This window comes from Salinisphaera dokdonensis CL-ES53 (assembly GCF_040361215.1).
Classification (GTDB): Bacteria; Pseudomonadota; Gammaproteobacteria; order Nevskiales; family Salinisphaeraceae; genus Salinisphaera; species Salinisphaera dokdonensis.
Genome location: NZ_APND01000003.1, coordinates 402,476 through 460,146 on the forward strand (window position 1 = coordinate 402,476; position 57,671 = coordinate 460,146).

General features: G+C 63.9%; 47 protein-coding genes and 1 tRNA gene (1 of these 48 cut by a window edge). 19 read left to right on the plus strand and 29 right to left on the minus strand.

Translation table 11 applies throughout. The features are described from left to right. Positions 1–60 precede the first annotated feature (60 nt). The 7 genes from rpoD (at position 61) to SADO_RS11460 (ending at position 8,181) form a co-directional block, all read left to right on the plus strand. Positions 61–1,863: an RNA polymerase sigma factor RpoD gene (gene rpoD, locus SADO_RS11430; RefSeq protein WP_353111441.1), complete on the plus strand. Its 1,803-nt coding sequence runs from the start codon at positions 61–63 to the stop codon at positions 1,861–1,863. Between the two features lie 202 nt (positions 1,864–2,065). Continuing rightward, complete coding sequence (locus SADO_RS11435) at positions 2,066–2,755, plus strand: cupredoxin domain-containing protein (RefSeq protein WP_353111443.1); 690 nt, start codon at positions 2,066–2,068, stop codon at positions 2,753–2,755. Continuing rightward, on the plus strand, positions 2,752–5,082 hold the full coding sequence (locus SADO_RS11440; RefSeq protein WP_353111445.1) for a putative bifunctional diguanylate cyclase/phosphodiesterase: 2,331 nt from the start codon (positions 2,752–2,754) through the stop codon (positions 5,080–5,082). The genes SADO_RS11435 and SADO_RS11440 overlap by 4 nt, the downstream gene beginning before the upstream one ends. Continuing rightward, positions 5,079–5,939 (plus strand): DUF3034 family protein, encoded by an 861-nt coding sequence (locus SADO_RS11445; RefSeq protein WP_353111447.1) that lies wholly within the window; start codon positions 5,079–5,081, stop codon positions 5,937–5,939. Before SADO_RS11440 ends, SADO_RS11445 begins: the two co-directional genes overlap by 4 nt. Before the next feature lie 59 nt (positions 5,940–5,998). Continuing rightward, positions 5,999–6,505 (plus strand): group I truncated hemoglobin, encoded by a 507-nt coding sequence (locus SADO_RS11450; protein ID WP_353111449.1) that lies wholly within the window; start codon positions 5,999–6,001, stop codon positions 6,503–6,505. Continuing rightward, positions 6,496–6,572, plus strand: a tRNA-Ile gene (locus tag SADO_RS11455). Before SADO_RS11450 ends, SADO_RS11455 begins: the two co-directional genes overlap by 10 nt. A 139-nt stretch (positions 6,573–6,711) precedes the next feature. Then, entirely contained in the window at positions 6,712–8,181 is a 1,470-nt protein-coding gene (locus SADO_RS11460; protein ID WP_353111451.1) for a diguanylate cyclase, read from the plus strand. 32 nt (positions 8,182–8,213) lie between these two features. Here the strand turns inward: SADO_RS11460 and SADO_RS11465 are convergent, their stop codons facing one another. From SADO_RS11465 to SADO_RS11490, 6 genes are all read right to left on the minus strand, one after another. Beyond that, positions 8,214–8,606 (minus strand): hypothetical protein, encoded by a 393-nt coding sequence (locus SADO_RS11465; protein ID WP_353111453.1) that lies wholly within the window; start codon positions 8,604–8,606, stop codon positions 8,214–8,216. Continuing rightward, complete coding sequence (locus tag SADO_RS11470) at positions 8,606–9,538, minus strand: histone deacetylase family protein (RefSeq protein WP_353111455.1); 933 nt, start codon at positions 9,536–9,538, stop codon at positions 8,606–8,608. The genes SADO_RS11465 and SADO_RS11470 overlap by 1 nt, the downstream gene beginning before the upstream one ends. A 232-nt stretch (positions 9,539–9,770) precedes the next feature. After that, the gene (locus SADO_RS11475; RefSeq protein ID WP_353111457.1) at positions 9,771–10,163 is read right to left on the minus strand and encodes a DUF3015 family protein; all 393 of its coding nucleotides are present in this window, start codon (positions 10,161–10,163) and stop codon (positions 9,771–9,773) included. A gap of 86 nt (positions 10,164–10,249) precedes the next feature. Beyond that, positions 10,250–12,121, minus strand: a complete 1,872-nt coding sequence (gene thiC / locus SADO_RS11480; RefSeq protein WP_353111459.1) for a phosphomethylpyrimidine synthase ThiC — start codon at positions 12,119–12,121, stop codon at positions 10,250–10,252. A 93-nt stretch (positions 12,122–12,214) separates the two neighbouring features. Next, positions 12,215–12,847 carry a bifunctional nicotinamidase/pyrazinamidase gene (pncA, locus tag SADO_RS11485; RefSeq protein WP_353111461.1) on the minus strand — a complete coding sequence of 211 codons (633 nt, stop codon included), beginning with the start codon at positions 12,845–12,847 and terminating at the stop codon, positions 12,215–12,217. 2 nt (positions 12,848–12,849) lie between these two features. Then, positions 12,850–14,328: a nicotinate phosphoribosyltransferase gene (locus SADO_RS11490; RefSeq protein WP_353111463.1), complete on the minus strand. Its 1,479-nt coding sequence runs from the start codon at positions 14,326–14,328 to the stop codon at positions 12,850–12,852. A gap of 133 nt (positions 14,329–14,461) precedes the next feature. On the opposite strand from SADO_RS11490, the gene SADO_RS11495 reads away from it, so the two are divergent. After that, positions 14,462–15,199 (plus strand): lysophospholipid acyltransferase family protein, encoded by a 738-nt coding sequence (locus tag SADO_RS11495; protein WP_353111465.1) that lies wholly within the window; start codon positions 14,462–14,464, stop codon positions 15,197–15,199. Between the two features lie 9 nt (positions 15,200–15,208). Continuing rightward, entirely contained in the window at positions 15,209–15,943 is a 735-nt protein-coding gene (locus SADO_RS11500) for a lysophospholipid acyltransferase family protein (RefSeq protein ID WP_353111467.1), read from the plus strand. Here the strand turns inward: SADO_RS11500 and SADO_RS11505 are convergent. Genes SADO_RS11505 through SADO_RS11515 form a run of 3 tightly spaced genes read right to left on the minus strand, consistent with a single transcriptional unit; the run spans position 15,940 to position 19,246 of the window. Beyond that, the gene (locus SADO_RS11505; RefSeq protein WP_353111469.1) at positions 15,940–17,892 is read right to left on the minus strand and encodes a non-ribosomal peptide synthetase; all 1,953 of its coding nucleotides are present in this window, start codon (positions 17,890–17,892) and stop codon (positions 15,940–15,942) included. The two genes, SADO_RS11500 and SADO_RS11505, sit on opposite strands and share 4 nt — an antisense overlap. Positions 17,893–17,915: 23 nt before the next feature. Continuing rightward, positions 17,916–18,647, minus strand: coding sequence for a cytochrome P450 (locus SADO_RS11510; RefSeq protein ID WP_353111471.1), 732 nt, complete (start codon positions 18,645–18,647; stop codon positions 17,916–17,918). Further along, positions 18,533–19,246: a cytochrome P450 gene (locus tag SADO_RS11515; RefSeq protein ID WP_353111473.1), complete on the minus strand. Its 714-nt coding sequence runs from the start codon at positions 19,244–19,246 to the stop codon at positions 18,533–18,535. The genes SADO_RS11510 and SADO_RS11515 overlap by 115 nt, the downstream gene beginning before the upstream one ends. Before the next feature lie 85 nt (positions 19,247–19,331). Here SADO_RS11515 and SADO_RS11520 point away from each other — a divergent pair, with 85 nt between their 5' ends. After that, complete coding sequence (locus tag SADO_RS11520) at positions 19,332–19,982, plus strand: 4'-phosphopantetheinyl transferase family protein (RefSeq protein WP_353111475.1); 651 nt, start codon at positions 19,332–19,334, stop codon at positions 19,980–19,982. Here SADO_RS11520 and SADO_RS11525 read toward each other — a convergent pair. Both SADO_RS11525 and SADO_RS11530 read right to left on the minus strand, forming a co-directional pair. Next, positions 19,939–20,472: an NUDIX hydrolase gene (locus SADO_RS11525; protein ID WP_353111477.1), complete on the minus strand. Its 534-nt coding sequence runs from the start codon at positions 20,470–20,472 to the stop codon at positions 19,939–19,941. The two genes, SADO_RS11520 and SADO_RS11525, sit on opposite strands and share 44 nt — an antisense overlap. A gap of 59 nt (positions 20,473–20,531) precedes the next feature. After that, positions 20,532–21,344: a UDP-2,3-diacylglucosamine diphosphatase gene (locus SADO_RS11530; protein WP_353111479.1), complete on the minus strand. Its 813-nt coding sequence runs from the start codon at positions 21,342–21,344 to the stop codon at positions 20,532–20,534. A gap of 191 nt (positions 21,345–21,535) precedes the next feature. On the opposite strand from SADO_RS11530, the gene purD reads away from it, so the two are divergent. From purD to SADO_RS11550, 4 genes are read left to right on the plus strand one after another with little or no spacing between them, the layout of a single operon-like run. Continuing rightward, positions 21,536–22,846: a phosphoribosylamine--glycine ligase gene (purD, locus tag SADO_RS11535; protein WP_353111481.1), complete on the plus strand. Its 1,311-nt coding sequence runs from the start codon at positions 21,536–21,538 to the stop codon at positions 22,844–22,846. Between the two features lie 52 nt (positions 22,847–22,898). Beyond that, positions 22,899–23,462, plus strand: coding sequence for a retropepsin-like aspartic peptidase RloA3 (rloA3, locus tag SADO_RS11540; RefSeq protein ID WP_353111483.1), 564 nt, complete (start codon positions 22,899–22,901; stop codon positions 23,460–23,462). An 18-nt stretch (positions 23,463–23,480) separates the two neighbouring features. Beyond that, positions 23,481–25,022, plus strand: a complete 1,542-nt coding sequence (locus tag SADO_RS11545) for an inactive transglutaminase family protein (protein ID WP_353111485.1) — start codon at positions 23,481–23,483, stop codon at positions 25,020–25,022. Then, positions 25,019–26,017, plus strand: a complete 999-nt coding sequence (locus SADO_RS11550) for an alpha-L-glutamate ligase-like protein (RefSeq protein ID WP_353111487.1) — start codon at positions 25,019–25,021, stop codon at positions 26,015–26,017. The genes SADO_RS11545 and SADO_RS11550 overlap by 4 nt, the downstream gene beginning before the upstream one ends. A gap of 21 nt (positions 26,018–26,038) precedes the next feature. Here the strand turns inward: SADO_RS11550 and SADO_RS11555 are convergent, their stop codons facing one another. The 13 genes from SADO_RS11555 to SADO_RS11615 all read right to left on the minus strand — a co-directional run bounded on the left by SADO_RS11555 (position 26,039) and on the right by SADO_RS11615 (position 43,391). Beyond that, positions 26,039–26,881 carry a M23 family metallopeptidase gene (locus SADO_RS11555; RefSeq protein WP_353111489.1) on the minus strand — a complete coding sequence of 281 codons (843 nt, stop codon included), beginning with the start codon at positions 26,879–26,881 and terminating at the stop codon, positions 26,039–26,041. Between the two features lie 151 nt (positions 26,882–27,032). Continuing rightward, entirely contained in the window at positions 27,033–29,894 is a 2,862-nt protein-coding gene (locus SADO_RS11560) for an EAL domain-containing protein (protein ID WP_353111491.1), read from the minus strand. A gap of 173 nt (positions 29,895–30,067) precedes the next feature. Continuing rightward, positions 30,068–30,811, minus strand: a complete 744-nt coding sequence (locus SADO_RS11565) for an Abi-alpha family protein (RefSeq protein WP_353111493.1) — start codon at positions 30,809–30,811, stop codon at positions 30,068–30,070. A gap of 34 nt (positions 30,812–30,845) precedes the next feature. Next, entirely contained in the window at positions 30,846–32,102 is a 1,257-nt protein-coding gene (locus SADO_RS11570; protein ID WP_353111495.1) for a DUF445 family protein, read from the minus strand. A gap of 222 nt (positions 32,103–32,324) precedes the next feature. Then, entirely contained in the window at positions 32,325–34,097 is a 1,773-nt protein-coding gene (locus SADO_RS11575) for a sodium:solute symporter family protein (RefSeq protein WP_353111497.1), read from the minus strand. Positions 34,098–34,106: 9 nt separating this feature from the next. Further along, a complete protein-coding gene (locus SADO_RS11580) occupies positions 34,107–34,376 on the minus strand; it encodes a DUF4212 domain-containing protein (RefSeq protein ID WP_353111499.1) in 270 nt (89 codons plus the stop codon). A 289-nt stretch (positions 34,377–34,665) separates the two neighbouring features. Then, entirely contained in the window at positions 34,666–36,834 is a 2,169-nt protein-coding gene (locus SADO_RS11585; RefSeq protein WP_353111501.1) for a malate synthase G, read from the minus strand. A gap of 112 nt (positions 36,835–36,946) precedes the next feature. Beyond that, complete coding sequence (locus SADO_RS11590) at positions 36,947–38,434, minus strand: RimK family ATP-grasp domain-containing protein (RefSeq protein WP_353111503.1); 1,488 nt, start codon at positions 38,432–38,434, stop codon at positions 36,947–36,949. A 9-nt stretch (positions 38,435–38,443) separates the two neighbouring features. Further along, positions 38,444–38,911 (minus strand): GNAT family N-acetyltransferase, encoded by a 468-nt coding sequence (locus tag SADO_RS11595; RefSeq protein WP_353111505.1) that lies wholly within the window; start codon positions 38,909–38,911, stop codon positions 38,444–38,446. A 94-nt stretch (positions 38,912–39,005) separates the two neighbouring features. After that, positions 39,006–39,689 carry a type 1 glutamine amidotransferase domain-containing protein gene (locus tag SADO_RS11600; protein WP_353111507.1) on the minus strand — a complete coding sequence of 228 codons (684 nt, stop codon included), beginning with the start codon at positions 39,687–39,689 and terminating at the stop codon, positions 39,006–39,008. 276 nt (positions 39,690–39,965) lie between these two features. Continuing rightward, positions 39,966–40,958 carry a zinc-dependent alcohol dehydrogenase family protein gene (locus SADO_RS11605; protein WP_353111509.1) on the minus strand — a complete coding sequence of 331 codons (993 nt, stop codon included), beginning with the start codon at positions 40,956–40,958 and terminating at the stop codon, positions 39,966–39,968. 361 nt (positions 40,959–41,319) lie between these two features. Continuing rightward, entirely contained in the window at positions 41,320–42,669 is a 1,350-nt protein-coding gene (locus SADO_RS11610) for an ATP-binding protein (protein WP_353111511.1), read from the minus strand. Beyond that, entirely contained in the window at positions 42,669–43,391 is a 723-nt protein-coding gene (locus SADO_RS11615; RefSeq protein ID WP_353111513.1) for a response regulator, read from the minus strand. Before SADO_RS11615 ends, SADO_RS11610 begins: the two co-directional genes overlap by 1 nt. A 215-nt stretch (positions 43,392–43,606) precedes the next feature. Between SADO_RS11615 and SADO_RS11620 the strand changes: the two genes are divergently transcribed. The 4 genes from SADO_RS11620 to SADO_RS11635 are packed head-to-tail and all read left to right on the plus strand — an operon-like array spanning position 43,607 to position 50,131. Then, complete coding sequence (locus tag SADO_RS11620) at positions 43,607–44,149, plus strand: EF-hand domain-containing protein (protein WP_353111515.1); 543 nt, start codon at positions 43,607–43,609, stop codon at positions 44,147–44,149. Between the two features lie 2 nt (positions 44,150–44,151). Further along, the gene (locus SADO_RS11625; protein WP_353111517.1) at positions 44,152–45,669 is read left to right on the plus strand and encodes an efflux transporter outer membrane subunit; all 1,518 of its coding nucleotides are present in this window, start codon (positions 44,152–44,154) and stop codon (positions 45,667–45,669) included. Further along, the gene (locus SADO_RS11630; RefSeq protein ID WP_353111519.1) at positions 45,666–47,054 is read left to right on the plus strand and encodes an efflux RND transporter periplasmic adaptor subunit; all 1,389 of its coding nucleotides are present in this window, start codon (positions 45,666–45,668) and stop codon (positions 47,052–47,054) included. The genes SADO_RS11625 and SADO_RS11630 overlap by 4 nt, the downstream gene beginning before the upstream one ends. Then, positions 47,051–50,131 carry an efflux RND transporter permease subunit gene (locus SADO_RS11635; protein WP_353111521.1) on the plus strand — a complete coding sequence of 1,027 codons (3,081 nt, stop codon included), beginning with the start codon at positions 47,051–47,053 and terminating at the stop codon, positions 50,129–50,131. The genes SADO_RS11630 and SADO_RS11635 overlap by 4 nt, the downstream gene beginning before the upstream one ends. Before the next feature lie 7 nt (positions 50,132–50,138). On the opposite strand, the gene SADO_RS11640 is transcribed toward SADO_RS11635, so the two are convergent. Beyond that, positions 50,139–51,140, minus strand: a complete 1,002-nt coding sequence (locus tag SADO_RS11640) for a response regulator (protein WP_353111523.1) — start codon at positions 51,138–51,140, stop codon at positions 50,139–50,141. After that, positions 51,137–54,424, minus strand: coding sequence for a hybrid sensor histidine kinase/response regulator (locus SADO_RS11645; RefSeq protein WP_353111525.1), 3,288 nt, complete (start codon positions 54,422–54,424; stop codon positions 51,137–51,139). Before SADO_RS11645 ends, SADO_RS11640 begins: the two co-directional genes overlap by 4 nt. Before the next feature lie 368 nt (positions 54,425–54,792). Between SADO_RS11645 and SADO_RS11650 the strand changes: the two genes are divergently transcribed. After that, a complete protein-coding gene (locus SADO_RS11650) occupies positions 54,793–55,254 on the plus strand; it encodes a hypothetical protein (protein ID WP_353111527.1) in 462 nt (153 codons plus the stop codon). Positions 55,255–55,261: 7 nt separating this feature from the next. On the opposite strand, the gene SADO_RS11655 is transcribed toward SADO_RS11650, so the two are convergent. The 3 genes in view from SADO_RS11655 to SADO_RS11665 are tightly spaced (at most 9 nt apart) and all read right to left on the minus strand, a layout consistent with a single transcriptional unit that may run on beyond the window. Next, positions 55,262–56,119 (minus strand): Rossmann-fold NAD(P)-binding domain-containing protein, encoded by an 858-nt coding sequence (locus tag SADO_RS11655; RefSeq protein ID WP_353111529.1) that lies wholly within the window; start codon positions 56,117–56,119, stop codon positions 55,262–55,264. A gap of 9 nt (positions 56,120–56,128) precedes the next feature. Next, positions 56,129–57,316, minus strand: a complete 1,188-nt coding sequence (locus SADO_RS11660; protein ID WP_353111531.1) for a heme biosynthesis HemY N-terminal domain-containing protein — start codon at positions 57,314–57,316, stop codon at positions 56,129–56,131. Continuing rightward, positions 57,316–57,671 carry the 3' end of a uroporphyrinogen-III C-methyltransferase gene (locus tag SADO_RS11665; RefSeq protein WP_353111533.1) on the minus strand. Its footprint extends 1,282 nt past the window's final position, so only the last 356 of its 1,638 coding nucleotides appear in the window; the start codon falls outside the window, past its right edge; its stop codon occupies positions 57,316–57,318. Before SADO_RS11665 ends, SADO_RS11660 begins: the two co-directional genes overlap by 1 nt.

The window sequence follows — 57,671 nt, forward strand, 5'->3', positions numbered from 1 at the left end:
CCATGGCCGGTTATCGCAGCGTTCGCCACGCCCCACGAGCCCAAACACGCAGCAGAGCACATGAGCAAAGACAAGAAATCTCAGCTTCGGCTATTGATTGCCCACGGCAAGCAGAAGGGTTACCTGACCTACGCCGAGGTCAACGACACGCTGCCTGACGATATCGTCGATCCGGAACAGATCGAAGATATTGTCAACATGATCAGCGACATGGGCATCACTGTCCATGAGTCCGCGCCTGACGACGACAGCCTGCTGCTGTCCGAGAACACCGTCAACGAAGACGATGACGACGACGCGGAAGAAGCCGCGGCCACGCTGGCAGCGCTCGATCCGCAGTTCGGTCGCACCACCGATCCGGTGCGCATGTACATGCGCGAAATGGGCACGGTCGAACTGCTCGATCGTCAGGGCGAAATCCGGATCGCCAAGCGTATCGAAGAAGGCCTGGCCGAGATGATGTTCTCGCTGGCCTACTTCCCGGCCACCACCGGACGGCTGCTCGAGCTCTGGGGCCTGGTCGACTCCGGCGAGAAGCGCCTGACCGACGTGCTCGTCGGCTTTGTCGATCCCGATACCGGCGACCCTATCGTCAACGAGGACGAGAGCGCCGAAGAAGAGGACGAAGAAGGTTCCGCACCGGGCAACGATGGCCCTGACCCGGAAGAAGCCAAGACCCAGTTCAAGAAGCTCAAGACCCTGCACAACAGCGCGGTCAAGGCGCTCGACAACCACGGTCGCGAGCACGAAGAAACCGAAGGCGCGCTCAGCAAGCTGGCTACGCACTTCATGCGCTTCAAGCTGGTGCCCAAGGCCGCGGACGACCTGACCCTGCAGCTGCGCACCACGATGCTGGATATCCGCAGCATCGAGCGCGAGATGCTCCAGATCTGCGTAACCGAGGCGGGCATGCCGCGGCGCGACTTCGTGCGCCAGCTGCCGGAAAACCTCACCAGCGAAATCTGGCTAGACAAGCTGATCCGCGCCAAGCGTCGCTACTCGTCCACGATTGCCGGTCGCCGCGAAGAGCTCGTACGCGCCCAGGCCCGAATCCGCGAAATCGAGGCGGAGAACGGGATGAACGTCAATCACATCAAGGAAATCAACCGCAAGATGTCGATTGGCGAGGCCAAGGCCCGCCGCGCCAAGAAGGAAATGGTCGAGGCGAACCTGCGCCTGGTCATCTCGATCGCCAAGAAGTACACCAACCGCGGCCTGCAGTTCCTGGACCTGATCCAGGAAGGCAACATCGGCCTGATGAAAGCGGTCGACAAGTTCGAATACCGTCGCGGCTACAAGTTCTCGACCTACGCGACGTGGTGGATTCGCCAGGCCATCACCCGCTCGATCGCCGATCAGGCGCGCACCATTCGTATTCCGGTGCACATGATCGAGACGATCAACAAGCTCAACCGCATCTCGCGCCAGATGCTCCAGGAGATGGGGCGCGAACCGACGCCGGACGAGCTGGCCGAGCGCATGGAGATGCCGGAAGAAAAGGTCCGCAAGGTTCTCAAGATCGCCAAAGAGCCGATCTCGATGGAAACCCCGATCGGCGACGACGAGGATTCGCATCTGGGCGATTTTATCGAGGACATCAACGCGGTCGCGCCGGACGATTCGGCGAGCGGCGAATCGCTGCGCGAAGCCACGCACAACACGCTGGCGAGCCTCACTCCGCGCGAGGCCAAAGTGCTGCGCATGCGTTTCGGTATCGACATGAATACGGACCACACGCTCGAGGAAGTCGGCAAGCAGTTCGATGTGACCCGCGAGCGTATCCGTCAGATAGAGGCGAAGGCCCTGCGCAAGCTGCGGCATCCGTCTCGCGCTACGTTCCTGAAAAGCTTTCTCGACGAGTAGCTCGGAGCGGGTCTTCGCTAGACGCTAGGGCGGCTGCCCAATAACCCGACTCGGGGCAGCCGCCTGATCCGCGCAGGCACTTGACCTGCAGCTCATACCCGGCTCTTATTGGAACCGACAGGCCAGAATTCCCGGGCAGGCCGCTGTCTGCGCCCGACCAATGCGCAACGCACCTGACATCGGGCAGCAACGGGATGAAACCGTGTCCGGGATACAACCGCCCCCGCATTGGAAACGCTGGACCTCGACATTCGTGCTGCTCACGCTGCTTGCGTTCGCACAGGCCGCAATCGCAGACGATGTGCGTATTCGGGTCACCGATCCACAGGGGCGTCCGCTCGCGAACGCCGCCGTCATGCTGCGATGGCAGAATGCGCCACCGCCGGAAAGTGATCCGCCACCCGCGGTGATGAGCCAGCGCGACATGGCCTTCGTGCCACACACGCTGGCGATTCCGGTACACACCAGCGTTACCTTCCCGAATTTCGATCCGACCCGGCATCATGTCTATTCGTTTTCCGAGGCGAAGACGTTCGATATCAAGCTCTATGTCGGGTTCCCGCAGCGCCCGGAGCGCTTCGACAAGGCTGGCGTTGTCGCGATCGGCTGCAATATCCACGATGACATGCGGGCATTCATTGTCGTCTCGGATGCGCCGCGCATCGCAGTCACCGACAAGTCCGGGCACGCGCTGATCAAGGACGTGCCCGCGGTGCCGCGCAAGGTCGAGGTCTGGCACGAATGGCTCAGCCACGGCGAAAACGCTGCAATTCGCCGCCTCGCGGCCGATATCCATTCCATGCATGTGCCTATCGACATCGCGCCGCCGCCGGCGCCGCCCCCACGTGACGAAAACAGCCTTCAGCAGCGCTTCGACCGGATCGCGCAGTGAGACTGCGACCGCACACGTTTCGTCATCAGCTGATCATTGCGCTGCTGGGCTTCGTGTTGCTCGCCGAACTCCTGGTCGCGATCGCGATCCTCCATCGCACTTACGAGCAGCGGGTTAACCAGGCCCAGGACACCCTCCAGGTCGCCGACCGCGTACTCGACGAACTGCTGGCGCTGCGCGCCGACCAGCTGCTATCGACGGTCAGCATTCTGGCGTCGGACTATGGATTCAAATCCGCGATTGCGACCCAGGACGGACCTACCCAGCGCACGGTATTGCGCAACTTCGGCAACCGCGCGCAGGCCGACCTGGCCATGCTGGCCGAACCGTCCGGCCAATTGACGACCATCGTGCCGCGTACCCAGGCGGATGCCAGCGCCCTGCCGTTCACTGATGTGCTGGAACGCGCGCGCCGTGTAGGCAGCGCGACGGGCATGGTGATGTTCGACAAGCGGCCCTATCAATTCGTCATGGCCCCAGTGAATGCCCCGCGCCTGATCGCGTGGATCGGGATGGGGTTTTCGATCGACGCCAGCATCGCGCGCAACCTGGCGAGCGTGACCGGGGTGAACGTCGAGTTCATCGTGCGCGAAGGCGAACACGAGCTTTTCCGTACCGGCCCGCAAAGCCGTGGCAACGCGCCAGACCTCGCCCACAGCGACGAGGCATTTCTGGTGAGCGAACATTCGTTGTTCGATTCGGGCACCGCTCGGCTGGATGTCGCCCTGTCGCTGACCCGCGAGACGGTTCTCTCGCCCTATTACGATCTGGCCAGCAGCCTGAGTTTCGTTTTCCTCATCACGATCGCGGTAAGCGCGCTCGTTGCCATGGGGCTGGCACGGCGCCTGAGCCAACCGGTGCGTAATCTCAGCGAGTTCGCCGAATCCATTGCCGCCGGTCACTATCACGAGCCCCCCAGTGCCCAGGGCATCGGCGAGCTGGACGTGCTCACCGACGCGCTCAACGACATGCAGCACGCGGTGCGCCAGCGTGAGAATAGAATTCGACACCAGGCCACGCATGATGCCCTCACCGGGCTGCTCAACCGCAGCGCAGTACGCGACTTGCTCTATCGACGCATGAACGCCAGCGCCCGGCTCACGCTCGTGCGTATCGCCTTGCACGGCTTCTCGCGGATCAACGGCGCCCTCGGCTACCGGCTCGGTGACGAAGTGCTCAAGACGGTCGCTGGCCGGCTCAAGATTGCCTGCGGTACGGCACACACGCTCGGGCGTATCGAAGGCAACGACTTCCTCGTGCTCATCGAGTGCGAGCCGGGCGACACACAGGTCGACGAGCTCATCGCCCGGTTACGCGCCGACGTAGAGCAGCCGGTCTATCTACAGAGCACCTCGATCCAGATGCGACTGGAGATCGGCGTGGTGCAGGTGCCGGAACAGGCCGCGGATATCGAGGCCGCGTGGCGGCGCACCGTCATCGCACGCCACGGATCGGGCCAGCAGCGCTGCGCCACTTTCACGTACAAGACCGGGATGGACGAGGCGCACCAACGGGAGCTGGCCATCATCCAGGGCCTCGCGCCCGGACTGGAGCGCGGCGAGCTGTCGCTCGTCTATCAACCCAAGATGGCGCTGGCCGACGCAAACGTCCACCAGGTCGAAGCGCTCGCGCGCTGGCTTCACCCGGAACTGGGGCCGATTGCACCGGACGAGTTCATCCAGCTGGCAGAGCGCTCGGGCCAGATCCGCCTGGTCACCGAATGGGTGGTCGGCCAGATCACCCGCGACCTCGCGCAGTGGCGCGAAGAAGGCCTGGATCTGGGCGTGGCCATCAACCTCTCGGCCGACGAGATTGCCCAGACCGCGCTCGAGCAGACGCTGGCGCCGCTGTTCCAGGCCGTTGGCGAGGCCGAGTCGATCACCCTGGAAGTGACCGAAAGTGCGCTGCTGCGGGAGCCGGAAAACGCGCTACAGAACCTGCGCGCCCTGCAGGCGCGCGGCGCGCGCATTTCGGTCGACGATTTCGGGACCGGCTATTCGTCGCTTGCCCAGCTCAAGCAGCTGGCCCCGGACGAACTCAAGATCGACAAGGCCTTCATCTGTGACCTCGCCGATACGCCCGCCGATCAGTTCATCGTCGATCTGATCATCGACCTCGGTCACAAGCTGGGTCTGGAAGTGGTGGCTGAAGGCATCGAAAACGCTTCGGCCTGGCGTTATCTGTCAAGGAAAGGCGTCGACCTGATGCAGGGCTATTTCCTGGCGCGGCCGATGCCCGCCGGGGATGTGGCGGACTGGTTCGCAGATCATCAAGCCAATCACGCGCGCTGGCTGGACCGGGCGGTCGATCGCAAGGCCGGCAGATGACACGCCGTTTTGCGATCGCGCCGGCGTTGAGCTATCTCAGCCTGCTGCTGCTCATCGCCTGGACCACGACCAGTCCGGCCGCGGGCAGCCGGCTGTGGGCGACCGGCGGCGTCACCAACATCAACGGCGCCGCCGGCGGCGGCATCACCACCTGGGCGGTGCTGAACGGTTACGCAAGCGACACCGAATCCACCGTCAATGTGGCGGCATCAAGCGCCCACGTCGACGATTTCGGCGTCCAGACCGTGAGCGTCGGCTACAACTGGGCCAATCGCTTGGCGGTGACCGTGGCCCAGAACCGGCTATCGGTGCGGCCGCTAAACACCACCATCCGCCAGCAGACGGTCGGGCTGAAACTGCGCCTCGCCGGCGAAGCGCTCTATGACCGCTTCGGCCAATACAGTGCGGGCATCCAGTACACCCACAACGCGGATTTCGGCATCCCGGCGCTGCTCGGCGCACGCAGCAACGACGGCGTGGATTTCTATCTGGCCGCGAGCAAGGTATTTCTCGCCGCCGTGGCCGATCGCAACGTCATCGTCAATGCCACCGCGCGCGCCACACGTGCCAATCAGCTCGGCCTGCTCGGCTTCGGCAGCCAAACCGACAACGGCTACGACCTGGTGGGCGAATTCAGTGCCGGCATTTTCCTGAATCGGCGCTGGCTGCTCGGCGCCGAATATCGCCAGAAGCCCGACAACCTGCCCGGCGTGCCCGAGGATGACTGGAAGACGTTTTACCTGGTCTATGCGCCGTCGCGGTGGCTGGCCCTGTCCCTAGCCTATGTCGATCTCGGCCGAATCGCCGGGCTGGACGACCAGGACGGCTATTTCCTCTCGCTCCAGAGCGGGTTCTAGTCGTGCGCCGACAGACGTTGCAAATCGTTCAACAACAGCCCGCGCGGGCCAGATGGCCGGTGCTCGCACTCATCTTGCTGGCACTACTCACAGGCTGCCAGAGCACGCCCGCTAGCGATTCGAACCGCCTTTACGATCACCTTGGCGAACGTGACGGAATCTCGGCGCTGACCGAGACACTGCTGCTCACGATCGCGGCAGATCCGCGCATCGCGGACGACTTCCGCGGCACCGACATCAATCGCGTGCATCGCATGCTTACCGACTTCATCTGCGTGATCGCCGACGGCCCCTGCAACTACACTGGCGACGACATGGCCAACGTCCATCGGGGGCTGGAGATCAGCAGCACCGAGTTCAACGCACTCGTGGAGGCCCTCGTGCTCTCGATGGAGCAACGCGGCATCGCCACCGGCGCCCAGAACCGCCTGCTCGCGAAGCTCGCCCCGCTACGCCGGGACATCGTCGATGCGCCAGCTCAGCTCTCGCCCGAACTGCGACAACTCATCCTTGGCGACCTCGATCTATACCGCTATAGTGCACCCCGCGCCGATCAGGGCCTGTAGCTCAGTTGGTTAGAGCAGGGGACTCATAATCCCTTGGTCGCAGGTTCGAGTCCTGCCGGGCCCACCACGCGCCTCTCCTTCGTCGTAACTCCCTGCCAGTACTACGTTCGGGCCTGACTCGGCCGATACAATCGGTACTTGGCACACAGGTAGACCGGAAATATCTTTTCCGGCTGCGCCGCGACTTACCCGGACAAGGAGAACTCGTGATTACAAACTCATTCGGTTCCGATGTTCTAACCAGTCGCGCGCTCGATATCGCGGCGACCCGTATTTTCGCCGGTATCGTGGACGGCGTTGTACTGACCGACGAAAACCGGCGGATCATCTATACCAACAAGGCCACCGACCAAATGTTCGGCTATGGCGAGGATGGGTTGATCGGCCTGAGCACGAGCACGCTCTACGAGGACAGCAACGAATTCGCGGTGCAGGGGGCCAAGCGGTTCAATCCCGACGGCCCCGCCGAGCACAAGACCTATATCACGCGCTACAAACGCAAGGACGGCACGGTTTTCGACGGCGAGACCACCGGCGGCCCTATCCACGAACCAGACACCGGCCGCGTGCTCTATCTGGGCATCGTGCGAGACGTCACCACCCGCCTCTCCGCCGAATCGGTGCTCAACGAACTCCATCGCGTCACCTCCGATCGCTCACTCGATTTCGAAGCCCGACGCAGGGAAATTCTGCGCCTCGGCTGCCGGCATTTCGGCCTGCCGATCGGTATCGTCAGCAATATCGATGGCGACCGGTATGAAGTTGTCGACGCAATTCACCCGGAGGACGCCATCCCGGCCGGTGCCACTTTTGCGCTCGGCGAAACCTACTGCTGCCACACCCTGGCCGCGGACGAACCTACGGGTTTCCATCACGCCGGACGCAGCGAGATTCGAGACCATCCCTGCTACCAGGGCTTCCAACTGGAAAGTTACTTGGGCAGTCCGATCACGGTCGATGGCGAACTGTACGGAACCCTGAATTTCTCCAGCCCGGCACCCACCCGACCTTTCAATCGTCAGGACCTGGAACTCATCGGTCTGTTCGCGCAGTGGCTCGGCCACGAGCTTGCTCGGGAGGCGGATCTGCAGGCCCTGCAGGCCGCACAGCTGCTGTTACGCCGCGCCGCCACGACCGACGAACTCACCGGACTCGCCAACCGTCGTCTGCTCGGCGATCGACTTCAGGCAGAACGTCAACGCATGAACCGTTACGACGGCACCTTCGCGGTTGCGCTCGTCGACTTCGACCATTTCAAGAAGCTCAACGACCATTACGGCCATGCCGCCGGGGATGCCGCGCTTGTTGAATTCGCGGCAATCGCGAAAAAACTGCTGCGCGCAGTCGACACGGCCGGGCGCTGGGGCGGCGAGGAATTCCTGATCCTGTTGCCGAACACCGCCTTGGAAGGAGCACTGACGATAGCGCAGCGCGTGGCGAACCGAGTACACGCAAACCCGCTCGAAGTCGGCGGCGAGCGCATCGAGCTGAGTGTGAGCATAGGGGTCGCGATCTCGGACGGCAACGAGAGTGTCGAGGCGGTGATCGCACGCGCCGACGCGGCCCTCTACAACGCGAAGGCCGACGGCCGTAACTGCGTCCGGTATCTAAGCTCGGATGATACGGGCAATCGCACGGACAAGAAGGAGCAGCGGGGACAAACCACTTCGCCCTAAACGAAGAGCTGCCGTCTTCGGGTTAATACGCGCTAGTCGTCTGCCGAGACGAACCGGGCGGACGTGATCTCCCAGCGTCTTTCGAGCCCGCTTGTCCCGTTGCACCCCAACGGTTGTGGTTCGCCCTGCGGAGCCAAAAGCAGATCGCTACTGCCCTGGCTACGTGTCTTGCCGGTATAGCTGACAAGCACGACGCGGATCGCTCGATCGGGGTGGGTGTTCACCACGCTGCGCAGCCGGGCGCGATGCAGCATGCAGTCGGACGTCAGGCTGTTGCTGAACTTCAGATAATCGCGTGGGCTCGATTTCGCTGTCCCGGCGGGCGCGCCTGCGTCGGTGCCGCCCTGCTCTTCAGCCAGCAAGGCACCGCCAGACAACATCAGGGCCAACGCGGCAATGACGGCTAAGCCACCACGCCGGCGCATCAGCGCTCCCCGGCATCACAGAGCGCGCGGATATGCACCGCAGAGCTGGCCGCCAGCGCATCCAGCGCATAGCCGCCCTCAAGCGTGGAAACCAGCCGGCCGTCGCAGAGACGGTCTGCCGCTTCGGCGATGCGCTGGCTGACCCACTCATAGTCTTCCGCCTCGAACATGAGATCGGCCAGCGGATCCGAGCGATGGGCATCGAAACCGGCAGACACGAAGATCATCTCCGGTTTGAACGCATCCAGCGCCGGCAGCCAGTCGCGCTCGACCGCCTGCCGAAACACGCTGCCCGGCGTGCCGGCCTTGAGCGGCGTCTTGATCAGCTTGCCCGGCACGCTGATGTCCTGGGTATAGGGGAATAGCGGGTTCTGATAACTCGAACAGAACAGCACGTCGGGTTCGTTGCGGAACACGTCCTCGGTGCCATTGCCGTGGTGCACGTCGAAATCGAGAATCGCGACGCGTTTGAGGCCGTGCGCGCGTAGCGCATGCGCAGCGCCCACCGCGACGTTGTCGAAGAAGCAGAAGCCCATGGCGCGATCGTGTTCTGCATGGTGGCCCGGCGGCCGTACGGCGCAGAAGGCGTTGGCCACTTCGCCCGCGATAACCGCATCGGTAGCGGCCACTACCGAGCCCGCGCCGTGCAAGGCGGCCGTAAGGCTATGCTTGTTCATCGACGTATCACCGTCGAGTCGGACGGTGCCCTTCGTGGGCGCGAAGGTCACCAGTTCGTCGACATAGGTCGGGGCGTGCACGCGCTTGATCGCGTCCAGGGGCGCCTGCGGAGCGTCGCGACGGCTCACCCGCCGGTCCACGCCCACCACGCTCATGCCCTTTTCCACGGCCACTAGCCGCGCGGGCGACTCAGGGTGGCCGCTGCCCATGTCGTGGAGCGGGCAACTGGAATGGCTGAAATAGGCAGTCGTCATGCGGCGCGGTTCCGGCAACGGGGATTCGATGGCGTGAGGTTGGCGCGAAGCCACTCCACAGGCATCGAACAACACACGTGGCCGCAATGCAACCACACCGGGTCGCCGGGCGCACTCGCGCGTAAGGCGTCGTGCCGGTTAGCGCTGACCGCTAGCCGCCGATTTATACGCCGCGCATGAAAAACGCCGCTCTAAGGCGGCGTCTTTCTTATCCCAGCGCTGGACGCTCGTCTTAGCGCATCGCCACGATGCGATCGACGACGTTGCTGTCTTCTGTCGTTTCCGGCCCGTAGAGCTCGGAATAGTTGGACTGCATCCAGCGACCGAACGCATCCGGGTTTTCCTCGTTCAACAGGGCCGCCAGAGAATCGAGATTCTCGCCGCCACCGGTCGCCGCTTCGCGACGCAGGGCCACCGACTGGCTGTCGGCGAAGTCATGCGCCTGCGCGAAGTCGTCGTCATCGATGTTCTTGCCAACGATATATGCGGTGGTACCGGCCGTGCTGGCCGTGGTGATCAGGTCATCGCGGTCGCGCGCCGAACTGATCGTGGAAACGCTCAGGCCGATCGCCATGACGCCGCACAGCGCAAGGCCGCGTTTGATCGTGCTGGAACTCATGTCCATGTCTTTATCCCTTTTGTTCACGCTCTTTCGATTCTTGAAGCTAGCCCGCCCCGCATGAATCGAGACTGAACCCTGCCGGAATCCCCTCATTGGTAGAGCTTGCTGCCCCCCTCGCGGAATTCCTCGGCTTTTTCCTGCAGACCGGCATCGATCGCGTCCTGCGGGGTGTGAATACCGCGTTCGTGGGCAAACTCGCGCACCTCCTGTGAAATACGCATGGAACAGAACTTCGGCCCGCACATGCTGCAGAAATGCGCGACCTTGGCGCTGTCCTTGGGCAGGGTCTCATCGTGGTAGCCGCGAGCCTTCATCGGATCGAGGCCGAGATTGAACTGGTCTTCCCAGCGGAACTCGAAGCGCGCCTTGGACAGCGCGTTGTCGCGGATTTGTGCACCCGGATGGCCCTTGGCCAGATCGGCCGCGTGAGCCGCAATCTTGTAGGTGATGATGCCTTCGCGCACGTCGTCCTTGTTGGGCAGGCCCAGATGTTCCTTGGGCGTCACGTAGCAGAGCATCGCGGTGCCATACCAGCCGATCTGGGCCGCGCCGATGCCGGATGTGATGTGGTCATAGCCGGGGGCGATATCCGTGGTCAGCGGCCCAAGCGTGTAGAACGGCGCCTCGTGGCAGTCTTCCAGCTCGGCCTCCATGTTTTCCTTGATGCGCTGCATCGGCACATGGCCCGGCCCTTCGATCATCACCTGCACGTCGTGCTCCCAGGCGATCTTGGTCAGCTCGCCGAGGGTACGCAGCTCGGCCATCTGGGCTTCGTCGTTGGCATCCGCGATACAACCGGGCCGCAGGCCGTCACCCAATGAAAAGGCCACGTCGTAGGCCTTCATGATCTCGCAGATGTCCTCGAAGTGGGTGTAGAGGAAAGACTCGGTGTGATGCGCCAGGCACCACTTGGCCATGATCGAGCCGCCGCGCGAGACGATGCCGGTGATCCGGCTCACGGTCATGGGCACGAACGGCAAGCGCACGCCGGCGTGGATGGTGAAATAGTCCACGCCCTGCTCGGCCTGTTCGATGAGCGTGTCGCGGAACATTTCCCAGGTCAGGTCCTCGGCCTTGCCGTCGACCTTTTCCAGCGCCTGGTAGATCGGCACGGTGCCGACCGGCACCGGCGCGTTGCGGATGATCCACTCGCGGGTTTCATGAATATGCTTGCCGGTGGACAGGTCCATGATCGTGTCGCCGCCCCAGCGCGCTGCCCAGACCATCTTCTCGACTTCCTCGGCGATGGAACTGGTCACCGCAGAGGTGCCCATATTGGCGTTGATCTTCACCCGGAAATTGCGGCCGATGATCATCGGCTCGGATTCGGGGTGATTGACGTTGTTGGGGATGATCGCGCGCCCGGCCGCGATCTCGTCGCGCACGAATTCGGGCGTGACCTGCTCGGGCAGGTTGGCACCGAAGCCTTCGCCCGGATGCCGGCGCAGCAGACGGGAATCCTTGATGGCGTCGATCTTCGCATTCTCACGAATCGCCACGAATTCCATCTCGGGCGTGACGATGCCCTGACGCGCATAATGCATTTGACTGACATTAGCGCCGGCCTTTGCGCGCAGCGGCTTGGGCGGCTCGGGAAAGCGCAGATGGGTCAGCGCATTATCGGCATGGCGCTCGCGGCCGTAGTCAGACGAAAAATCGGCCAGGCGCTCGGTGTCGTCCCGCTCGGCGATCCACGCGGCGCGCAACGCAGGCAGGCCGCGGCGCAGGTCGATATCGGCCTGCGGGTCGGTATACGGCCCGGAACAGTCGTAGATCGTGATCGGCGGATTCTTCTCGACACCGAAAGTCGCCGGCGTATTGCTCTGGGCGACCTCGCGCATCGGCACACGGATATCCGGCCGGGAGCCCGTTTCGTGGATTTTGGAGGAATTCGGAAACGGCTCGCGCATTTCGTCGGCCAGACGCGCGGAGACCGCCAGATCTTTGGGAACAGCGCTCATATGAGGATCGGCAGCAGAGGGAAGACTCGCTTCAATCTAACAACCCCCCACCGGCAATAAAAGCGGCAGCGCAGCATTTGCACCGCGCTGTAGTCAGCGTTCTACGCGAACGATCACCTCTTCACTGTCAGCAACTTGGGCGCCGGCCGCCTGCATGGCGTCAATCGCGGCCTGCGTATCGCCGCGCTGCATATCGACCCCGCGTGTACCGTCGCGCACCAGCGTGACGGCAAAACCCTGATCCAGCGCATCGATAACAGTGAATTTCACACAGACATCGGCGGCCAACCCGAGCACCACAAGATGCTCGATTTCATGCCCGCGCAGATGATCTGCAAGGCCCGTCGCCTGCCGGTGCCCGTTATCGAAGAACGCCGAATAGCTATCGATACGCGCGTCGGTGCCCTTGCGCACGACATGATCGATACCCGCGACATCGAGCGCCGACGCGAAGCCAGCACCGGGCGCGCCCTGTACGCAGTGCACAGGCCAGAGAATCTGCTCCAGGCCGTCCAGTTCGGTGACCTGGAATGGCTCGAAACCAGCGTGCTCGTCCGCGAACGACAGATGACGCGGCGGGTGCCAATCCTGGCTGGCGACGACATGCTCGAAATATGGCATCAGCCGATTGGCGACCGGCACCACGGCATCCCCGTCGGCCACGGCCAAGGCGCCACCGGGCAGGAAATCGTTCTGGATATCGACCAGCAACAAGGCGGTTCGCATGATCAGGCTTCTCCGGCCTTATCGACCGGTGCCGCCACGGGCCGCTCGTGCCGGTGAGCGAGCCAGTCGCGCAAGGCGTCGGTGGATTCCTCGAGATAGCGATCGATGAGCGCGGGGTAATCGCGGCGCGCGGCGAAGAAGGCGAACTGCTCGCGCGCGTACTGCTGCACATCGGACAGCGCTGGCGCCGGCGAGACCGCACGACCGTCGCGCACGGCCGGTACGAGCAGATCGATATGCGGCGCGTCTGGTGTGAACTCATGGCAGTACTCGCCCTTCGTGCCGGCCCAGGCGGTTCGCGGCGCAGCCGCGTCGAACAGCAGGTCCGCCGCGGGCGCGCCGTCGTCCAGAAAACGGCGTACCTGATGGACGCCCGGGCGTGTGAGCTTGCCGGGCGTGTCCGACAGCTTCATGCGATACGACCAGGTCCCGCGGTCGCTGCGGATCGCGCCCAGTTTGTAGACGCCGTCGAGCGCGGCATCCGGCTGCGCGGTCGTCAGGCGGGTGCCGACGCCCCAGAGCACGATGGGCGCGCCCTCGCGCTTGAGTTCGGCGATTACTTTCTCGTCCAGGCTGGAGCTGGCCGCGATCTTGGCATTGGGAAAACCCGCCGCATCGAGCATTCGGCGTGCCGTCTTGGACAACTCCGACAGGTCACCCGAATCAAGCCGTATACCGGCCATTTCATGGCCGCTCTCGCGCAGCTTGCGGCCCGCGCGGATCGCGTTGTCGATGCCTTCGAGGGTGTCGTAGGTGTCGACCAGGAAGATGCAGTTGTCCGGCAGCGCCGCGGCGTAGGCATCGAAGGCGTCGATCTCGTCGTCGAAGGCCATGACCCAGCCGTGCGCGTGGGTGCCGGATACCGGGATACCGAACAGCTGCCCGGCCAGTACGTTCGAGGTGCCTGCACAGCCGCCGATGTAGGCCGCACGCGCCGCCGAGACGCCACCATCGATGCCCTGGGCCTTGCGCAGGCCAAAATCCAGTACCGGATCGCCGCCGGCGGCATGCGCGATCCGCGCGGCCTTGGTCGCGACCAAGGTCGGGAAATTCATGATGTTGAGCAGTGCACTTTCAAGCAGCTGCGCCTGAATGATCGGCGCACGCACGCGCAGCATCGGCTGATGCGCGAACACGGCAGTGCCTTCCGGCATGGCATCGATATCGCCGGTGAAACGTAGATCGCGCAGGTACGCCAAAAACGCCGGCGCGAACAGCGCCTCGCCCGCGTTGTCCTTCAGCGTCGCCAGGTAGTCGATATCGGCATCGTCGAACGACAGCTCGGTGACATATTCGATCGCGGTTTCGATCCCGCAGGCGATGGCGAAGCCGTTGTCGAAGGGCGCATCGCGAAAGAACAGGTGAAATACCGCCTCACGCTCGGCCGAGCCGTTGTGCCAGTGGGCATAGGCCATGGTGAGCTGGTAGAGATCGGTCAGTAGCGCCGGCGCGCGGCCGTAGAGTTGCCCCAGGAAGGACATAGACTGGTCGTGCACGAATGATCCAACAAGAATGCGAGCGTTGTACGTCGGTTTCAACTCATGGGCGACCCACGGCCGCTTGCACCGGCATACTACGGCCCGCAAGCGGCACGCCATGGAGTATGGAGCACGAATGGCAGAGAAAACCGATCGGCAGGACGCGTCCGGCAAGAAGCGGCGAAAACGTCAGCCGCCCGGCTGGCGAACGCGCGTGCTGAGAACTGTTTCACAATGGGCCATGGCGGGTTATATCTGGCTGCTCCGCCTGACCTGTCGCATTCGTGTCGTGGAGGGCCGCCAGTACCTCGAGGACACGCTCGCCGGTGACACGCCGGTCGTGCCCTGTGCCTGGCATCAGCAGCTGGTCCCGAGCGGTCTGTTCCTGCGCTCACTCGTGCCGCGCGGCATGAACGTGGGTTTTCTGATCAGCCCGTCGCGAGAAGGCGAATTCATGTCGCGGGTCGCACACAATCACCGTGTCACGCCGATCCGCGGCTCTTCCAGCCGGACCGGCAAGGAAGCCATGCAGGCGCTGACCGAGGCCGTTCGCGAGGGCGTATCGCCGATGATGTATGGCGACGGGCCCCGCGGGCCGGCCCGGGTATTCAAGACCGGCGCCGTGATCCTGGCCAGCCGCACCGGCGCGCCACTATTCCTCGTGGGTGCCGCGGCCAGCCGCTACTGGCAGGTAAAATCCTGGGACAGCTTTCAGGTACCCAAGCCGTTCTGCACGTTCAATGTCGCCATAGGCGAACCGTGGCCGATTGGCGCTCTGGGGCGCCCCCATCAGGCAGAAGATATCGCCAAGGAACTCGGTCACCGCCTCGACGCTCTCTGCGAAGTGGCTCAGGGCGGGCCCGACGCCAGGTAAACGCTACCGATGGATGAGAAGACCGATACCGCCCTACCCTGGAAGACACGCCTGGGGCTATGGCTTGCCGTGCCTTTATTGCGGGTAATCGTGCGCCTGCTGCTGGCCAGCTGCCGAATCCGGCACGTGGCCGGGGATGCCGACCTGCAGCGGCTGATCGACGAAGACCGTGCGTTCCTGCCCTGCTGCTGGCACCAGCGCTTGAGCGTAAGCGTGGGCTATCTGCTACGGGCAAAAGACCGCGGCCTGCGGCCCGGCTTTCTGGTTTCGCCTTCGCGGGACGGCGAACTCGTCGCCCGCGTGGTCGACGGCATGGGCGCCACAATCATTCGTGGTTCTGCCACCCGTACCGGCGCCCGTGCCATGCGCGATCTCTATGGCGTGATGAAGACCGGCGTATCGCCGATCATTCATCCGGACGGCCCACACGGCCCCGCGTTCGAAGCCAAGCCGGGCACCCTGATGCTCGCGCAGATGACGCGGGCAGCGTTGTTGCCCATGGCGTTTTCGGCCGATCGCTACTGGCAGATCGGCTCCTGGGACCGGCTGATGATCCCCAAGCCGTTCGCGCGCGTGGTGATCACGATCGGCGAACCGCTCACCGTGAACCGCGGCGATGCGATCGAGCGCGCCGCAGAAACCCTGGGCGCACGCCTCGACCTGCTCACCGCAGAAGCCGATCGTCAGATCGGCACCACGCCCCGCCCGCCGCGCGCGCCTGTCAGCGACCGGGCAGGCGACTAGGCGGCAACCGTTTCGCCCTGCAGGTAGGCGGCCAGCGCGTTGATGGTCGGGTATTCGAACAGATCGGTCATATCCAGGCGATCCGGCCAGTGTTCTTCGATGCCTTCGTGGATCTGCGCCAGCTCCAGCGAGGACAAGCCGCTTTCGAACAGGTCGTCGTCGAGGCCGATGTTGCGTTTGGGCACGACCTCGTCGCAGATCGTCTTCAGTTGCCGGGCCAGGTCCGTGGCGCCATCTGCTTCCGGCGGTGCCGGCGCCGCCATCAGCGCGGCCAATTCGCTGGCGATCGCCGCAAAGGCGCCTTGGGCATAATCGCGCGCCAGCTGGGCGCGCCGCGGCTTGCCGCTCGTGGTTCGCGGTATCTGGCGTACCGGCAACACATGGGCGACGACCAGCCCGGCGCGCTGATTGATATGCGCGGTCAATGAGCGCGCCAGCGGCACGAAGTCCGCCAGGCGACCGCGATAGATCACAAAGAACACCAGTTCGTCGGCCTGTGCGCCCGGCGCACGCACGCCGGCAGCAGCCACCTTGTTCGGCTCGATACCGTCGAGCGTTTGTGCCAGGGCTTCGAGATCCTGCGGATAGTGATTCTGGCCGTTGACGAACAGGATCTCCTTCGCTCGCCCGGTGATCAGCAATTCGCCGTCGTGCATGAAACCGAGATCGCCCGTATCCAGCCAACCCTCATCCGCCAGCGCTGCGCAGTTGGCGGCCGCGTTGGCGTGATAGCCGGCGGTGACGTTGGCGCCCCGGATCCAGACCCGGCCCACCACGTCGGCCGCGACCACGCGCCGCTCGTCGTCGGCGATACACACCTCGGTGCCCTGCACCGGCTGGCCCAGACAGACAAGCTCTAGCGCGGCGTCGCTGCGGTCGAAACGCACGACGTCACCCACGCCGAGTTCGCCGCGCGCGACCGACAGGCTGCGCAGGCCCGCGCCGGCCGGCGGGAACGTGACCGCCAGACTCGCCTCGGCCAGGCCGTAGACCGGGAACATGGCGTCCTCGCACAGGCCGGTGGGAGCCAGCGTGGTGAGAAACTCGCGCGCCAGTGCCGGGGCAATCGGCTCGGCGCCGTTGTAGATCAGGCGTACCGCAGACAGATCGAGCGCAGGCAGGCCCTTCGCGGCGATCGCCTTCAAGGTGTGGCGATAACCGAAATTCGGCGAGCACAGCAGCGTGGCCTGTTTTTCGGCCGCTTTCTCCAGCCACAGCAACGGCCGGCGCGCGAACAGCTCGGGCGCCATCAGGTAGTGAGTGAAGCCGTGGCAGAGCAGCGTCAGATGAAAACCGATCAGGCCCATGTCATGGGTCAGTGGCATCCACGAGACCGCGATCTCGTCGGCGGCGAAGCGCGAGCCTTCGCTGATCGCGGCGATATTGGCCAGCAGGTTGGCGTGCGTGAGCACCACGCCCTTGGGATCGCCGGTCGAGCCGGAGGAGAACTGGATGAAGGCGGTATCTTCGGGGGCGAGCGGTGCCCGCACCGCGGGAGTATCCACGCTCGGCGGCTCGTCCGAGAGCGCGCGCCCGGCGAGGCGCGCGGACGCGGCTTCGTCGCCGCGGTCTTCCAGCCAGCTGCGCGCGCGTTCGAGATGTTTCGGCGCAGCGACCACCCGCGGCTCGTCCAGGTGACGCCAGACCTTGATCAGTTTTTCCAGATGCGCGTCGCTGGCGCCGGCCGCGATCGGCACCGGCACGAGCCCGCCATAGATCCCGGCCCAGAAGAACTGCAGAAAGCGCAGGTTGTCCTCGACGAACAGGATCACCGGGTCGCCCGGCTTCGCTCCGAGCGTCTGCAGTACGGCCAGTTGGCGTTCCGCCGCCTGGGCGAGCTGGCGATAGCTCAGGCCGCGTTCCTCGTGGCTGCCGTCGATGAAACCGATCTCGTTCGGGCTGCCGACCTGGGCATCCAGGGCATCGGCCAGTGTGGTGAAAGATGACATGGGCAAAACCTGTAAGACGGGTGTTATCGGCGTACCCAGCGCAGCGGCACACCGCCGGCGCCGGGACGCAGGTTGATACGGGATTCGAGCCGCGGTGCACGGTTGCCGGCATAGACCGGGCGCAGGCGGCGCAACGTGGTGACCAGCTGGGCGCGCATCTCGGTCATGGCCATCTGCTCGCCCACGCAATGGCGCGGGCCGGCAGCAAACGGCAGGAACGCGAACCGGTGACCCGGCGTGCCGGACGCCAGAAAACGCGCCGGCGCAAAGGTTTCCGGCGCCTGCCAGTAGTCGGCATGGCGATGCAGCACATAGGGGCTGATGAAAAGTTGGTCGCCGGCCTCGATGTCATGATCGCCGAGCCGGTCGGGCACGAGCGCCCGACGCGAGAGCAGCCAGCCCGGCGGATAGAGGCGCAACACTTCCCTGATCACGGCGTCGACAAACGTCAGCCGTGCGCCCGGGCGGGCACAGAACTGTGCGATCTCGCCGGCGTCGAGGGCATCCACCGCGGCCAGCAGGCGCTCGAGCACGCGCGGGTGGGTCGCGATCTCGTACCAGGCCCAGGCCAGCGCGCTGGCCGTGGTTTCGTGGCCGGCGACGATCAGGGTCATGACCTCATCGATGAGCTCGTCCCGGGTCATGCCCGCGCTCTCGGCCGGCGCGTTCTTAGGGTGCGCCGCCAGCAGATGACCGAGAAAGTCGAACGCCTGCGTGCCGCTTGCCTCGCGAGCCGCGACAATCGAAGCCACCACCCGGCCGAGCCGATGAAAACGCGCCGCGAAACGCAGATCGCGGGTCGCGTCCTCCTGAGCAGCGCGAAAGGATTGGCGCCGTCGGCCATCAGGGTTTCATAGTCGGCGCCGAACACGGACCGGAGCACGATCACCAGCGTCAGCTCGCTGACATGGGCCGCCCCGTCCAGGGTCTCACCACGCGCCGCGAAGCCCATCCAGCGTGTCCCCAGACGTTCGTTCTCGGCCAAGATCATGGTGTTGAAATCCGCCAGCCGGCGCGGCCTGAAGGCAGGCTGGATCAGACGCCGCTGGCGCGCCCAGAACTCACCGTTGCTGACCATAATCCCGTTACCGAGCAGCAGGCGAACACGCTCCAGGCCGATGCCCTTGGCATAGCGGCCGGCGTGGCCGACAAGGACCTGCTGGACCATTGCCGGGTCATGGATGACCCAATGTCGCGCATCGCCACGCTCGGCGGGCACCCGATAGACGTCACCATAGGCGCCATGCCAGCGCACGAGCATGCGTCGCGTAGCGTCGTCCGGTGCGATCGCAAACGGCGCCGAGGGCCCGGGCACATGGGCCGCGGGATTGATATCGGCTAGGCTGATGGACATCTCGAACGTCCTCAATCGACACGCAGCGTTTGTCTCCCAGGCATTCGCTGCCTGCGTGCAAAAAGAACCTTAACGAATATTTGTTGTGGTACATGTAGTTTACACATTTCTGCCCGCAGTCGACCAGCCGCTGCGATTAGACTGGGGCGCAGACAACGATCCACCGGCCTATCGCGAGCGCTTCGAGCGTATGGCCAGCCAGGGGGCGCGCAGCCGCAGCCGCACGGGTTTATGGCTATTGCAGCAATTGCTGATGGGCGCTGGCTATCCGGGAGAGACCCTGGCTCGTATCGGCTTCAACCCCGCCGGCCGGCCCGAGATCGCCGGCGCGCCGGCGTTCAGCATTTCGCACAGCGAAGCACTGGTGGCTTGTGCGCTTTGCGACGAGGGCATGATCGGTCTGGATGTGGAATATCGGCGCCCGCGTGATATGACACGTATGGCGCGCCTGCTCGACGTAGCCGAGCAGCAGCATGTCGCACAGCAACCGCTGGCTTTCTTCGACTACTGGTGCGCGCGCGAGGCCACGGTCAAGGCCAGTGGTAGGGTGGGGCTAAAGCGTATTCGTGCGCTCACCCTGCACGGCGATACCGCACATCTGGATGCACGGGCCTGGCCACTGCGCGCCCTCGCCCTCGCCGACGGCTACGCCGCCTGCCTCGCCAGCGACCGGGCCATCGAGGCGGTAGAAATCAGCGACCTGAGCGATCGGCTTGCAGGAAATACAGGCCGGTGAAGATCTTCGGATCGACATACTTGCCAGTGCGCTGTTGCGCGGCCAGCCAGGATTCGACTTCGGCCAGCGGCACTGCGTGGGGCGTGATGTCTTCGCTGTCGTCGCCGCCGCCGGCATCGATACGGGTGAGATCGTAGGCGCGATAGAAGCTGATCACCTCGTTTGCGAGGCCGGCGCTGGGCGGACCGGCGGTGAGAAATTCGAGCCGTGCCGGGCGATAGCCGGTTTCTTCCTCGAGCTCTCGCGCGCCGGCCACTTCCAGCGCCTCGTCCTCTTCGCCGACGATATCGCCGACCAGGCCAGCGGGCAGTTCGATCACGTTTGCCTGCATAGGGAAACGCGGCTGCTCGACCAGCAACAGTTCGTCGTCTGCGGTGAGCGCAACGATAATCACCGCGCCGCGCGCATTGGCGCGTTCAACATATTCCCAGTTGTCTCGGCGTTTCAGACGCAGGAATTCGCCTTCGTGGAGCGTACTATCGGCAGACATGGCGGCCTATCGGGTGAACAACAGCGCGTCATTCTAACCGCGGGGCCACGCAGGCGTGCCTACGCGACACGCAGGGGCGTGACGTTGCTCGGCTGAATGCCGTTTTGCAGATCGCTCCAGTAGACGATTTCCATGCGGCCGTCGAAATGCTCGACCAGCGCGCTGCAGGATTCCACCCAGTCGCCCGAGTTGTAGTAGCTCACGCCTTCGATGGTCTTCATCTCGGCATGATGGATATGCCCACAGACCACCCCGTCGAAGCCGCGCCGGCGACACTCGTGGGCCACGGCCTTTTCGAATTCGCTGATGAAGTTCACCGCCGACTTGACCTTGTGCTTGGCATAGGCTGACAGCGACCAGTAGGGATAGCCCAGCCGCGCGCGCACGCCGTTGACGTAGCGGTTGGCGCGCAGCAGCGTCACATAGGCCACATCGCCGATCCGCGCGACCCAGCGGTGGTAGCGGGTGACCACGTCGAACAGATCGCCGTGGATGACGAACAGCTTGCGGTTGTCGGCGGTGACGTGGATGCAGTCGTTGACGACATGGATGTTGCCCATGCGCAGTTCGTAGTCGACGAACTTGCGCAGAAAGTCGTCGTGGTTGCCGGTCACGTAGTAGACCTGCGTGCCACGCTTGGACTTGGTCAATATCTTGCGGATGACGTTGGTATGTTCCTGCGGCCAGAAGAAAGTCGACTGCAGCCGCCAGCCGTCGATGATGTCGCCGACCAGATAGAGTTTTTCGCACTGACACTGCTTGAGAAACGCGGCCAGTGACTCGGCCTGGCTCCCCGCGGTGCCCAGATGGGCATCGGATATGAATACGCTGCGATAGCGCAGCACCGGGCGTTCTTCGTTCTCGTCGCTCATCGCTTTCTCCATCACGGACCCGCGATCATGGTCAGCCCGCCAGATCACTGCAGCGTGACGGTTTCGTTTCAATTCGATGACAACGTTTCGCAACGGTTTTTGTCCCCGTTTTTGCTAAGCTTGCGCCGCAGCGAGGGCACCGGCGTATCCATGCGCCGGTACAGGGGCGTTCACCGCGGATCGAACACCAAATGAGTCAGACACAGCACCGAGTCCTGATCGTGGGCAGCGGCGGGCGCGAGCACGCGCTCGCGGTCAAGATTGCCGCCTCTTCACGCGTAAGCCACGTCTACGTGGCGCCCGGGAATGCCGGCACCGCGCGCATGGCAGGGGTACAAAATCTTGCGCTGGCCGCGACCGATCTCGAAGGCCTGCGCGATTTCGCATGCGACAACGATGTTTCCTTGACGGTGATCGGCCCCGAGGCGCCGCTCGCCGACGGTATCGTGGACGTGTTCCAGGAAGCCGGTCTGCGCTGTTTCGGTCCGGGCCGCGATGCCGCGCAGCTGGAAGCCAGCAAGGCGTTCTCCAAGGACTTCCTTGCGCGGCACGCGATTCCGACTGCCGATTATTCGGTGTTCACCGACTACGATGAAGCCGCGGCCCATATTCGCCAGATCGGCGCACCGATTGTCGTCAAGGCCGATGGTCTCGCCGCTGGCAAGGGCGTTTACCTCGCCCAGTCCGTCGATGAAGCCCTCGACGCCGCGCGTGACATCCTCCAGGACAACGCCTTTGGCGATTCCGGCGCGCGCATCGTCGTAGAAGCCTTTTTGACCGGCGAGGAAGCCAGTTTCATCGCCATGGTCGACGGCAACAACATCCTGCCGCTGGCCAGTTCGCAGGACCACAAGGCCGCGCACGACGGCGATACCGGCCCCAACACCGGCGGCATGGGCGCCTACTCCCCCGCCCCGGTGATGACCGACGCCGTTTTCGAACACGTCATGGATAGCGTGATCCGGCCCACGGTCGCCGGCATGGCCGCCGACGGCCACGCCTTCACCGGCTTTCTGTACGCCGGCCTGATGATCGACGAGACCGGCGAAGCGCGGGTGCTCGAATTCAATGTCCGCCTGGGCGATCCGGAAACCCAGCCGATCCTGATGCGGTTGCGCTCGGATCTCATCGATCTCATCGAAGCCGCGCTCGACGAGCGCCTGGATGAGGCCGAGGCCGACTGGCATAACCAGGCCGCGCTCGGCGTGGTCATGGCCGCCGGCGGTTATCCCGGCAGCTACGACAAGGGCGACGAGATCTTCGGCCTCGAGGCCGCCGAGGCCACCGGGGTCCAGGTCTTTCATGCCGGCACCCGTCTGGCCGACGACGGCAGCGTGCGTACCGACGGCGGCCGTGTGCTGTGCGTGTGCGCGCTCGGCGACGACGTTGCCCAGGCGCAGGCGCGCGCCTATGCTGGCGTTGCGCAAATCAGTTGGCGCGATGCCATGTATCGTCGCGATATCGGCCATCGAGCCATCAACCGCTCGTCCGGCACCTCATAACAACCGTTCAAGACAAGCCCACCGCGATAAGCCGTTCGCAAGGAACCGATTGATGAAGACGACTCGTATCCTGAGCAACACGCTCCTGCTCTGCGTGCTGCTCACGGCAGCTGCCACCGTTCACGCCAAGGAAGACAAGACGGTTTACGGCTGGGTGGAAAACGCTCAGCTCGTGCCCTGGGGCGTGACCCTGAAAGCCAAGCTGGATACCGGCGCCCTCACTTCCTCGCTGCATGCTACGGATATCGAGACGTTCAAGAAGGACGACGAATCCTGGGTACGGTTCAAGACCCGCGTCGAGGATCAGCGCACCGACGAAATGGTGAGCAAGGAATACGAGCGCCCGCTTTATCGCGAGCTGGAAGTCAGCGGTGCCGGCGGCAGCGACGAGCGCCCGGTCGTGTTGCTCGAGGTATGCATGAACGACACCATCTACGAAGAGCAGTTCTCGCTGCGTGATCGCGGCGACATGATCTACCCGATGCTGCTGGGCCGCCGCACCATCAAGCATCTCGGCCTGATCGACGTAAGCGAGACGTTCCTGAACGAACCCGAGTGCGACCACGATTCGAAGGTTGTCGAAAACGAGAAGACGTCCGACGAAGACGACGACTGATAGCAACGGACGCTGCTTGTGAAAGATCTCCATCTGAAAATACTGGCGCTGATCCTCGTGGTCAGCGCCCTGGGCTTGTGCTACTACAAGATTGATCGTCTCGGCGTGCCGCTTACGCCGCAGAGCAGCGCGCAGGTCTGGACGGCGGAAGCGACGGTGCGCTTCAACGGCGAAGACCAGTCCGCCAAGATCGATCTCGCCGTGCCCAAGACGCCGCCCGGCTTCTCGGTGCTCGACGAGAATTTCATCTCCGCCGGCTATGGTCTGGCAACGGATGACGAAGGCGCGAACCGCGTGGTGCAGTGGGCGGCGCGTAATCTCAGCGGCCCGCAAACGCTTTATTACCGTGTGGTGCTGACCGAAGATCAATCGGCCCACCGCGATCGCACCCTGCCGACGCCGACCTATCCGGACATACCGGAATATTCGGACCCGGTCCGTGCGGCCGTCTTCACGCTGCTCGATAGCGTTCGCGCGCGCTCGGCGGATACGTCGTCGTTCGCTCAGGAACTGCTGCGCCGCTTCAACGATCCGAGTCCCGAAGCCGAGGTGAAGGTTCTGCGCGACGAGGCCGCCAGCAGTATCGCCCAGGTCGAGCAGCTGCAATACATTCTCGCCGGCGCGCGTATTCCTTCCCGTATCGCCCATGTGCTGCCGCTATCCGGCAGCCTGCGCCACGGCTCATTGGTGCCGTGGCTCGAGGTCTACAACGGTGAGCGCTGGTTGGCCTTCAACCCGCGTACCGGCGCCGCCGGTTTCCCGAACGACGCGCTGGTCTGGTACGCCGGCGACATGCCGCTGGTCGATCTAGACGGCGCCAGCGATGCGAGCGTGCAGTTTTCCGCGCTCAAGACCTCGCGCGATGTCATGGGCCTCGCCCAGCAGCGCGCGCGCCTGCTCAATTCCGACGTACTCGAATATTCGCTGCTGTCGCTGCCGATCGCGACCCAGAACACCTACAAGATCCTGCTCACCGTGCCGCTGGGCGCGCTGGTCGTGGTACTGCTGCGCAACTTCATCGGCCTGCGTACCTTTGGTACCTTCATGCCGGTACTGATCGCTCTCGCCTTTCGCGAAACCGAGCTGCTGTGGGGCTGCATCCTGTTCTCCGTGCTCGTCGCACTGGGTCTGATCGTCCGGTTCTATCTGGAACGATTGAAACTGTTGCTGGTGCCAAGACTGGCCTCGATGCTGACGATCGTGATTCTGCTCATGGCCGGTGTATCCGTGGTCAGCCACAAGCTCGGCATGGAACACGGCCTTTCGATCGCACTGTTCCCGATGGTGATTCTCGCCATGACCATCGAGCGCATGTCGATCGTCTGGGACGAAAACGGGCCCAAGGACGCCATGCTCTCGGGGCTGGGCAGTCTCGCGGTTGCCGCGGTTGGCTTCCTTGTCATGACTCATCCGCTGGCCGAGTACCTCGCCTTCGTGTTCCCGGAACTGCTTCTGCTGGTCCTGGCCTTCACCCTGCTGGCCGGCCGCTATACCGGCTATCGCCTGTCCGAGCTGTGGCGCTTTCGCTCCGCGGCCCGCGCGATCACCAGCAAGGGATGAGTACCGTGGGACGAAGCTGGCGTAGCCGGCTGAGACTGATTCGGCGTAACCCGCCGTTGCGGCTGCCGTCGACGTTGAAAAAGCTCGGCATCCTCGGCATGAACGAGCGCAACGGCGATTACATCAGTATTTACAACAAGCGTAAGTACTACCCGCTGGTCGACGACAAGCTCAAGACCAAGCAGCTCGCGCTCGAGGCCGGTATCGCGACGCCTGAGCTTTACGGCGTGATCGAAACCGAGCATCAGGTTCGCGATCTCGACAACATGCTGGGTGATCATCAGGATTTCGTGATCAAACCGGCGCAAGGTTCCGGCGGCAACGGCATCATGGTGATCAGCGGCCGGCGCGGCAGCCAGTTCGTGCGCTCGTCCGGCATCAGCGTTTCGCGCGGCGAGATCGAGCATTTCATCTCGAATATTCTCTCCGGCATGTACAGCCTAGGCGGTCTGCCGGACCGCGCGATTATCGAGTATCGGGTCAAACCGCATGCGGTCTTCGACTCGATCAGCTTCCAGGGCGTGCCCGATATCCGCACCATCGTGTTTCGCGGCGTGCCCGTGGCCAGCATGGTGCGCCTGCCCACCCGCCAGTCGGACGGCAAGGCCAACCTGCATCAAGGCGCTATCGGCGCCGGGATCGATCTGGCGACCGGCTGCACGGTCGACGGCGTCTGGTTCAACAACGTGCTCGATTCACATCCGGATTCGGGCAACGTCGTGCGCGGCATTCAGGTGCCCGACTGGCAGCTGCTCCTGGAGCTGTCCGCGCGCTCCTACGATCTCACCCAGCTGGGCTATCTGGGGGTCGATGTTGTGCTGGACGCCGAGCATGGGCCGCTCGTGCTCGAGTACAACGCCCGTCCCGGCCTGAATATTCAGCTCGCCAATCAGATGGGCCTGCGCAGCCGTCTGGAAAAGGTGCGTGCGCTCGAAAGCGTGCCCTCCTCCGCCGCCAAACGCGTCGCGCTTGGCCAGGAACTGTTCGGCGAATAGATCGCTTTCGAAGAACGCTGCTCAGCCGCCGCGTTCCAGCACCAGAAGCGGATCGATCCGCGTGCCGAACCAGGTCATGCCCCAGTGCAGATGCGGGCCGGTCGCACGGCCTGTGGCGCCAACTTCGCCGATCACCTCGCCCTGCGCCACGGTGTCGCCCACTGCCACATCGAGTTGCGACAGGTGCAGGAAGTTCGAGCCGATGCCGTATCCGTGGTCGATCAGAATCGTGCCGCCGGTGAAATACAGATCCGGTTCGGCAAGCACCACCGTGCCTGCGGCCGGCGCCTTGACCGGTGTGCCGCGCGATGCCGCTATATCCATGCCGGAATGCGCCGAACCGGGCGTGCCGTTGTAGACACGCTGATTGCCGAAGCGGCCGCTGATCCGGCCGCGTACAGGCCAGATGAAATGCTCGGCGAAGCCCAGGCCATCATTGCTGGTTACCCGCGCCTTGGTGACCTGCGCGCGTTCACGGGCAATGCGCTTCGCCACGGCTGCAGGCGGCGATACGGTCTTCGGCGGCACGCCGTTGATCCGCTCGACCGGAAAATCACGCGGGATGATCGCCACCTGCGCTCGTCGGCTCGTGCCGCCCGGCGGCGTGATCTCGACAACGGCACTGCCGCTGGCATCCCGGCCGATGCCGAACACGATCGTGCCGTAGTCGGTCACGTCGAGCGTGCGGTCGTCGTATACGACGCGACTCCCGGGCGGCACCTTGCCAATCACCATCGCGCCCTGCTGGACCTGCGACGGCAGTACGACCTCGTCGTCGGCCTGTGCGGTTGCCACCCTGCACAACAACGCGAACATGAGAATCGCGCCGTATGTGCTCAGGCGGGCTAAGGGAGAAAATCGCATGGGCTTCATTGAGCAGCGCCTTTTTTCAAACTCATGGGCGGGGATCTCTTGTTGGAGGGCCCACAACGGGTATACCCATCGCCTCCCCCGACGTTGACGCCGGGCCTGCCACACGACGACACCGTAGGCGGCAGGTTTGCACCACGGGGAGTTAGCCGCTCGCGATACCGCCCAGCGCACCGCCCAAGGCTATCTTCGCGGGCTCAGGACGATGAAAGAGATAACCTTGGAACCGACGAATACCCGCGCGCTTGAGCAATTCGAGTACCGCTTCGGTCTCGACGCCCTCGGCTGTGACGCCCAGCTGCAACGCCCGCGATACGGTGCCGATAGAACGCACCACGGCACGGTCGATCGGATCCTTCTCCAGCCCGCCGACGAAAGAGCGGTCGATCTTGATGCCATCCACCGCGGCACGCTTGAGCATGTCGAAGCTGTTGTAACCGCTGGCAAAGTCATCGAGCCACACCTGGTAGCCGCGGTCACGCAGGTTCTGGATCAGCTGCGGATAATGCTCGCCGTAAAGGGCTTCGCTCTCGGTGATCTCGAACATGAGCTGACTCGGATTCGCCTGTTTCTGCTCAAGCAGCGCAATGAGTTCGGTATGGAACTTTGGATCGGCGATGCTCACTGGGCTGAGATTGATGCTCAAGGCGCAATCGTGAGGCCAGAGTCCACAGCTTTCGTAGTGTTTGATCAGCGCAATGGCCCGGGCCACCACCCAGCGATCGATCCGGCCCATCATGCCCAGACGTTTGGCGGTCGGAAGAAAAGCATCCGGGCCGACAACCCCGGCGTCACCGTCAAAACGCAGCAGCGCCTCGTAGCCCAGTCGTCTGCCTTGATCGTCGACGATCGCTTGCAGATACAATATGAAGCGGTCCTGTTCGAGCCCGGATCGCAGCAGTTCGGCTGTATCGATATAACGCGATGCTTCTGCGCCGGCCTCGCTGTCGTCGCTATAGGCGTGATAACGATTGCGGCCGCTGTCCTTGGCCACATACAGAGCCGCGTCGGCGTGTATCAGGGCCGCCTCGGTCGACGCCAGACGACGATCAAGCGCAGCGATACCGATGCTCACGCCTACGGCGTAGCGTCGCTCCCCATGCGCAAAATCGAGATCGGAAATCTCTGCGACGATCTTGTCGGCGACGATGCACGCGCCTTCCAGATCTTCCGTATGCACGATGGCCGCAAACTCGTCACCACCCAAGCGTGACAGCACATCACTGCCACGCAGCAGTGCGCGAAGGCGCAGCCCGATCTGGCGCAGCAGCTCATCGCCGGCCGAATGCCCGCCGGTATCGTTGACCGTCTTGAAATGATCCAGATCCAGATACATCACGAAGGCGTTGAGCGCGCCCTGCTTGACGCGCGCCCAGGTGCGATCGAGCGCTTCCTGAAAGCCACGCCGGTTGGGCAGACCGGTCAACGCGTCATGGCTGGCCTGGTGAACCAGCTCGTCGGTCATGCGCCGCGCTTCGCTGATGTCCTGAAACACGAAGACCGCGCCCTGGATCGCGCCGGTGTCGTCGTGGATCGGCGAGATGGAATCGACGATCGATATGAAATCGCCGTCGGCGCGCTGCAGCCGTGTGAAGATCGGCACCCGCACGCGGTCACCCGCGGTCAAAACACCCGACAGCGGATCAGGCAGCTGACGATCTTCTTCGGCGTCGAAAAATCGAATCACGTCACCGAATTTGTTGCCCACGATGCTGGAACGCGGCAGGCCGAGCAGTTGTGCTGCGGCGCTGTTGAGTTCCGATACAACCTCGTTTGCGTCGACACGGACAACGCCCTCGCCGATCGCCTCGAACGTCACCTCGGCCAGTTCCTTGGCCTCGAAAAGCTGGCGATGGGCGCGCTTGCGCTCGGAAATATCCTGGATATGCGAGATGAAATACAGTGGCTCACCTTGTTCATCCCGCAGCAGGGACACGTCGAGCTGAATGTCGACGATATGGCCCTGCTTGTGGAAATAGCGCTTCTCCATCATGTAATCCAGGCGACGCCCCTCGAGTAGGTCGTGCACGTATGCAAGATCCGTTTCGAGATCGTCTGGATGGGTGATGTCCTGAAAGGTGGTACGCAGCAGCTCCATCTCGTCGTAGCCGACGATTTCGCACAGCGCCCGGTTGACCGACAGCCAGCGCCCTTCGGGCGAAACCAGCGCAATCCCCGTCGGCGCATGGCTCATTGTCTCTCGTAGACGGCGCTGCGACTGGTTCAATGCGGCTTCACTGCGCTTGCGCGCCGTGATGTCCGAGAGCGTGCCGACAATGCGTCGATCGTTCTTCTGATCGAGTTGCTGGCCCGCTTCCTTGACCCATATTTCGTCGCGGCCGGGCACTTTCAGGCGGTATTCCGAAACATAATCCAGCGAGTTGCCGGCCAGATGCGCGTCGATACGGCGCTTACGCTGCGCACGGTCGTGCTCGTGGATCCAGGTCAACCATTGTGCGCGCTCAAGCGCGACCTCATCGCCCTCACTCAGACCCACGCTGGAGCCGAATCGTCCGTAAATCCGATAGATATCACGATCCATGTCGATATCGATCAGGCCCAGGCCGGCGTTCTCACTCGCAATACGCCATCGCGTCGTTTCTTCGAGGAGTTGGCGCTCGCGTTCGGCGCTTTCATTCTGGGCGACCACCTGATCATGCACGTCGAGTAACGCACCGGCCAGTAACGGCGGCTTGCCGGGTCGCTCTTCGACCTGCCCTATCGCCTGGGCAAATCGCTGGCTGCCGTCGGCCCGACAGATTTCCACGGTGAGGCTGTAGCCCGAACCTTCCTCGGTGGCTCGCGCCAGCGCCGCTTCAAGTCGCGCGCGCGATTCCTCGGTATAGAAGGCCAGAGCTGATTCCAGGTCCGGCGTGTAGTCCTCACGCTTCAGACCGTGCTGCTTGTAGATCCCGTCGGACCAATAGATCACACCGGTCTCGGTGTCGAACCACCAGATCCCGCCACGCGCGTGGCGTTCAAGTACTTCGATTCCGACCTGATGCATGCTGTCCTCGTTAATACCGCAATACGCGCGAGGATGAATGCCGGCCCGCCATAATCCGGCGTAGGCCGGCGCGCCCCGATTTCGCAGCGGCAAAAGCCGATCCTTCGCGCACACGGGTCTAGCTAATTACGAGAATTCTATCGTCTTTATAGGCGCGCGCCCATTTCGCCCCATCAGGGCTCGCCCTTGGGCAGCGCGACATCGCACAGGGCCTCGCCGAATTCGCTGAGCTGGATTGTGCAACGCTCGATGTTCGGATACTGGTTCAGATCCGTTTCGACATGCGCCATCGCATCGCGCACGAGCGTGTCGGCCTCGAGAATTTCGTAATCGGGCTCCAGATCCTTGTCCTCGCCGCCGACCGAAATCAGGCCCAACGCGAACATATGGGCAATGAAGTTGGGCACCTGGGCACGCAGGAGCACACCGGCTTCCTTGCCCACGCTCGAGGCATAGGAGAGCACGCGATGCGATCCCACCCCCGGCAGCATGCCGGCATTCACATGCACCATCGGCCAGGTGCTGCCGTCAGCCATGAGCACGAGAATACGCGCCTGCGAGGGGTTGAGCTGACGCAGCAGGCGCACATAGAAATCCTGCTCGATGGCCTGCTGATCGGTACCCCGCGATGCGTCCAGCAACTCCGCGAAAATCTGGGCCGGCAGGTCCGGATAAGCGCTCTCGGGCGCGTTGCCGAGCGGGTCCGCCGGTGTCACGCCGGCGCGATCGAGACGCTCACCGAGGCCCTTGAGCGCCATGTACTCCGCGCGCCGCAGCGCGCGTATGCCGATACCGGCGACCGGGCGACGGCCCAGCCAAAGCGCCGTGCGTCGCAGTACATGCAAGGGTAGAGGTGCCTTGTCCTCGGCCTGAAACTCGGGCGCGAAAGCGTCGTAGCGCTCCTTTTTCCTATCCACCTTGTAAAACTCCTTCCGAAAAACGCGTGCCCGGCTAGCCGCCGCCCCCGAAAAGCACGATGAACTGGAATACACCCACCGCGAAACCGAGCGCGGCACCCACGGCGATCAGAATCCATTCGTCCTCTTCAAACGCTGGCCGCAGCATGCCTTCGAACTTGCGCGGCGACAGTTGGCGCATGCGATCGACAAGTGTCTCCTCGATCGCCATGGTCTCGTTGGTATAACGGATGAACTCCTGCATCGCAGGCGACGCACTGCCCTGCGCGTCGGGCGTGTATGCGATCAGCCGGTCGACGGCCGTCTGCTTGAGACGAATATAGTTCACGTCGCCGACCGTCCAGCTTACAAAAGAGCGGATCGGGCCGGCGCTATCGTCAATCGCCTCACCGACATGGTGGGCGATGATGGTGAATATCCGGTCCGAATAGGGTCCCTTGAGCACCTGTTGCAGGATATTCGCGGGGGCCAGAACTTCGTTGGCCACCAGATCGCCGTAAGCACGTGCGACATCTTCCTGGCGCTTGAAAAACAGGCCGTGGAAGGTGAACGGCCCGATACGGTGCTTCTCTTTCGGGTTGAAGATCATCTTCAGCGCGGCCCAGTTCGTGAACCAGCCCACGAACATGCCGAACACGGGCAACAGCCACCACGGCTGGAAGAAGATCCAGACGAGCATCTGAATCATGCCGAGCGGGAAGCCGAAGTAAGCCCCGGACCGTCCGATAAACTTGAACTCCTCCTTGCCGGTTTCGAGGAAAATCCGATTCATCAGTTCCTTGTGGTGCACCAGGTTGGTGACCACCATGTCCTTGAGGTCGAATACCTGATTCACGTCGACTCGCAGGTCGCGCACGGTATCCGCGATCGCCTGCGGTACGGCAGCCTGCACGCGCGCGACGATGGTTTCGCGCGCGGCAGTCGGCGTGCGTTCCCAGATCTCCGGGTGATGGCTCTTCATCACCTCGGCGACCAGATCCTCGGTCATCTCATTGAGTGGCACCTTGAGTTTTTCGGCCACTTCCTCGGGATCGAGACGCGAAAAAATCTCTTCGCTGTCGATCAGGTTTTCGGTGATCGTATCCGTGGCGATCGCCGACATCTTCGCCGCCTTGCGCGGCACGATGCCTTGCCAGCCGAGAAACGGCTTCCAGATACCGAAGAACTCGATCGGATGAAACATCATCCAGATCGCGACCCGGTTGGTGATATAGCCGATTATCGCGCTGATAAACGGCATGGACGCATACTTCCAGAACGTAGCCGTTCCGAGAAATGCCAGATCGATCATACGATCCGTCTCCTCAACTCTGCACACTGCGCGTGTATTTCTTATAACGATCGCGCCCGCCACGGTGACGAGTCGAAAAGATCGCATTTCGGATCAACATACAGTTATCCCGGCTGGCTGTCTTGCGAAAACGTTCGTATCCACACCAGGCCCTCGCACCGGGGCGCCCATAAAAAAGGCCCCGCCGAAGCGGGGCCCTGTCATCGGTTTGGAACCCGATGATTACGCTTGGCGCAAAGCGCCCGGAATACGCACGTCGTCCACGAGCGCCCGAACCTCGGCAGGCGGCTCGGCCGTTACACGCGAGACCAGGAACGCGACCGTGAAGTTGATCGCCGCGCCCAGTGCGCCGAAGGACTCCGGCTGGATTCCCAGGAACCAGGCACTTGCATCATCCGGGAACAGGTTGGTACCCGGGATGAAGAACATGCCCTTGAAGATGAAGATGTACGTCACCGTCGCGAGCAGACCCGCCAGCATGCCGGCAATGGCACCCTCGCGGTTCATGCGCTTGGAGAACACACCCATCAAAAGCGCCGGGAACAGCGACGAAGCCGCCAGACCGAAGGCCAGTGCAACCACCTCGGCCGCAAAGCCCGGTGGATTGATGCCCAGGTAGCCGGCCACCAGAATCGAACCTGTCATGGCGATACGTCCCGCCATGAGTTCGCCCTTTTCGCTGATATCCGGCTTGAGCATGCTCTTGAGCAAGTCATGCGAGATCGCCGACGAGATCGCCAGCAACAGACCGGCTGCCGTGGACAATGCCGCGGCCACGCCACCTGCCGCCACGAGTGCGATCACCCATGCCGGAAGCTGTGCAATTTCCGGGTTGGCGAGCACCATGATGTCGCGGTCGACGTTGACCATCTCGTTGCCTTCCCAGCCGTAGCTGTCGGCCGTGGCCTGGAATTCCGGATTCTTGTCGTTGTAGTACTGAATCCGGCCGTCGCCGTTCTTGTCCTCGAACCCGAGCAGGCCCGTGCCTTCCCAGGTCTTGAACCACTGCGGACGCTGCTCGTATTCCAGACTCGACGATTCCTCGCCTACCGGTCCGGTCTGCACCGTTTCCATGAGGTTCAGCCGCGCCATCGCACCCACGGCAGGCGCCGTGGTGTAGAGAATGGCGATGAAGAACAGTGCCCAGCCCACCGACTTGCGGGCGTCGGTGACCTTGCGCACGGTGAAGAAGCGGATGATCACGTGCGGCAGACCTGCCGTACCGATCATCAGCGACAACGTGAGCATGAACACATTGAGCGTCGAGTGCTCTGGCGCTGTGAACTTGTCGAAGCCAAGTTCGGTGATCACCCCGTCGAGTTTCTCGAGCAGGAACACGCCGGAGCCGTCCGCCATGGTTGAACCAAGGCCGATCTGCGGCAGGGGCACGCCCGTGAGCTGGATCGAGATGAACACGGCCGGAACCGTGAATGCGAAGATCAACACGATGTACTGGGCGATCTGCGTATAGGTAATGCCCTTCATGCCGCCGAGCACGGCATAGAAGAAGACCACGAACATGCCGATCAGCACGCCGGTTTCGAACTCCACTTCCAGGAAGCGGCCAAAGGCCACGCCCACGCCTTTCATCTGCCCGATCACGTACGTAATCGAAGCCACGATCAAACAGATGACTGCCACCGTGCGCGCAACGTTCGAGTAGTACCGTGCACCGATGAACGCCGGCACCGTGAAGCTGCCGAACTTGCGCAGGTAAGGCGCAAGCAGCAGGGCGAGCAGCACGAAGCCACCCGTCCAGCCCATCAGGTAGGGCGATGCGTTATAGCCCAGAAACGCGATAAGGCCAGCCATGGAGATGAACGAGGCGGCACTCATCCAGTCCGCCGCGGTGGCCATGCCGTTTGCGACAGGGCCTACACCGCCGCCGGCGACATAAAACTCCTCGGTGCTACCCGCCCGGGAGACGATGGCGATAACGAAGTACAGCAGAAAACTGCCGCCAACCGCCAGATATATCCAGGTTTGTGTATCCATGCCCCTTCCCTATTCTTTTTCGTCGACGCCGAATTTCTGATCCAGCTTGTTCATGCGGAACGCATAGAAAAAGATCAGGAACAGAAACACGTAGATCGCGCCCTGCTGGGCAAAGAAATAACCCAGCGGGTAGCCGCCGATATGGAAATTGTTCAAAACGTCGACCAGAAGAATGCCGCAGCCATAGGAGACCACGAACCAGACGACGAGGAGCTTGAGTACTAACTGGATATTGGCGCGCCAATAAGCGTCCGCCGCACCGGATGACCGATCGGACATATCCCCCTCCATTGTTATGAATTGTCCTCGATCATCCTCGTTCAGCTAACGGCAAGGGACAATGAGACTTTCGGCTATTCAACCATTTGCGCAAGCAGGCTCTATCAGAACGTGTTTATCACTTTTCCCCTGTACGATGCAGGCATGGCTGATACAGCAACACGATTAGCGGCCGAGCATGCAGCCCATCCAGAAGACAACGAATTGAGCCCGCACAACTGAAATGACAGGCATAAAAAAAGCCCGGCCTGAGCCGGGCTTTTTTCGATGACGACGATCGACGAATCGATCAGCCGGCGCGCTTGGCCTTGAGTTCGAGGCGGCGCGCATGCAGGACCGGTTCGGTGTAACCGGACGGCTGCTCCAGACCCTTGAAGATCAGGTCGGATGCCGCCTGGAAGGCGATCGAATCGTCGAAGTTCGGCGCCATGTTCTGGTACTCCGAATCGCCCTCGTTCTGGCGGTCCACCACTTCTGCCATGCGCTGCAGGGTCTCGCGGACCTGCTGCTCGCTGGCCACGCCGTGATGCAGCCAGTTAGCGACATGCTGCGACGAGATACGGCAGGTCGCCCGGTCTTCCATGAGCTGGGTGTCGCTGATGTCCGGCACTTTCGAGCAGCCCACGCCGTGGTCGACCCAGCGTACGACATAACCCAGGATCCCCTGGCAGTTGTTGTCGAGCTCCTTCTGGATCTCGTCGGCCGACAACTCGCGATCCAGCAGCGGGATGGTGAGCAGATCACTGATGTAATCCTCGTGGCGCGATTCCAGCTCGGCCTGACGATCCAGCACGTCACAACGGTGATAGTGGATGGCGTGCAGCGTGGCGGCAGTCGGCGACGGCACCCAGGCACAGTTGGCGCCGGCCTTGGGATGGCCGATCTTGGCTTCCATCATGTCGGCCATGTTGTCCGGCGCCGGCCACATGCCCTTGCCGATCTGCGCCTTGCCGCGCAGACCACACTGCAGGCCCGTGTCGACGTTGTTGTCTTCATAGGCCTTGAGCCAGGGCTGCGCCTTCATCTCGCCCTTGGGCAGCATCGGGCCAGCTTCCATCGAGGTATGCATCTCGTCGCCGGTGCGATCGAGGAAGCCGGTGTTGATGAAGATGGTGCGCTCGCGCGCTTCCTTGATGCAGGCCTTGAGGTTAAGCGTGGTGCGACGCTCTTCGTCCATGATGCCCACCTTGAGGGTGTTGGGCGCCATGCCGGTCGCCTTCTCGACCGCCTCGAACAGCTCGACCGTGAAGTTGACCTCGGCCGGGCCGTGCATCTTGGGCTTGACGATGTAAACGCTGCCGGCGCGGCTGTTGGTGCGCGGGCCGTTGCGCTTGAGGTCATGCAGCGCGATCGTGCCGGTGCATAGCGCGTCGAGAATGCCTTCCGGGATCTCGTTGCCCTCGGCATCGAGCACCGCCGGCGTGGTCATCAGATGACCGACGTTGCGCACGAGCATGAGGCTTCGACCCGGCAGGGTCAGCTTGGCGCCGTCGGCGCCCGTGTACTCACGGTCGTCGTTGAGCTTGCGGGTGATGGTCTTGCCACCCTTCTCGACCTTCTCCTCGAGATCGCCCTTCATCAGGCCCAGCCAGTTGCCGTAGACGAGCGCCTTGTCCTCGGCGTCCACCGCGGCAACCGAGTCCTCGCAATCCTGAATCGCGGTGACGGCCGCTTCCATCAGCACGTCCTTCATGCCGGCGGCGTGATCCTTGCCGATCGGATGATCCGAATCGATCTGGATTTCCGAATGCAGACCGTTATGCGTCAGCAGCACGGCCTTCGGCGCGGACGGGTCGCCCTGGTAGCCGGCGAACTGCTTGCTGTCCTTGAGCGTGGTGTGGCTGTCGCCCACGTCCACGGCCAGCGTGTTGTTGTCGATGCGATAGGCCGTCGCGTCGGCGTGTGAGCCGTCGGCCAGCGGGAAGGTGTCGTCGAGGAACTTGGCGGCCCATTCGACCACCTTGGCGCCACGCTTCGGGTTATAGCTCGTGCCCTTCTCGGCGCCGTTGTCCTCGGGAATGATGTCCGCGCCATAGAGCGCGTCATAGAGGCTGCCCCAGCGCGCGTTCGCGGCGTTGAGCGAGAAGCGCGCGTTGGTGATCGGCACCACCAGCTGCGGGCCTGGCACGGTGGCGATCTCGGGATCGACGTTGTCGGAGGAGACCTTGAAGTCCTCCACGTCGCCGACCAGGTATTCGAGTTCCTCGAGCAGCTTGCGGTATTCGCCGGCGTCAAAGGCGTCTCCGCGGTGTTCGCGGTGCCACTTGTCCAGGGTCTCCTGGATTTCACGCCGATGGCGCAGCAGCTGGGCGTTACGCGGGCCGAATTCGGCGACCAGCGAGGCCAGCGTTTGCCAGAAGGTGTCGGGATCGACACCGGTGCCCGGCAGTGCTTTTTCGATCAGATCATGCAGGGGCTTGCCGATCTGCAGGCCCGCTTTTTCGATACGGTCAGTCATATAACGCCTTTATTCATGTCAATCGCAGCCGCTGTGCCGCGGCTACGCAGAATCAACAGACGCGCATCATATCAAAGGCCCGCCGGGCAAGGCGCACGGCGTGCCATGGCACTTACGGCTGGGCGCGTGGGCGACCGCGCACCCGCGTGCGTCGTTTCAGGCGGTGTAGAAACTCGCCCATGATCCGGTCATAAAGGCCGTCACCCAGTACGGCGTCCTCAATGCCGGCATCGATACTCGGGTTGTCGTTGACCTCGATCACGCGGATGCCGTCGGCGGTCTGCTTGAGATCCACGCCGTACAAGCCATCGCCAATCAGATTGGCGGCGCGCACTGCTGCGTCCACCACTTCGGGCGGCGCGTCTTCTACCGCGAGCGTCGCCGAATCGCCTTCGCTGTAGTCGCCGTCTTCACCGTGCTTGACGATCTGCCAGTGGCCACCAGCCATGGCGTACTGGCACACGTAGAGTGGCTCACCCGCCAGAACGCCGACACGCCAGTCGAACTCCGTGGGCATGAACTCCTGGGCCAGCGCCAACTCCGAATCATCGAGCAGGCGTGCGGCGATCTCGGCCAGTTCCTCGCGATTCGCTGCCTTGAACACGCCCTTGGAGAACGCGCCTTCTGGCGCCTTGAGTACCATGGGAAAACCCAGTAGCTCGGGCAGCCGCTCGACTTCACGCTCGCCGAAGATGCAGGCCTTGGGCGCGGCGACCTTGTAGCGAGTCAACAGCTCGGCGAGGTACACCTTGTTCGTACAGCGCAGGATCGACGTCGGGTCGTCCATGACCACCAGCCCCTCGCGCTCGGCGCGGCGCGAGAAGGCATAGGTGTGATGGGCCAGACGCGTGGTTTCGCGGATGAAAAGCGCATCGAACTCGGCCAGGCGGCCGAAATCGCGTCGGCCGACGATTTCGACCTCCAGACCCAGGCGGCGCCCCGCCGCCACGAAATTCTCCAACGCTTCGGGGTTGGATGGCGGCTGCGGATCGTCGCGGTCCACCAGCATCGCGACATCGAAACGCGCCGCACGACGCTTGCGCGCGCTACGCCAACCCTGGGCCACATGGGCATCGACCGCCCGCCCGAGAAAGTCGGCCTCGTCCTGCTCAAGCGAACGAATCGACAGCGTGCGTAATCCCGCGACCGATACCTGGCCCTGGCGATGTCGGAGTTCGACACGCAGCAACGGCACGGCGAATTGCTCGAATACCCGTCGTGCCAACGGCGCGAGCAGCGGGTCTTCGCACTGGCCGAGAAAGACATGGAAATGATCGGGCAGCGTCGAGCGCTGTTCGGTATCCAGCGTATCGAGATACTGCGCCAGCGCCGGGATTTCGCTGCCATATAGAATCTTGCGCGACAGATCCTGCAAGGTCGCGACCGACGCCAGCACGCGATGGCCACGCGCCTCGGCGAGTAGCGAACAGTAGTAGCCCAGACTCTGATAGCGGGTGCTACGGCAAAGATTGATAACGTGCGGCTCGGCCTCGGCAAAGGCCGGGTCGCCGAGATAATCATCGGCCAGCACCAGTCTTACGGCCGGTGCCGGCGCTTTCCAGTCGCGCAGGGATTCGACGACCAGTATCGGTTCTGCCATGGGCGGGATCTACTCGGTAGGGTTGAGAAGCTTTTCCAGACGGATGCCATCTTCGCGCGCGGTCTCGCGGGCTCGGGCCGGGTAATAGCCCGGCAGGCGTTCGCGCTCGCAATAGCCTGCCCGCGAGAACAACGTCCGGGACGCCTTGTTGGCCTGTCGCGCTTCTGCGCGCAGCGCGTGGCAGCCTCGCCCCACGGCCGCGATCTCGGCTTCACCCAGCAACGTCAGGCCAAGCCCGCGCCCGCGTGCCGCATCGCCCACGGCAATCGAATACAGTCGGGCAACGCCCGCATTGCGACGATAGAGCACGATCACGTCGGCCACGACGTGTCCCGCAGCGAGCACGATCAGAAAATCCGACCGCGCCCGGCTGATCAGATAACGCAGGCTGCGTCGGCTCTGGGCATCCGTATCGAAACAGGCCTGCTCGAGCGCATGCACGCCGTCCAGATCGGCCAGCGTCGCAGGGCGGATCACAGCGTCATCGCGTTGCATCATTCACGCGAGTATACGCCGCGATCCGCCCTGTTCCAGCGATATTCGACAGCCCTTCAAAAAGAGCCGCAAGTCGCTATTTCGGCTGCAACTGGGCCAACAACGTGCGCGCTGCCGATGCCGAGGAACCCGGGTTTTGACCGGTCACCAGATTGCCGGCCACCACGACGTGCGAGGCCCAGTCGTCGCCGCGGGAAAAGTTACCGCCGTTGTCGACGAGCATGTCCTCGACCTTGAACGGCACGATCTCCGACAGGCCGACGGCGTCCTCTTCCGTGTTGGTGAAACCGGTCACCTTCAGCCCATGCACGAGCGGCCCGCCGCTGGCGTTCTTCGCATGCCGCAGTACGCCAGGCGCATGACATACGAGGCCAAGCGGTGTGCCCTGGCCATAGCTGCGCTCGATCAGATCGATGGAATCGCGATCCTCGGTCAGATCCCAGAGCGGGCCGTGGCCGCCGGGATAGAAGACCGCGTCGTAACGGTCATTGGCGACTTCGGCCAGCTTGTGGGTCGCGGCGAGCGCCTGCTGCGCGGCCGCATCTTCCTTGAAACGACGGGTGGCGTCGGTCTGGGCGTCGTCACCATCGCTGGCGGGATCCAGCGGCGGCGCGCCGCCGGCCGGCGACGCCAGCACCACGTCGGCACCGCCATCGACAAAGGCGTAGTACGGCGCGGCGAATTCTTCGAGCCAAAAGCCGGTCGGCTTGCCGGTGTCGCCGAGCGTGCTGTGCGAGGTAAGCACCATCAGGATCTTCATGACTGTCTCTATCGTTTGAGCAACACTCCATTGATGCGGGCAGGCCTGACGCTAAACAAGCGCCCATGGCAATGGGCGCCAGCGCAAACCGGACCGCTGCACGGCCCAGTCGCTGCCGCTAGTAATGCCCTGGCCGACCCGCTGGCCGGCCAGGGCGCAACCGCCTGGCGCAAGAAGCCCCGGCCGCCGAATTACGGCAAACCGGGGTCGCGCCAGTAGCTGGAAATTTTGATAACGACACTGCGCAACGCAATGCGCCGTGCCCATTTCATCGCACTAGCCGAGCGTTACCACGATCTTGCCAAGCTGCTGGTTGGATTCCATGTACTTGTGCGCCTCGACCATATCGGCAAACGCGAAGGTGCGATCCACGGTCGGCACCAGATCGCCTGCTTCGACGCCCTTGTAGATAAAGTCCTTGGCGCGCGCCATACGATCGGCATCGCCGACCACCTCGAACAGCGTGTAGCCGCGCACCGACAGGCCCTTGCCGAGCGCGGCGAACAGCGGAAACGGGGTGGCATCGCCGCTGAGCGCGCCGTATTCGAAGATCGTGCCGCCCTGGCCCATGGCATTGGCGAGCGTTTCCACCATCGGCCCGGCGACCGGATCGAAGGCCAGGCGCGCGCCCGCACCATCGGTGATCTTCATCACCTCGGCCGCGAGATCCTGTTCCTCGGTGACGATCACATGCGCCGCGCCGGCCGCGCGCAGGGCATCGGCCTTGTCCGCGGTGCGTGTAGCCGCGATCGAGATCGCGCCGACGCTGTTGGCGATCTGGATCGCCGCCAAGCCGACGCTGCTGGAGGCCGCCGGAATGACGATCGCCTCGCCTTTCGACAGATTGCCCAGATCGATCAGCGCGCCGTAGGCAGTCAGATATGGCATCCACACCGCCGAGGCCTGGACCGCGTCGAGACCCTTCGGCCGCGGCGTCACCGCATGGGCCGGCACGATCGCCTGTTCGGCATAGAAGTTGTAGTCGTTCATGGAGAACGCCGGCATGACGCTGACCGCGTCGCCTTCGGCAATGCCGTCGACGCCGGCGCCGACCGCTTCGACAACGCCCGCGCCTTCATAGCCGAGCCCGGCCGGCAGTTTCGGGTCTTCCAGATACTGGCCGTAGCGGAACATCACCTCGGCGCGGTTGAGGCCGATCGCCTCGACACGCACGCGCACCTCGCCTTCGCCGGGCTGGCCGACCTCGACATCCTCGAACTTGAGAACGTCCGGACCACCGGTTTCATGGAAACGTATTGCCTGGGTCATGTTGGCTCCTTAAGCGGCACGCACACTCGCGACCGCCAATACAGAATGGTCGACTCGCCGCCCGCAACGCGGCCGATGGGTCGAATCAAGACAGAGGGCACAACGAAGACTGCGCCATACAACGGTCGATGGTATCGACCAGCTGGTTAATCAAGCTAAAAGACCAAACCAGCGACGCTCCACGGAGGGTCGGTCGCCACGTTCTCATCCTGCCGGCCCTGCCCGCACGAGCGGCGGTTGGAACGCGATATCGAAGGCACGGCCGGCGTGGCCGACTGCCAGGTCCGGTCGCCGGGAAACGCGCTTGCTGGTGTACTTCGGGCCAACCGACACGTGCTGCGGCACCAGCGCAAACGGCTATTCAGGCCAGACGATCGCGCGGCAGTCGGATCTGTACGCACAGCCCCCCTGCCTCGCGGTTGACCAACGCAATCTCGCCGCCGTGCCCCTGGACCACCGATCGAGCGATCGACAGACCGAGCCCGGTCCCGCCGGTATCGCGGCTACGCGAGGATTCCAGACGCACGAACGGATCGAACACACGACTCATATCGGCCTCGTCGATACCCGGCCCGGCATCGATGATCTCGATCGTGACCGCCTGGTCGCCGTCGACCAACGCAATCCTGGCCTCGCGGCCATAGGCGAGCGCGTTGTCGATGATGTTGCGCAGTGCCCGCCGGATGGCGACCGGCCGACAGACCAAAGCAATACGCGCCTCGGGTTCGAAGGTTACCGTCGCCCCGCTCGCGCGATAGTCCTCACAGAGCGCGTCGATCAACGCGGACAGATCCACGTTACGGGTCGCCTCGTTGGCGGCTTCCTCGCGCATGAAGGTCAGCGACGCCTCGCTCATGTTGGCCATGTCGTCGAGCGTCGCGGCCATGGCGCGTGTGTTGTCGTCGTCGGGCAGGAATTCCAGACGCAGGCGCAATGCGGTGATCGGCGTACGCAGATCATGGGCGAGTGCGGCGACCATGCGCGTGCGTTCGGCCACGAAACGCGCGAGCCGCTCGCGCATGCGGTTGAACGCGGTGACCGAACGACGAATTTCCTCGGCGCCCTGCTCCGGCAGGGGTGCGACCTCCTCGCCGCGGCCGAAACGCTCGGCAGCGCGCGCGAGATCACGCAGGGGTCGCGTCATGCGCCGGCTGGTCACGATCACGATCACCGCCATGAACAGGCCGCTGACCACGAGAGTGATCAGTGAAAAACGCGCCCAGCGCCGAGTCGGGTCGAACAGGCGCTGGCGTGACCGCAGCCAGGCGCCGTCGTCGAGTTGTACGGCCACCCGTAGCGCATCGCCGGCGCGCCGGCTCGGCCCATGCGCCAGCCCCGGGCCGATGGCCACGTGCACGCGCTCGACTTCCACGCCGACCCGACGCGCGAATTCTTGCTCGAAGCCGCGTGCCTGATCGCTGTTCTCGTCTGCGTTGTGCTCGAACAGACGGCCCGGCGTGCGCGCCAGCCGATAGCGCAGGTCTTCGGTCGACATCGCAGCGAGCGCCTGCCCGCGGTGAACCGTCGGCACGAAGTCGAGCGTGCGTATGGCGCTGGCCACGCTTTCACTCATGTTGCCGACAATCACGCGCTCGACGAAGCGATCGCGCTCGTGCATGAAGATGAAGAAACTCACCATCTGCGACACCACCAGCGCCAGCAGCGTGAGCATTACGATCCGACCCGACAGGCTGCGCGGCCAGACGCGCATCAGGCGGCCTCGCAGGCCGCGGTGAACCGATAGCCACCGCCCCAGACGGTCATGATCAGGCGCGGGTTGGCCGGGTCTGCCTCGATCTTGCGGCGCAGCCGGCTGACCTGATTGTCGACGCTGCGGTCGAACACCTCGGCATCGCGACCCTGGGTCAGGTCGAGCAGCTGCTCGCGCGAAAGCACATGGTTGGGATGATTCACGAACGCCAGCAGGAGCCGGTATTCGCCGGTCGACAGGGCCACGGCTACGCCGTCGTCGTCGACCAGTTCCTGTTGGGCGGTGTTGAACGTCCAGCGATCGAAACGCACCGCCGTGCTCTCCGGCTGGTTACGCTGCGCGGGCAGCGCGCTCGCCCGGCGCAGCACGGCACGGATGCGCGCCAGCAGTTCACGCGGCGAGAAGGGTTTGGTGACGTAATCGTCGGCGCCCATCTCCAGGCCGATGATGCGATCGGTCTCGTCGGCGACGGCGGTGAGCAGCACCACCGGCACATCGGTGGTTTCGCGCAACCAGCGGCACAGGCTCAGGCCGTCCTCGCCGGGCATCATGATATCCAGCACCACCAGATCCGGCGCGCCGTCGCGTACGATCCGGCGCGCGGCGGCCGCATCCGGCGCGGCCGACAGGCGAAAGCCATGATCGCGCAGGTAGCGCGTGAGCGATTCACGGATATCGCGGTGGTCGTCGACCACCAGAATGTGCGGCTGCGGCTCGGCCATGGATGACTATCCGAACAGATGACGGCGTCAATATAACGCGCAGCGCATCCGCGTTTCGGCTGCGTGTGTATCCAGATCTGCCCGGTTCCGGGCGCTGACACACTTTGCGACAAATTCGCTGCCGCCCGACAGATTTCCACGACATTTCTGCGCGTTAATGACTCTCGACGTGTGGCCACCGGCCCACAAGCAAGAACCCCGCAAAGGAGATAACCATGAAATATCGTGTACTGATGACGGCGATCACCGCCGGCTTGATCGGCATCACCACCGCCCAGGCTAAACCGATGCACGACAAGGGCGAGATGTTCACCGCCCTCGACGCCGACAACAACGGCGAGCTGAGTCAGCAGGAACTGTCGAACATGCGCGAGACGATGGCGAAGATGCGCTTCGACGCGGCCGACACCAACAGCGACGGCGAGATCGACAAGGACGAGTTCATGGCCAAGGCCGAACAGCGCGCCGAGCGCATGTTCACGCATATGGACAAGGACGAAAACGGCATGCTCGACGCCGACGAGGCCCAGCCGCCGCATCACGGCAAGCACCACGGCCAGCACCACGGCAAGAAACGGCACGGCGACCATGACAAGAGCGACAAAAGCGGCGACCGCGAGCATGCCAAGGGCAAGCGCCACGGCAAGATGCTCGAGCGCATGGACAGCGACGGTAACGGCAGCGTGTCCAAGGCCGAGTGGGACAGCGCCATGGAGCGCCACCAGGAGCGCCGCGAAGAGATGAAGGACGCACAGTAAACGTGTCCGAGGCCTTCGCCCTGCGACGCCGGCGCCCTCGCGCCGGCGTCTTTCGTGTCGCATGCGCGGGCGCACTTGCTCTGCTAGCCGCCGGCTGCGCGACGACAGCACTGAACGAACTCGCCCAGCCACAGTTCGAGATGCCGGCGCGCTTTGCCGACAGCGGCAGCACCGACCTGCGCCCCGACTGGTGGCAGGCCTTCGACGATCCGGGGCTGAACCAACTGGTGAATCGCGCGCTCGAACGCAACTTCACCCTCGCCTCGGCCTATGCCCGCGTGGAACAGGCGCGCGCAACCCTCGGCAGCACACGCGCCGATCTGTTTCCGAGCGTCGACGCCAGCTTTGAACAGAGCACGACCCGACGCGAGAACGGCGACACCGATTTTTCCACGACCGCCGGCAACGGCGGTTTCTCGCTCGATCAGGACAACGGCAACTGGAGCGAAACGCGCACGTTCCAGTTCTCAGCCGCCTACGAGCTCGATCTGTGGAGCCGGCTGCGCAACGCGCGTGACGCCGCCGCCTTCGAGGCCAGCGCCAGCGCCGCCGATCTGCAGGCCGCCGCGATCACGCTCGCCGGCGATATCGCCAGCGACTGGTACCAGCTGCAAGAGCTCGAGGCGCGTATCGATCTGTTGCGCAGCCAGATCCAGACCAACCGCGACGTGCTCGATCTGACCACCTATGCCTTCACCCACGGCCAGGCACAGGCCGCCGACGTGCTGCGCCAGCGCCAGGCGGTGGAGTCGGTACGCGGCCAGTTCGAGCAGACCCAGGCCAGCGCGGCCGTGGTCGAACACGCCCTGGCCACGCTCGTCGGCGTGCCACCGAACGACTTCAACGCGCCTGATGGCGAACTGGTTGCCCTGCCCGCACTACCCGACACCGGCGTACCGGCCGGCGTGCTCATGCGCCGCCCGGATGTACGCCAGCAGTTCTACGCACTGGCCGCGGCGGATCGGCGCGTGGCGGTCGCGGTGGCCGATCGCTATCCCCAGCTGTCGCTGTCGGCCAGTCTGTCGACCACCACCGATTCGGCGGCGCTGTTCAGCAACTGGATCACCCAGCTGGCGGCGAACGTCACCCAGCCGATCTTCGATGCCGGCGCGCGTGCCGCCGAGGTCGACCGCACCGAGGCCGTGGTCGCCGAGGAAGTCGCCGACTACCAGCAGTCGCTTCTGGAAGCCTTGCAGGAGACCGAGGACGCACTGACCAATGAATACCGCCAGCAGCGTTACATCGAACGTCTCGACGAACAGCTGCGCCTTTCGCGCGAAACGGTCGACAACCTGCGTCTGCGCTATCTGCGCGGCGCGACCGACTATCTCGACGTACTCGATGCCCTGCTCACGCGCCAGGACCTGCAGGTCGAATACCTGACCGCGCGCCGCCAGCTGCTGGATTACCGCATCAATCTCTATCGCGCCCTCGCGGGTGATATCGGCAGCGCGCCGCGCACCGATATCGACGCGCCGGCCGTGCCGCTGCCCCGTTCTTCAAGCGACAACGCCTCATGAACAGCTCTCCTAGCGTGTCCCGTGTCACCCGACGTACGGTCTGGCTGGCTCTGCCGGTATTCATCCTTGTGGTCGGCGTGATTGCCGCTTTCTGGATACTCGAAAGCCAGCCCGCCGCGCCCCGCGCCAAGGCGCCCGAGCGCCAGGCGCGGCTGGTAACGGTCACGCCTGCAGAGGCTGCACCGGCGACGCTGGATTTCTCGGCCAACGGCACGGTCGCGGCGGCCGATGCCACGACGCTGCGCCCGCGCGTATCCGGCCAGATCGTGGACCTGACCGACAAGCTCGCCCCCGGCACACGCTTCGCCAAGGGTGACGTGCTCGCGCGGATCGACGACGCCGATTACCGGCTGGCGCGTAAAAGCGCCCAAACCGATCTTGCCAACGCCCGGGCCGCGCTGCGGGTGGAACAGGGCCAGCAGGCGGTGGCGGAACGCGAACTGGCACTGGTGGGCACCGATGTCAGCGCCGACGAGCGTGATCTCGCCCTGCGCGGCCCGCAGCTGGAACAGGCCAAGGCCGATGTCGAAGCCGCGCATACCGCGGTCGAACAGGCCCAGCTGGACCTGGATCGCACCGCGGTACGCGCGCCGTTCACCGGCATCGTCACCGAGCGCAGCGCCTCGATCGGCGATGTAGTCGCGACCAGCGACACGATCGCCACCCTCGCCGCCACCGATGCCTACTGGGTGGACGTGGCTCTGCCGGTCGATCAGCTGCGTTTCATCCATGCCGCCGGCCCGAATCGCGCCGGCACCCCGGCCCAGATCTACTACCCGGACGCCTGGGGCGAGGACGCCTTCCTGCCCGCCGAGATACTGCGTATCCAGCCGGCGCTGGAAACGTCCGGGCGCATGGCGCGGGTGCTGCTGCAGGTACCCGATCCGCTCGGCGACAACACGCCGGCCGACAGCCGCCTGCTGATCGGCGCCTATGTGCGCGCCGCGCTCGAAGCGCGTATCCCGCGCGGCAGCGTGCTGGTCGATTCGGCCTTCGTGCACGAGGACAACAACGTCTGGGTGATGACGGCCGACAATCAGCTGGATATTCGCAGTGTCGATATCCTCTATCGCGATGCCACCCAGACGGTGATCGCCGGTGGCCTGGAACCGGGCGATGCGGTGATCACCAGCGAACTGACCGCGCCGATCCAGGGGCTGCCGATCCGGGTGGAATCGAGTACCGCAGCAGAAGACGCGCCGGGCGACGAAGACGCCGCCGACACGGCCACGCTAGCTGACCGGGCAGGCAACGAAACCGATCGCCATAGATCCGGCACCGCGCGCTCGCTGCGCTTGATCGGCCCGCCGTCTGGCATCGACACCCCGGCCGACGCTAACCGCCAGGCCCGGACCGATGCAGCCACCACGGAGCCACGCTCGTGAGCGAGCCGAATCGTCGTGGGGCGATGGCCTGGATGGTGGCCAACCGGGTCACCCCCAACCTGCTGATGCTCGCCCTGCTGGCCGGCGGGTTGCTGATGACCACGCTGATCAAGCAGGAAGTCTTCCCCGAGTTCAGCCTCGACATCGTCACGGTGTCGGTGTCGTATCCGGGCGCCACACCCGAGCAGGTGGAGCAGAACATCGTGCTCGCCATCGAGGAGAAGGTGCGCGATGTCTCCAGCATCGACGACATGACCGCCACCGCCTCGGAAGGCAGCGGCACGGTGGTACTGGAACTGGCCGAATCGGCCGACGGACAGGCGGTGTTCCAGGACGTACAGCAGGCGGTCAACCAGATCACCACCTTTCCGGACGACGCCGAACGGCCGGTGATCTCGTTATCGGATCACCAGCGCGACGTGCTCGATATCCAGGTCTATGGCGATGTCAACGAGACCGCGCTGAGGGCCTATGCCGAGGAAGTCCGCGACCGGCTGCTGCAGTCGCCCGACATCACCCAGGTCGAGCTCGAAGGCGTGCGCGATTACGTGATCCGGATCGCCATCGCCCAGGAGCGCCTGCGCAGCTATGGCCTCACGCTCAACGACGTGGCGGATACGGTCGCGGCTTCTGCGGTCGATGTGGCCGGTGGCAGCGCCGATACGGCTTCCGGCGAGGTGCTGCTGCGTCTCGAAGGCCGGCGTGACGCGGCCCGCGAGTTCGAGCGCATTCCGCTGCTGACAACGCCTGAGGGTACGGTCGTGCGTCTGGGCGACGTGGCCAAGGTGCAGAACGGCTTCGAGGACAGCAAGACCGAAGCCACCTACGACGGCGCCCGTTCGATCGGGATCGAGGTCTTTCGCGTGGGCAAGCAGACGCCGATCTCGGTATCCGAGGCCACGCGCAAGGTCATGGCCGATCTGGAAACCGACCTGCCGCCGTCGCTGCAGTACGCGATCAACGGCGACAGTTCGCAGATCTATCAGCAGCGTCTCGAACTGCTGCTCAAGAACGCCTTTATGGGGCTGCTGCTGGTACTGGTGGTGCTCAGCCTGTTCCTTGAGATGCGCCTGGCGTTCTGGGTGACCATGGGCATCCCCACCGCATTTCTGGGCGCCTTCCTGTTCCTGCCGTTGATGGGCGTGACCATCAACATGATCTCGATGTTTGCCTTCATTATCGCGCTCGGCATCGTGGTCGATGACGCCATCGTTGCCGGTGAGAACATCTACGAACACCGCGAACGCGGCGCGGGCGTGCTCGAAGCCGCCATGGCAGGCGCGCGCGACGTGGCGATGCCGATCTCGTTCTCGATTCTGACCAACATCGTGGCCTTCCTGCCGCTGCTGCTGGTGCCCGGCTTTATCGGCAAGCTGTTCGGCGTGATCCCGCTGGTGGTGATCACGGTGTTTCTGGTGTCCTGGGTGGAGGCGCTGTTCATCATGCCGGCGCACCTGGCCCACGGCCGACCGCGCCAGCGCAACCGGCTATCGGCCGCTATTCACCGACGTCAGCAGGCGTTCTCACGCGGCTTTTCGCGGCTGGTGTCCGACTACTACGCGCCGTTCGCCTCGAAGCTCGTCGCCCATCGCTATCTGACCTCGGCGTTCGGCGTTGCGGTGCTGCTGATCGTGCTCGCCTGGGCCATGTCCGGACGCATGGGTTTCGCCCTGATGCCGAAGGTGGAATCCGACCGCGCCCAGGCCACGCTCACGCTGCCCTACGGCAGCCCGATGCCGCGCATGGCCGAAACCCGCGACCGGCTGGAAGACGCCGCCGAACAGGTTATTGCCGACAACGGCGGCGAGAAGCTGGCGACCGGGGTATTCGCGACGATCGAGGAGAACGCGATCGAGATGCGGGTCTATCTGCAGCCAGCGGACATGCGCCCGATCAGTACCGCGGCCTTTATCCAGGCCTGGCGCGAGCAGCTCGGCGAGGTGGCCGGCCTGCAATCGGCCCAGTTCCAATCCGATGCCGGCGGGCCCGGGGCCGGCAAGGCGATCACCGTGGAACTGTCGCATCGCGACACCGACACGCTCGATCGCGCCGCCGAGTCGCTGGCCGCGCGGCTGGGCGAATTCGCCGGCACCACCGATATCGACAGCGGCGTCGCCCAGGGCAAGAACCAGATCAGCTTCACCCTCAACGATGCCGGCCGTTCGCTGGGGCTGACCAATGCCGACGTCGGCAGCCAGGTGCGCGCGGCGTTCTACGGCGCCGAGGCGCTGCGCCAGCTGCAGGGCCGTAACGAGGTGAAGATCATGGTCACGCTGCCGCAAGGCGAACGCGACAGCGCCGCGGCGATCCGCAACCTGCTCATCCGCACGTCGGATGCCACTTATGTACCGCTGCATCAGATCGCGGATATCGACTACAGCCGTGCCTTCACCCAGATCACGCGCCGCAACGGTCGTCGCAGTATCGATGTCACGGCCAACGTCACACCTTTCGATGCCACCAGCCGCATCACCCAGACGCTCAATGCCGAGACCCTGCCGCAACTGGCCGAGGATTACCCGGGCCTGACCTACGGTTATTCCGGGCGCCAGGAAGACACGGCCGATTCGCTGCATGCGCTGTTCGTGGGTTTCGTGCTGTCGCTGGCCGGTATCTACATGCTTCTGGCCATTCCGTTCGCCAGCTATCTGCAGCCGATCATTGTCATGGTCGCCATTCCGTTCGCGGTGGTCGGCGCGATCATTGGCCACGAAATCATGGGCTATTCGCTCTCGGTGATCAGCCTCATGGGCATGCTTGCGCTGGCCGGCGTGGTGGTCAACGACTCGCTGGTGCTCATCCACTATGCCAATACGCTGCGCCAGCGCGGCGAGAACGCGGCCGACGCGGTCCGGCTGGCTGCGGTGCGCCGTTTCCGTCCCATCCTGCTGACCACGCTGACCACTTTCGGCGGCCTGGCGCCAATGATCTTCGAAACGTCATTGCAGGCGCGTTTCATGATCCCGATGGCGATCTCGCTGGGCTTCGGCATCCTGTTCGCGACCGGCATCACGCTGGTGCTGGTGCCCTGCTTCTATGTGATCGTCGAAGATCTGCGTACACGGCTTGTGCGCTGACCAGGACTCATGGCGCTTGTTCGACGGCCTCCTGGGCATCGCACTCGTCCTTGATGCGACGAATCTCGGGCAGGATATTCAGGAACCGCTCAATCACACGCGGTTCGAAATGGCTACCCGCGCTCTCGATCAGTGTCTGCACCGCGTCTTCGACCGGCCACGCCGGTTTGTAGGGGCGCACCGTGGTCAGCGCATCGAAGACGTCGGCCACCGCCGTCAGGCGCGCGCACTCGGGAATGGCTTCGCCACTCAGCCCGACCGGGTAGCCAGTGCCATCCCATTTCTCATGGTGATAGAGCGCGATCTCTGCGGCCATCCGGAACATGGGGCCGGAACCGTGCGCGAGGATGTCGTAGCCGATCCGCGAATGCGTTTGCATGATCTGCCATTCGCTATCGGTAAGCCGCCCGGACTTGCTCAGAATGGCATTGGGGATGCCGATCTTGCCGGTATCGTGCAGGGTGGCGGCCAGCTCGAGCAGATGGACATCGTCCGCGTTCCAGCCACAGGCCCGGGCCAGCGCGGCCGTATAGGACGCCATACGCCAGATATGCAGGCCGGAGTCCGGGTCGTGGTAATGCCCGGCATCGCCGAACATGAACAGCGCATCGCGATAGGCGCGATCGAGCTGGCTGGCCTGCACCAACGACAGATGCGTACGCACCCGCGCCCGCACGATCGCCGGCGACAAAGGTTTGGTGATGTAGTCCACCGCGCCCGAGGCGAAACCGGCGGCCTCATTGCCCGCGTCCGACATATGGGTCACGAAGATCACGGGAATATCCCGGGTCAACTCATCGCGCTTCAACTGCTCGCACACGCTGTAACCGCTGATGCCGGGCATCTCGATATCCAAGAGCACAAGTTTCGGCTGGTGTCGTCGGCAGGCGGTCAGCGCTTCGGTGCCGTTGGCGGCAAAGATGAGCGCGTGATCGTGCGCCAGGATCTGGCGCAGGGCGGCCAGATTCCCCGGCTCGTCGTCGACGATCAGTATCTGATGTGCGGTCATCGCGCCTCCCCCAGCTCGATTCCCATACTCAGCGCAAGCGCGCGGGTCGCCTGGCGCCCCCCGGCAAAGTCGAAATTCTCCAGCGCGGCCCGGACCGCAATCAGGTCTTCGGCCGGCAGTTCGGCAGCGAGTGTTCTCAGCCACGGCGCGACCTCGCGCGGATCGTTGCTGTCGAAAGCCGTGAGCAACGCCTTCAGCGATTGCTCGACCACGATGGCATCCGGTGTCGCGCTCGAGCGCGTGGCCTGTGCCTCGTCGACAGGCGCGTAGCGCGCTATCCATGCGCAGGCGGTAGCGAGCGCCTCGTCGAGCGATTCGATAACGCGCGTCGCATCGCTGCCCGCCGCGAGAGATGTCTCGAGCCGCGCGGCGCAGTCGTGCACCTGCTCGAGCCCCAGATTGGCCGCTACGCCGGCCAGCGTATGCGCGATGGGCTGCGCCTGCACCGCAGGGATACGACGCATGGCCTCGGCGCTTTGCGCGTGCTCTCGCGCGAAGCGGCGCAGGTACTGCCGGTAGATCGTCTCGTCGCCCCATATCCGAAGCGCGCGCTCGAGCGCGATGCCCGGCGAATCCTGTACCGGAGGCAATGCGTTCGTGGCCGGCGCCGGCCCGGACGTGTCGCCGCGGTACACCGTTGCACGGCGGGCAATACCCAGGCGCTGGATAAGCGTGATGGCGGCCTCGGCGTCGAACGGCTTGGCAATGAAGTCGGTCATGCCCGCCCGCCGGGCGGCCGCACGTTTCTGTGCCTGCGAACCCGCGGTCAGCGCCACGATCGGCAGCTCTGCGCAGTCGGGCAGCGCACGAATGCGCCGGCAGGCCTCATACCCGTCGAGTATCGGCATCTGGATGTCCATAAGCACGATATCGACTTCGTTCGTATGGGCCTGAACCCAGGCCAGGGCCTGCTGACCGTCTTCAGCAAGCGCCACTTCGGCGCCCTCGCCGGTGCAGATTCGAGCCGCGACCTCACGATTGATGTCGTTGTCGTCCGCGATAAGGATGCGCAGCCCGGCCAGGCGATCGCTGGCGGCGCTCATCGATCGCATCTCGCCCGGGCGTTCGCGCATGGCATGGGCCACGGCGTCATGGAGCGTGGACGGCGTCACGGGCTTCTGGATCAGATGGACCGCGGGCCAGGCATTCATCTGATCGGCCACCTCGTGGTGCACCCCGTGCGCGACCATGACGATCACCGGCTCCATGCCCGCCATATCGACGCCGCGGATGGCGCTGACGGTCTCGGCCATGCTGCGATCGGACATATCCGAGTCGAGCACGATCACCAGTGCGGACGGCGCATCCCGGCGCCGCGAACGCACATGTGCGAGCAGCTCGACGCTTGAGGTGACCGCGGTTACGCCCCAGCCCAGTGCGTGCACCGTGTCTTCCAGGCCGGCGCGCGCGAGGTCGTTTTCCTCCGCAAGGACGATTTCGATATCGGTCAGATTGGAACAGCCGTTCACGCTGGCCGCATCGCGCTTGAAGGTGAGCGTAAAACGGAACTCGCTGCCCACACCGACCGCACTGGATAACTCGATCCGGCCGCCCATCAAGGTGACCAGACGACGGCAGATCGCCAGCCCGAGCCCGGTGCCGCCATAGCGCCGCGTGGTCGATGGATCCGCCTGGGAGAATTGATCGAATACGAGCGCCTGCTGATCTGCCGGAATACCGATGCCGGTATCGCGCACCGCGAATCGCAAGGTGGCGTGATCGGATGCCAGGCTCACGATCGTGACCGAAAGCGCGACATGGCCGTGTTCGGTGAACTTGATCGCGTTGCCCGTGAGATTGATCAGCACCTGCTCCAGACGCAGCCCATCGCCCACCAGACGGTCGATCGGCGTCGGCGGTGGCGCGATCACCAGTTCGATGTCCTTGTCGACCGCATTGGCGGCCATGATCGTGGCCAGATTCTCGAGCACGCCGGACAGGCTGAAGACGGTGTTCTCGAGCACCACCCGATCCGCTTCGATCTTCGAGAAATCGAGGATGTCGTCGATGATGCTCTGCAGCGACCCGCTCGCTCGCTGCATCTTGCGTAACAGACCGCGCGCCGGATCGCTCAACCGTTCTTTCTGCAGCAGGTAGATCAGGCCGGTCACCGCATTCATCGGGGTCCGAATCTCGTGGCTCATATTGGCCACGAAATCGGCCTTCGCGCGGCTGGCGGCCACCGCGGCCGAGGCGCGATCGGCCAGGGCGCGGTTCAGCTTGGTGATTCGGTGCTGCGACAACGCGATCCAGGCACTCAACGCCCAGGTCACCAACAACAGCATCAACATGATCGGCGCCAGGCCGCGCCATACGCGTTCGCTGATCAACGCCATGTCCTGTCGCGGCATCTGCACGACCACGTACCAGCGATAGGCGCCGGCACTGCGCACCACAAACCGATCCGGCACAGCGCGCCCTCTCTGGATGCTTGCCCGTACGGGTCCCAGCGGATTGATGCGCGTCCAGGTCCACAGCTGATCCGCGATCAACGCGCTGCCCGCCAACTGGTACTTCATCGCAGACCAGGCCTGCGGATAACGACGCCCAAAGGTTTGATCGTTGCCCAGGGCAAATCCCCATTCGTTCGCGTCGTCGGGATCATGCAGCCAGTAGCCGTCCCGATTGAGCAGCATCAGGTGCCCTGAAAAATCGCCGGCCGCGCGCACGAATGCATCGAGCCATTGCTGGCCAAGCACGTTCGCCACGACCAGTCCGCGGCGTACGCCGTCACGATCGAAAATCGGCGTTGCGAAGCGAATCACGGGTTTGTACGGCTTCTCGATCTGTCCGTATTCGACGTTCAGATCCAGCGGCGACAGATAGATACTGCCGTCGGGCAGGCGCTGCCCTTGTTCTACATACGGACGGTCGCTCTTGTCCTGCAGCGCACTGCGCGGCTCCATGCGGGCGATACCTTCCGCGTAATCGACGCGCAGCTGTTCCATGCCGTCGGCGTCGATCCAGCGCAGCTGAGCAATACTGCGATGCGCGTGCATGTAGTCGATGAAATGCTCGGCAAGCCGGTCCAGATTGCGCGGCGTACCGGATCGGATGACACCGCTGGTCAGCGTCATGCTTTTCAGGAAAACAATATCCTCGGCGGCGACACGCAGACGTTCGCGCAGCGCCTGAGCGGCCACCTCGGTTGCGTAACGCGCCTGCTCCCGAGTCTGCTGCTGCTCGTAGAAAATCTGCGATTGCGCATAGAAATACCCGCCGACCCCGATGAGAATCGCAAAACACAGACTTAGCAGGACCAGACTGAGCAACGAAGACTTCAAGACGAACCTTTTGCGCACAACTGAAACCGGCGTGTATGCGTTATCCTCTACGCCTCCGAGCCGGGTCGGCGCGGATCGATTTTCAAAATTCCTTGTAATTTAAAAATAACGCGCTGGCAATGCCGCACTAGTCATGTTGCGGTTAAAAAATATAAACACCCAGGCTCGCGCATCCATGAGCAATAAACCGGGCCGCGCCGAGCGCTCCTCGCCCGGCCATCACGAGCGACCGCAACGAAGCGCAACGCGCGATCTTGCGCCCGGAATGCGACTGCTTCGAGCCGATGGAAACGGTAACGATCGCACCAACGGCTGCGCGTCGTGGCGGCCGGCGGTTATGCTGTAGCGCCCTGCTCCTGCTGATGCTGATGACGCAACGCAAGATTCTGTTGACCGCCCTGGCGATCCTGCTCTACGGCATGCTTACCGCCTGTGCCGGCGCGCCGCTGCCCCCGGCCGACAACGGCGCATCGCGCGCCATGGCGGTGCCGCAGGACGACGGCATGCTGGCCCAGCGCCTGCGCCAGAGCCTGAACGATCGCGGCTGGTCGCTGATCGAGTACGACGCGGACGCGCTGAACCGCAATCGCGGTTACGGGGGGCTGGCGGGCCAGGCGAAATACCGGCTGACGTTGTCCAGCGATCGAATCGGCAACTGCCGCGGCGGCACGCCGAGTTTTCTCTACAACATCGCCGTGATCGAGAACGCGACCGGCCATGTCGATCTGGCGCTGACCGGCGCGAACTGTCTGGATACCACCGTCACCCGTTTCGAAGCCGGGCTGGATCGCCGCGAGCTGGTGGTGCCGACCGTCGGTGCGGGCGGCTGAAGCCGCGCTAGTCGAGCGGTGCCTGCGCCCGCAGGCTGGCGGCCAACCCGTCGCGAAAATCCGCGAAGCTGAACACATAGCCGCTGTCGGTAAGCAGGCGCTGGTTGCGCAACCGGCGGGACTCACGCAGGAACGACAGCCGCATCGCTGAAAAACGCTGCTCGGCTTCGGCCCAGGAAATACGCGGGGGCGATTCGACGTCGAGCATGTGCGAAAGGGTGTCGTAATAGATGCCCAGGCCGGTCGGATGGCCATCGCTGGCGTTGTAGACCCGATGCGGCATCACCCGCGTGCCGACCCGCCAGGCAATCGCGGCCAGATCGTCGATATGGATACGGTTGCTGAAACCGCCGTCGGCATCGTTCAGGATCGGCGTGCCGTCGAGCACGCGCTGAACCGGCAGACGATTGGGCCCGTAGATACCCGGCGCACGCAACACACAGGCATGGCTGCAGAACTCGAGCATCTGCTGTTCCGCATCGACGCGGCGTTTGGCGCGATCGCTCTCGGCATTGACCGGCCGGTCCTCATCCACCCACTCGCCGGCGCAATCGCCGTAGACACCGCTGGTGCTGATATAGACCGCGAAACGCGGCGCGCCGGTCATCGCAGACAGCACGCGGCGCATGCGGGTATCGGTTTCGCCCTCTCGCTGGGGTGGCGCGAAATAGAACAGGCGATCGCAGGCGGGCAGATCGAGCGTGTCGTGATCCAGGTCGAGCACCAGCGCGTGCGCGCCGACCGCCCGTACCCGGGCCGCGCTCTGCGCGCTGCGCACCACGCCGGTTACCGTGTCACCGGCGGCGACGGCGCGCGCGGCAACACGCACGCCGGTATCGCCACAGCCAACGATCAGGCTATGCATTGCAACGGCTCAGCGGTCGTTGCCGCGTAGCTCCAGGCCCTGGCGATAGGCCGAGCGGGCCTCTTCCTTTTCGTTGATCTCTTCGAACAACCGGCCCAGCTCGAGCAGCGCGTCCGGACGCGACTGGTTCTTCTGGCTGGCCTCGAAATAGCTGCGTGCGCGGCCCCAGAGGCGATTGCGCAGGCACAGGCGGCCCGCGACCAACAGCAGCTCCGGTTCTTCGCCGTACTGCTTCAGCCAGCTTTCCACCGTGGCTAGCTGGGCCGTACGGTCGTTGCATTCCAGATCGCCAAACAGGAGTACCAGTGATGCGCTCCATTCCTGCTTGAGCGCATCGCGGATCACGTCGGCGGCCTGGTCGTCGGCGCCGGCACGTTTGAGCAGCTTGGCATAGCGCTCGACCATGCCGGGCTTGGCGCGCAAGCGCTTTGGTACCCGCTTCCAGGCCGTGGTCAGGGCGATGGCATCCTTCTGCTGATGATTCGCTAGCTCGTCGTTCCAGGCATCGACCGCGAGACGATCGATGTTCTCGGTCGGCATGTCGCCATGCTTGTAAAGCGCCGGCACCAACGCGCGCAGCTGTTTGTAGTCGCCCACGCTCGCGGACTGCGCGCTATAGAGCTGCAGCACCTGCGGGTGCGTCGGTTCCATCTGGTAGAGCCGCGCCAGGCTCGCCATCGCTTCCGCGCTCTGGCCCTGCTGGATCTGCATCTGGGCCTGGGTCAGCAGCACCGCGAGTTCGCTCGCACCGCGCTTGGACGACGCTTTTTCCAGATAGCGATCACGATCCGACACATGGCCCTGGAACTGCGCGGCACGCGAGGCGAGCAGATAGTTCAGGCCCGGCGCCTCGTGACGATCGGCCAGACGCGCAAGTTCCGTCTCGGCACGTGCCCAGCGGCCTTCCATCAACAGCTGCAAGCCGTCATAGAGCGAATTGCGGGCCTTGCGATCGCGCCGCGCGGCAAGGCGCTTGCGCATCGAGCTGGGCAGCAACACGCCAGCGACAATCAGACGCCAGAGCATGAGTGCGAGCCAGATACCGACCAGCAGCACGCCGACCGCGAACAGCAGCGATGTCTCGACCTGCCAGCCGCCGAACGACAGCAGCAGATAGCCCTGCTGATCACGAAAGACCAGCGCGACGGTGATGCCGACAATGACGAACAGCGAGAAGACCAGCAGCAGACGTCTCATCACTGACCGTCCTGCGCGGCTGCCTCGCCGGCGCTCGTGTTATCACCGCTGCCCTGCGCATTGCTCGAGCCGCCATTGGCCCGCTCAGCGCGCTGAGACATCGTCTCGCGCAGCTCCACCAGGCTGGCGCTGATATCCGGCGCATCCCAGTCGAGCTTCACATTGCTCATCTGGCCGATGCGCTCGCGCATGTTCGAGACCGGCGCAGCGCTCGTGTCGTAATAGTCCTCGAGCCACTGGCGCGCATTGGCCAGACTTTCACGATAATTCTCGGTATCGCGTTCCAGAAGCGCCAGACGTGCGGTACGCAGTTCGAGTTGCAGGTTCTGGTTCAGGAAGAACGCCTGTTCCGGCG

Coding starts and splice junctions, on each gene's coding strand:
- SADO_RS11575 (WP_353111497.1), bottom strand. CDS start 34,097: ATGGATACACAAACCTGGATATATCTGGCGGTTGGCGGCAGTTTTCTG.
- SADO_RS11605 (WP_353111509.1), bottom strand. CDS start 40,958: ATGACCCAGGCAATACGTTTCCATGAAACCGGTGGTCCGGACGTTCTC.
- SADO_RS11590 (WP_353111503.1), bottom strand. CDS start 38,434: ATGGCAGAACCGATACTGGTCGTCGAATCCCTGCGCGACTGGAAAGCG.
- SADO_RS11530 (WP_353111479.1), bottom strand. CDS start 21,344: ATGAGCGACGAGAACGAAGAACGCCCGGTGCTGCGCTATCGCAGCGTA.
- SADO_RS11600 (WP_353111507.1), bottom strand. CDS start 39,689: ATGAAGATCCTGATGGTGCTTACCTCGCACAGCACGCTCGGCGACACC.
- SADO_RS11515 (WP_353111473.1), bottom strand. CDS start 19,246: ATGTCCATCAGCCTAGCCGATATCAATCCCGCGGCCCATGTGCCCGGG.
- SADO_RS11505 (WP_353111469.1), bottom strand. CDS start 17,892: ATGTCATCTTTCACCACACTGGCCGATGCCCTGGATGCCCAGGTCGGC.
- SADO_RS11615 (WP_353111513.1), bottom strand. CDS start 43,391: ATGGCCGAGCCGCAGCCGCACATTCTGGTGGTCGACGACCACCGCGAT.
- SADO_RS11610 (WP_353111511.1), bottom strand. CDS start 42,669: ATGCGCGTCTGGCCGCGCAGCCTGTCGGGTCGGATCGTAATGCTCACG.
- SADO_RS11495 (WP_353111465.1), top strand. CDS start 14,462: ATGGCAGAGAAAACCGATCGGCAGGACGCGTCCGGCAAGAAGCGGCGA.
- SADO_RS11445 (WP_353111447.1), top strand. CDS start 5,079: ATGACACGCCGTTTTGCGATCGCGCCGGCGTTGAGCTATCTCAGCCTG.
- SADO_RS11640 (WP_353111523.1), bottom strand. CDS start 51,140: ATGACCGCACATCAGATACTGATCGTCGACGACGAGCCGGGGAATCTG.
- SADO_RS11585 (WP_353111501.1), bottom strand. CDS start 36,834: ATGACTGACCGTATCGAAAAAGCGGGCCTGCAGATCGGCAAGCCCCTG.
- SADO_RS11655 (WP_353111529.1), bottom strand. CDS start 56,119: ATGCATAGCCTGATCGTTGGCTGTGGCGATACCGGCGTGCGTGTTGCC.
- SADO_RS11560 (WP_353111491.1), bottom strand. CDS start 29,894: ATGCATCAGGTCGGAATCGAAGTACTTGAACGCCACGCGCGTGGCGGG.
- pncA (WP_353111461.1), bottom strand. CDS start 12,847: ATGCGAACCGCCTTGTTGCTGGTCGATATCCAGAACGATTTCCTGCCC.
- SADO_RS11525 (WP_353111477.1), bottom strand. CDS start 20,472: ATGTCTGCCGATAGTACGCTCCACGAAGGCGAATTCCTGCGTCTGAAA.
- rloA3 (WP_353111483.1), top strand. CDS start 22,899: ATGAAGACGACTCGTATCCTGAGCAACACGCTCCTGCTCTGCGTGCTG.
- thiC (WP_353111459.1), bottom strand. CDS start 12,121: ATGAGCGCTGTTCCCAAAGATCTGGCGGTCTCCGCGCGTCTGGCCGAC.
- SADO_RS11470 (WP_353111455.1), bottom strand. CDS start 9,538: ATGACGACTGCCTATTTCAGCCATTCCAGTTGCCCGCTCCACGACATG.
- SADO_RS11570 (WP_353111495.1), bottom strand. CDS start 32,102: ATGATCGATCTGGCATTTCTCGGAACGGCTACGTTCTGGAAGTATGCG.
- SADO_RS11660 (WP_353111531.1), bottom strand. CDS start 57,316: ATGAGACGTCTGCTGCTGGTCTTCTCGCTGTTCGTCATTGTCGGCATC.
- SADO_RS11490 (WP_353111463.1), bottom strand. CDS start 14,328: ATGTCCTTCCTGGGGCAACTCTACGGCCGCGCGCCGGCGCTACTGACC.
- SADO_RS11500 (WP_353111467.1), top strand. CDS start 15,209: ATGGATGAGAAGACCGATACCGCCCTACCCTGGAAGACACGCCTGGGG.
- SADO_RS11555 (WP_353111489.1), bottom strand. CDS start 26,881: ATGCGATTTTCTCCCTTAGCCCGCCTGAGCACATACGGCGCGATTCTC.
- SADO_RS11630 (WP_353111519.1), top strand. CDS start 45,666: ATGAACAGCTCTCCTAGCGTGTCCCGTGTCACCCGACGTACGGTCTGG.
- SADO_RS11550 (WP_353111487.1), top strand. CDS start 25,019: ATGAGTACCGTGGGACGAAGCTGGCGTAGCCGGCTGAGACTGATTCGG.
- SADO_RS11620 (WP_353111515.1), top strand. CDS start 43,607: ATGAAATATCGTGTACTGATGACGGCGATCACCGCCGGCTTGATCGGC.
- SADO_RS11650 (WP_353111527.1), top strand. CDS start 54,793: ATGACGCAACGCAAGATTCTGTTGACCGCCCTGGCGATCCTGCTCTAC.
- SADO_RS11465 (WP_353111453.1), bottom strand. CDS start 8,606: ATGCGCCGGCGTGGTGGCTTAGCCGTCATTGCCGCGTTGGCCCTGATG.
- SADO_RS11475 (WP_353111457.1), bottom strand. CDS start 10,163: ATGGACATGAGTTCCAGCACGATCAAACGCGGCCTTGCGCTGTGCGGC.
- purD (WP_353111481.1), top strand. CDS start 21,536: ATGAGTCAGACACAGCACCGAGTCCTGATCGTGGGCAGCGGCGGGCGC.
- rpoD (WP_353111441.1), top strand. CDS start 61: ATGAGCAAAGACAAGAAATCTCAGCTTCGGCTATTGATTGCCCACGGC.
- SADO_RS11580 (WP_353111499.1), bottom strand. CDS start 34,376: ATGTCCGATCGGTCATCCGGTGCGGCGGACGCTTATTGGCGCGCCAAT.